The sequence below is a fragment of the Achromobacter insolitus genome, assembly GCF_002209555.1.
Lineage (GTDB): Bacteria > Pseudomonadota > Gammaproteobacteria > Burkholderiales > Burkholderiaceae_B > Achromobacter > Achromobacter insolitus.
The window spans coordinates 793890-849278 of record NZ_NJIF01000001.1 but is presented as its reverse complement, the minus strand read 5'-3'; the positions used below and the strand labels follow the sequence as shown (position 1 = coordinate 849278).

The following is a 55389-nucleotide window of genomic DNA, read 5'->3' as shown; positions in this document are numbered from 1 at the left end:
TCACCCGCCAAAAAGCTGGACTACGACTCGCCGCTGCACATCGAGACGCATACCCAGCCGCTGTTCGTGGACCAGGCTGCCGGCCTGATCAAGGTTCTGAAGACCAAGTCGGCCGAGGATATTTCCGAGCTCATGAGCCTGAGCCCGGCGCTGTCCGAACTGAACGTGCAACGCTATGCCAGCTGGAAGCGCAGCTTCACGCAGGCCAATTCGCGCCAGGCCGTGCTGGCCTTCAATGGCGACGTCTACGAAGGCCTGGAAGCCGCGACCCTGTCGGCCAAGCAGTTGGACTGGGCGCAAGAGCACGTGGCCATCCTGAGCGGCCTGTATGGCGTGCTGCGCCCGCTGGACCTGATGCAGCCGTACCGCCTGGAAATGGGCACGCGCCTGGCTACACCCAAGGGCAAGAACCTGTACGAGTATTGGGGACCGGCCATCGCCGAATACCTGAACGAACGGCAGGCTGGCCAGAAGGCGCCCGTGATCGTCAACCTGGCATCCGAGGAATACTTCAAGTCGGTCGACCTGAAGACCCTCAAGGCGCGCGTGGTGCAGTGTGTCTTCCAGGACTGGAAGAACGGTGCCTGGAAGGTCATCAGCTTCCACGCCAAGCGCGCACGCGGCTTGATGGCGCGCTACGCGATCCTGCATAAGGTGTCCAAGCCGGAAGGCCTGCAAGGCTTCGACCTCGAAGGATATAAGTTCGACGCCTCCGCTTCGTCGGAAGACAAGCTGGTATTCCGGCGCAAGGTCTGACCCGGTCCCGGGCCCTGCGCCCGGGATCCCCCAACTCGTCCGACAGGATTCACGGCGTTACACGGCCGCCGCCACCGGCGGCGCGTGCGTGGGATCGGCCAACGCGTGCAGCTCCTGGCGGATCATGTGCGCGGCCTTCAGCATTTGCTTGATCGGATAGACCAGGGCGGCCTGCTCGCCTTCAGTGTTGAATTGCGTAGGCAGGTCGGTTGGCGGCTGGGCGCGATGCTCGTCCAGCAGGTCCACCATGCCGGTCAGCGCCCGCTGCACGGCGTCGGGCGTGGCGGGCAGGCTGGCCAGGATGGGAATGGCCGCCGTGATCTGGGAAGCCAGGATGTGGTTCTGGATCAGCAGGTTGTTCAGCTCGGGCACGCTTACCTGGTGCGACGTGGGCTCGCTCATCATGCGGTAGAAGGCTTCAGCGAAATTGCTGAATGCGATGTGCACATTCTTGCGCGCCAGGCGCCATGCCAGGTCGGCGTCCGTCACGGCCGGCGTCTCGCCGGCTGCGGCGCCCACCGGCGCGCCATGGGCCTGCATGGCCTCGACGTAGCGCATGCCCGCGATCAGGTATTCGCGATTGGCGCGCGTTGCCGCCGCGGCCAGCGGCTTCAGGTAGCGGGCTTCCCACCAGGGCAGGATGTAGCTGCAGATCAGCGCCAGCGCGCAGCCCAGCAGCGTGTCGATGGCGCGTTCGCCGATCACCGACATCGAGACGGTGCCCGGAGACACGAAGTGGAACACCAGCACCACGAACAGGGTATTGAAAGTGGCGCTCGCCATGTAGTTCAGCTGCACCAGGCTGTTGCCCATGATGCAGGCGCCCAGCAGCACCGCGAACAGGATTTCCGGCCTGTCGGTCAGGTTGAACAGGAGCAGGGCCAGGATGCAGCCGATCAGCGTGCCCGTCAGGCGCCAGCTATTGCGCTGGCGCGTCAGCGCAAAGCCCGGCTTCATAATGATGACGATCGTCAGCATGATCCAGTAGTTGTGCGCGGAAAACGCGGGTGACAGCCACTGGCTGGCCAGCGTCATGGCGATGGCCGCGGCGGCCGTTACCCGCAGCGCATAGCGGAAATGCGGCGAGTCCAGCCGCAGGTTGCTGGTCAGCAGTCCCACGCGGAATTCCTGTCGCGAGATGAAGCGCGTCAGCGACTTGTTGATGCGCAGCACGTCAGTGGGTTTGGCATCCGGCGAGGCGGCGGTGTGGTCGGCAAGGCGGTCGACGATGCGCGCCGAGTTGCGCAGCCGGCGCAATACCTGGACGATCAGGGCGAGCATCTCGGGCTCGCGCTCGCCCAGGCCCTGTTGCTTGAGCTGTTCGATTTCGTATTCGATGGCGCGCAGTTCAGCGCGGGCGCTGCTGCGGTACTGCACCTTGCGTCCGCGCGACACGTCCAGCGCGATGCGGTTGAGCTCCAGCGACATCTTCACCAGCGCGTCACGCATGAACATCAGGCAGTCGCTGCCGGCCAGCGCGCGGCGTAGCGCGGGGTAATCGGTGTGCGTGGCCACCAGCGTGTCCAGCAGCTGCAGCATGTCCACGAACATGTTCCAGATCATCACGCGCTGCCGGTCGCCCAGCCCCTTGCCGCGAGGCAGGGCGCGCAGCACCATGTCGCGCGCTGCCTGGTGCTTTTCGGTCATGATGGACTGGCGCTGGATCAGGTCGCGATAGGCGTCGTCCAGATCGGCCGTTTCGTCATAGAAAGTGGCGCGCGCCGCGACGTAGTCGGCGGTGGCAAAGAGCGCCACGGACATGGCCTGCTGCTCCTCGCGCAGCCAGAACAGCCGTGAAAAGCCCAGGCTGAATGCAACGTAGAACAATGCGCCGCCCAGCGTGGCCGCGGCGTGCGCCAGCACCTCGTGGGGCGCCAACGGCGAATGCATGGTCAGGGTCATCAGCAGCAGCCCGGCAAAGCCGATCAGCCCGCCGCGCTTGCCGAACACGGTGAACATCGAATAGACGAAGCACTGCGCGATGACCGCCAGCCAGATCAGCACGGGATGCGAGGATGCCAGGCCCGTGATGATGACGGTCAGCGTGCCCAGCGCCGCGCCGCCCAGCATCTCGTTGGTGCGATGGCGCTGCGGTCCGCCCGGCTGGTCGATGATGGCCAGGCACTGCGCGCCGAAGGTCGCGACCAGGCCCGTCGTGTAGTTACCGAAGATGCCGCCCAGCACCAGCACCGGCAACAGCATTCCGACCCCTTGCCGCACCCCTCCGAAGAAGTAGTGGCTGTAGAGGAAGCGGCGGATGCTGGCAATGCGCAAATCCATGGGCGGGGGGCTCGGTTCTGGGTGACGAAACAAGTATAGAGAGACTGTTCCAATTTTTGGGGTCAGATAGTTACCGAACCTTCCGCGCAACGCTTGGAGAAAGGTCGATTTGCTACCTTTGACGCAACGCGGTAAATTGCTCCACTTGCGCCGGTCAGCCTATCCGAAACCGGTGCGTTGAGGCGGATTGCCAGGGTCACCTCCCAGTCATCCCGCAGCAGTTACACCTGCCGTTGGCCGCGCCACAAGCGTGTGTTGCCAAGGCTTCCATTTCGACCTCCAGCGTCCCCCAGGGGCGTTTGCACTGCGTTCTGTCGAGCGTGTGCCGGGTCGGCAAGGTGTCCGGGTGGCGTGGCTCCGTGAGCCGCAAAGCGCCGGATCATGTTGTCGGAACCGGTATGGGTTCAGTTGCCGCCGTATCCGGGCGAGCAGCAGTCAGGGTTGCAGGGCCGGTACTGAAAGGAATGACAACATGGAACTGAATGGCGCCGATATCGTCGTGCGCTGCCTGGCCGATGAAGGCGTGGAACACGTTTTCGGCTACCCCGGCGGCGCGGTGCTCTACATCTACGACGCGATTTTCAAGCAAGACAAATTCCAGCATATCCTGGTTCGTCACGAGCAGGCCGCCGTGCACGCCGCCGATGCCTATTCGCGCTCGTCGCAAAAGGTTGGCGTCTGCATCGTGACCAGCGGACCGGGCGTGACCAATGCCGTCACCGGCATCGCCACCGCCTACATGGATTCCATCCCCATGGTCATCATCAGCGGGCAAGTGCCCACTGCGGCCATCGGCGAGGACGCCTTCCAGGAATGCGACACCGTCGGCATCACGCGTCCCTGCGTCAAGCACAATTTCCTCGTGCGCGACGTCAAGGACCTGGCCGAAACCATGCGCCGCGCGTTCTACATCGCGCGCACCGGCCGTCCCGGCCCGGTGCTGGTGGATATCCCCAAGGACATCACCGTCGCGCAGTGCAAGTACACGCCGCCCAAGGGCGAGATCTCGATGCGCTCCTACGCGCCCGTCAACAAGGGCCACCAGGGGCAGATCAAGAAAGCCGTGCAGATGCTGCTGGCCGCCGAGCGGCCCATGATCTACACGGGCGGCGGGGTCATCCTGTCGAATGCCGCGCCCGAGCTGAACAAGCTCGTGACGCAACTGGGCGCGCCCTGCACCAGCACCCTGATGGGCCTGGGCGGCTATCCCGCCAGCAGCGGCCAGTTCGTCGGCATGCCCGGCATGCACGGCACCTACGAAGCCAATATGGCGATGCAGCATTGCGACGTCCTGCTGGCCATTGGCGCCCGTTTCGACGACCGCGTGATCGGCAACCCCAAGCACTTCGCCCAGAACGCCCGCAAGATCATCCATATCGATATCGATCCTTCGTCGATCTCCAAGCGCGTGCGCGTGGACGTCCCGATCGTGGGTAACGTCAAGGACGTCCTGGCAGACCTCAGCGCGCAGTACGACATCGCCGCGGCCGAGCACAAGCCCGCCTCCATCACCAAGTGGTGGGAGCAGGTCGAGACCTGGCGCGGCAAGGAATGCCTGAAGTTCGCCAACTCGGACGAAGTCATCAAGCCGCAATACGTGGTGGAAAAGCTCTGGGAAGTGACCGGCGGCGACGCCTTCGTGACTTCCGACGTGGGCCAGCACCAGATGTGGGCGGCGCAGTACTACAAGTTCGACAAGCCGCGCCGCTGGATCAACTCCGGCGGCCTGGGCACCATGGGTGTGGGCCTGCCGTACGCGATGGGCGTGCAGATGGCCAATCCGGGGCAGGACGTCGCCGTCATCACCGGCGAAGCGTCCATCCAGATGAACATCCAGGAACTGTCGACCTGCCACCAGTACCGCCTGACGCCGAAGATCGTCTGCCTGAACAACCGCTTCCTGGGCATGGTCCGGCAGTGGCAGCAGATCGACTACGGTTCGCGGTATTCCGAGTCCTACATGGATTCGCTGCCCGATTTCGTCAAGGTGGCCGAGGCCTATGGCCACGTGGGTCTGCGCATCGAACGTCCGGCGGATGTCGAGCCGGCGCTGCGCGAAGCGTTCAAGAAGCACAAGGACCGCCTGGTCTTCCTGGACTTCATCACCGACCGCACCGAGAACGTGTGGCCGATGGTCAAGGCCGGCCGCGGGCTGACCGAAATGCTGCTCGGCTCTGAAGACCTGTAAGGAGGCCACCCATGAAACACGTGATTTCCGTCCTCCTCGAGAACGAACCCGGCGCGCTGTCGCGCGTGGTGGGACTGTTTTCCGCGCGGGGCTACAACATCGAGACCCTGACGGTGGCGCCCACCGAGGACTCCACGCTGTCGCGCATGACCATCGTGACCACCGGTTCCGACGAAGTGATCGAGCAGATCACCAAGCACCTGAACCGCCTGGTGGACGTGGTCAAGGTCGTCGACCTGACCGAAGGCGCGCACATCGAGCGCGAGCTGATGCTTGTGAAGGTACGCGCGGTCGGCAAGGAGCGTGAGGAAATGAAGCGCATGGCGGACATCTTCCGCGGCCGCATCATCGACGTGACCGACAAGTCCTACACCATCGAATTGACGGGGGTGCAGGAAAAAGTACAGGCCTTCCTGGAGGCCCTGGACCGCAGTGCCATCCTTGAAACCGTGCGCACCGGCGTGTCCGGCATCGGACGCGGTGAACGGATTTTGAAGATTTGACCGGCCTTCCAGGCCAAGCCGCACCCTACATCTGAATTAAACAAATATCCAAAATACTGGAATCTGGAGCAAACCATGAAAGTTTTCTACGACAAAGACTGCGATCTCTCCCTCGTCAAGGGCAAGACTGTTGCCATCATCGGCTACGGCTCGCAAGGCCACGCGCATGCGCAGAACCTGCATGAGTCGGGCGTGAAGGTCGTGGTTGGCCTGCGCAAGGGCGGCGCCTCGTGGAACAAGGCCGCCAACGCCGGCCTGGAAGTCAAGGAAGTCGCCGACGCCGTCAAGTCCGCCGACATCGTCATGATGCTGCTGCCCGACGAGAACATCGCTTCCGTCTACAACAAGGAAGTGCACGCCAACATCAAGGCTGGCGCCGCCCTGGCGTTCGCCCACGGCTTCAACGTGCACTACGGCCAGGTCGTGCCGCGCGAAGACATCGACGTCATCATGATCGCCCCGAAGGCTCCGGGCCACACCGTGCGCAACACCTACAAGCAGGGCGGCGGCGTGCCCCACCTGGTGGCCGTGTATCAGGACAAGTCGGGCGCCGCGCGTGACGTGGCCCTGTCGTACGCCAGCGCCAACGGCGGCGGCCGTGCCGGCATCATCGAAACGAACTTCCGCGAAGAAACCGAAACCGACCTGTTCGGCGAACAGGCCGTGCTGTGCGGCGGTACCGTCGAACTGATCAAGGCCGGTTTCGACACGCTGGTGGAAGCCGGCTACGCCCCCGAAATGGCGTACTTCGAGTGCCTGCACGAACTGAAGCTGATCGTCGACCTGATCTACGAAGGCGGCATCGCCAACATGAACTACTCGATTTCGAACAACGCCGAGTTCGGCGAATACGAAACGGGTCCGAAGATCGTCACCGACGAAACCCGCAAGGCCATGCGCCAGTGCCTGACGGACATCCAGACCGGCGAATACGCCAAGAAGTTCATCCTGGAAAACACCGCCGGCGCTCCGACGCTGACCTCGCGCCGCCGCATCAACGCGGAATCGCAGATCGAGCAAGTGGGCGGCAAGCTGCGCGCCATGATGCCCTGGATCGCCGCCAACAAGCTGGTGGACAAGTCCAAGAACTGATCCCTGCCACTGCGCGGGGCCAGCCCCGCGTAATCAGGGTCGAAGCGGCATGCCTGCGAGGGCATGCCGTTTTTTTTGCCGGCGTCCCCGTCGATCTTGCCAGGCACGCGGCTTGCTCCGGCCCGCAAGCGGGGCCAGATGGGTTAACCTTTCAATGTTCGTTGTAAGTTATTGAGACCATGCCCAATTTTTCCATGCGCGATTCCGAGAACCGCCACCGCAGCATTTACCTGTTGCCTAACGCGTTCACCACCGCCGCACTGTTCGCGGGGTTCTACGCCGTCGTGCAGGCCATGAACGACCGCTTCGAAGTGGCTGCCATCGCGATTTTCGCGGCCATGGTGTTGGACGGCATGGATGGCCGGGTCGCCCGCCTGACCAACACGCAGTCCGCCTTTGGCGAGCAATACGATTCCCTGTCCGATATGACTTCCTTCGGCGTGGCGCCGGCGTTGGTCATGTACGAATGGATCCTGAACGACCTGGGCCGCTGGGGTTGGCTGGCCGCTTTTGTCTACGTGGCCGGGGCCGCGCTGCGCCTGGCGCGTTTCAACACCAACATTGCCGTGGTGGACAAGCGCTACTTCCAGGGGCTGCCCAGTCCGGCCGCGGGCGCGCTGGTGGCGGGTTTCGTCTGGCTGGCCGTGGACAACAAGCTGCCCATCCATGACAGCCTGATGGCCTGGGCGGCGTTCACGCTGACCATGTACGCCGGCATTTCCATGGTGTCGAATGCGCCGTTCTTCAGTGGCAAGAGTTTCGCGCTGGGTCGCAGCGTGCCGTTCTGGGGCATCCTGCTGGTGGTGGCCGTGTTCGTCTTCGTGTCCAGCGATCCCCCGGTCGTGCTGTTCGGCCTGTTCGTGCTGTATGGCCTGTCGGGCTGGATCATGTGGGCCTGGCGCTGGAACCGCGCGCGCCGCCTGACACAGGAACGCCGCAGCCAGTCCTCCTGATCGCGGCAGGCTGCCCCCTAAAACACAACCCGCCGGATGGCGGGTTGTGTTTTTCAGGGATGGCTCAGCGCCACATGAACCGATCGTCGTCGTACATGGGGTCCGGCCCGGGATGGAAGTGCGTCAGCCTGCTGCCGTCGCGGCCCATGTATACGTACATCAGCGAGTTCCATACGCCGTTTTCCTTGTAGCGGTACGACCAGACCACCTCACGCTTTTCGCCCAGGCCGGCTTCCTCGATGCGGGCGGGCGGGCCGAATTCGCAGCGCACGCGGTCAGGACCCCATTCGCCTTCGCTCAGCACCTTGAAGTGCGCATCCGTCAGGAGCGGGACCACCTGGCCCACGCGGCCGTCCGTGCCTACATTGGTGCCCCAGGCATATTGGCCCATCGGCTGCTGCGTCCAGATGACGCGGCGTCCGCCATTGGCTTGCGGGCATTCGAAGTTGGGTTGTCCGAACTTGGACAGCACGTCGGCGTAGGGCGTGCCGGGCGGGATCTGGGCCATGTTTGCGCAGGCGGTCAGCCCGGCCACGACTGCGGCGGCCAGCGCCAGACGGGCACTTTTGTAATATTTAGACATATTTTCTCCTTACGTCGCACCGCGGCCTGCGGCGGGGCAGGCGCCCTCATTGGGGTAATTCTAGCGAATCGGCTATAATCATCGAGCTTTATCAAGTGTATTGATTTTGCAAGATACTTTGCGCTGGCCGCAGAGCTCTCCAGGTGCCTGGTCCCGGTGTTGAAACGCCGCGCCCACACCCGGGTTCCGGGCTTCTGTTTGAGTCATCAATGGCAGCAGTGAGAAAGCGAATTCAGCCAGGTCCACGCAAAATTTTTTCCCAACCACGTCAGGGCGCCTCGGCCCTGTCGCATGTCCGAAGAGGTCATAAATGTCTGTAGCTGACATCAAGAAATCCGATATCGTCGCGCAATTCCAACGTGCTCAAGGCGATACCGGCTCCCCCGAAGTTCAGGTGGCTCTGCTCACCGCCCGCATCAACGAACTGACCGGTCACTTCAAAGAACACATGAAGGACCATCACTCGCGCCGCGGTCTGCTCCGTATGGTCAGCCGTCGCCGCAAGCTGCTCGACTATCTCAAGGGCCGCAATCCCGATTCGTACCGCGCACTGATCGAAAAACTCGGTCTGCGCAAGTGATCGACGGGGCTGGCTCCCCATGACGCAACCGTGGTCGGTGCGACGCATGTCGCGACGGCCACGGTTTTTCATTTGTAAGGAATAATCGTCATGTTCAATAAAGTGACAAAATCGTTCCAGTATGGCCAGCACACGGTCGTACTGGAAACTGGCGAGATCGCTCGCCAGGCTTCCGGCGCCGTCGTGGTGTCCGTCGAGGACACCGTCGTCCTCGCCACCGTTGTGGCTTCCAAGAAGGCCAAGCCGGGTCAGACGTTTTTCCCGCTGACCGTTGACTACATCGAGAAGACCTACGCCGCCGGCCGTATTCCGGGTGGCTTCTTCAAGCGCGAAGGCAAGCCCTCCGAGAAGGAAACGCTGACCTCGCGCCTGATCGACCGTCCCCTGCGTCCGCTGTTCCCCGAAGACTTCTACAACGAAGTCCAGGTGGTCATCCACACGCTGTCGGTCAATCCCGAAATCGATCCCGACATTCCCGCCATGATCGGCGCCTCGGCCGCGCTGGCCATTTCGGGCATTCCGTTCAACGGCCCGATCGGCGCCGCGCGCGTGGGTTACATCGATGGCCAGTACGCCATCAACCCGACTGCCTCGCAGTTGAAGTCGTCCAAGCTGGACCTGGTTGTCGCCGGCACCGAAAACGCCGTGCTGATGGTTGAATCCGAAGCCGACCAGCTGTCCGAAGAAATCATGCTGGGCGGCGTGGTCTACGGCCACCAGCAAATGCAGGCCGTCATCAACGCCATTCACGAACTGGTCAAGGACGCTGGCAAGCCCGATTGGGAATGGCAAGCGCCCGCCAAGGACGAGGCCCTGATCGCCGCCGTCACCGCGGCTGCCCAGGAAGGCCTGAACGCCGCCTACCAGGTCCGCGAAAAGCAAGCCCGCACCACCCAGTTGCGCGAAGTCTACGCCAACGTCTCGGCCAAGCTGAACGCCGCCGCCGCTGAAAAGGGCGAGCCGGCTCCGGACGCCGTCACCGTCGACAACATCCTGTTCTCGCTGGAATCCGCCATCGTTCGCGGCCAGATCCTGAACGGCGAGCCGCGCATCGACGGCCGCGACACCCGCACCGTGCGCCCGATCAGCGTGCGCCTGGGCGTGCTGCCGCGCGCCCACGGCAGCGCGTTGTTCACTCGTGGTGAAACCCAGGCGCTGGTCGTGGCCACGCTGGGCACCAAGCAGGACGAGCAGATCATCGACGCGCTCATGGGCGAATACCGCGACCGCTTCATGCTGCACTACAACATGCCTCCGTTCGCCACCGGCGAAACGGGCCGCATTGGTGTGCCCAAGCGCCGTGAAATCGGCCACGGCCGCCTGGCCAAGCGCGCACTGATCCCGCTGCTGCCGGCTCCGGAAGACTTCCAGTACACCATCCGCATCGTGTCGGAAATCACCGAGTCCAACGGCTCGTCGTCGATGGCTTCGGTCTGCGGCGGCTCGCTGGCCATGATGGACGCCGGCGTGCCGGTCAAGGATCACGTGGCTGGCGTGGCCATGGGCCTGATCCTGGACGGCGGCAAGTTCGCCGTGCTGACGGACATCCTGGGCGATGAAGATCACCTGGGCGACATGGACTTCAAGGTCGCGGGCACCGAGAACGGCGTCACCGCACTGCAGATGGACATCAAGATCCAGGGCATCACCAAGGAAATCATGCAAGTGGCGCTGGCTCAGGCCCGCGAAGGCCGCCTGCACATCCTGGGCAAGATGAAGGAAGCGCTGGACGGTTCGCGTGGCGAGCTGTCCGCTTTCGCCCCGCGCATGCTGACCATCAAGATCAATCCCGAGAAGATCCGCGACGTGATCGGCAAGGGCGGCGCCACCATCCGCGCGCTGACCGAAGAAACCGGCACGCAGATCGACATCTCCGACGACGGCACGATCGTGATCGCCAGCGTCGACGAAGCGCAGGCCAAGGAAGCCCAGCGCCGCATCGTCGAGCTGACCGCCGACGTCGAAGTGGGCCAGATCTACGAAGGCGCGGTGCTGCGCCTGCTGGATTTCGGCGCCATCGTGCAAGTGCTGCCGGGCCGCGACGGCCTGCTGCACATCTCGGAAATCGCCAACTACCGCATCGCCAACATCAACGATGTGCTGAAGGTCGGCCAGCAAGTCCGCGTCAAGGTCATCGAGGCCGACGACAAGGGCCGCCTGCGCCTGTCCATCAAGGCGATCGGCGGCATCGAGCAGCAGCAAGCCGCTGCCGCTCCTGAAGCTGCCCCCCAATCGGAACCGCAAGCCGAATAAGCGCGCGCAACCGGTAGCATGAAACGGCGCCCCAGGGCGCCGTTTTTCATGGCCGGGCGCCGCCCAGCATCGGCCGGCCCGGACTCATCTTCTTGCTTCTTCATGCGCCGGACATCTCCCAACGGCGCCTACCTTCCTGTAAAGTCTTGCGCGAGAGCGGAGCCACCCGCACAGGGAGGATGGCATTCGCGCCGTGACGGACAGGGGGGAAACGGATGGGCAAGGCATGACGGCGTGGGCCAGACCCGCCAGTGCCGCGGTGCTGCTTGCGGCGCTGCTGACCGGCTGCATGAGCAGCAGCCCCGGACCGGGTCAGGGCACCCCCAAGAGCGAAGATATGTCCGCCGACCAGTTCGGCCAGACGGACTTCAATCGTACCGTCACGCTGGAAGTCCGCGACAACCTGGCCAGCCTCTACGTACTGCTGGACAAGCTCTACCGCCGCAATCCGCGCGAATGGCGCAAGTCGGGAGCGCCCGATCTGCCCAAAGCCGTGTCGCTGGTCAAGCATTCCATCGAAGTCCGTATTCCGCCCAAGGACCTGGCCGGGTTGCGAGACATCCAGATCCTGGCCGTGTCCCTGGACCCCAACTATTCCGGCGACCGGGTCGCCGCCTTCATTTACGGCCTGGCGGACACCATCATCGCGGCCCACAACGGCAAGACGCGCCTGTACGCCACCGACGCGCTGGACGGACAGCGGGTCTACAATGCCGCACGGAACGTCGAGGCAGCGGCCTGGCTGCTGGCGTCGCGCCGCAATGCCCAGGGCGAACCCTTGCTGCTGGCCAACGAAATGTCCCAGAACGCCACCAATCTCAGCTTTGAACGCGAATTCGGCGCCATCATCGGCCGTCTGGACCTGATCGCCAATCTGCTCGGCGAGAACACGCGGCGTATCGGGATCAACTACGCGCAGGGTCTGCTGCTCTTCAATTTCCTGCCAGTGCGCTAACAGGATTTTCCATCGTGATCGATATCGCTTCCATTCAGACCGCCCGCGAGAACCTGCGCGGCCAGGTGCTGAAGACCCCCTTTACCCTGTCCCGCACGCTGTCCGATATTTTCGGCGCCGAGATCTGGCTGAAATTTGAGAACCTGCAGTTCACGGCTTCGTTCAAGGAGCGCGGCGCGCTCAACCGCATGTTGACGCTGTCGGAGGATGAACGCGCCAAGGGCGTGATCGCCGTCTCCGCGGGCAACCACGCGCAGGGCGTGGCCTACCATGCCCAGCGCATGGGGGTGCCTGCCGTGATCGTGATGCCGCGCTTCACCCCCACTGTCAAGGTCGCCAATACGCGCCGCTTTGGCGCCGAAGTGGTGCTGGCCGGCGATACCTTCGATGACGCCAAGGCGCGCGGCTACGAACTGGCCCGGGAGCGCGGCCTGATCATGATCCACCCCTATGATGACGAAGCGGTCATTTCTGGGCAGGGCACGGTGGCACTGGAAATGCTGGAAGACCAGCCGCAGCTGGATACCCTGGTCATCGCCATTGGCGGCGGCGGCCTGATTTCAGGCATAGCCACGGCCGCCAAGGCGCTCAAGCCCGGCATCGAGATCATCGGCGTGCAGACCGAACGTTTCCCGTCGATGTACGCGGCCGTCAAGGGTGTGTCCATGCCGCTGGGCGCCTACACGATCGCCGAGGGCATCGCGGTGAAATCGCCGGGCGCGCTGACCCAGCCCATCGTGAGCCAGCTCGTCGACCGCATCGAGCTGGTCAGCGAAAGCGACATCGAGCACGCCATTGTCGTGCTGCTGGAAATCGAGAAATCGGTGGTAGAAGGCGCGGGGGCCGCCGGCCTGGCTGCGCTGCTGCGCGCGCAGGAAGAAGGCAGCAACCGCTACAAAGGCAAGCGTATCGGCCTGGTGCTGACGGGCGGCAACATCGATCCGCTGATGCTGGGCGAGCTGATCGAACGTGGCATGGTGCGCGCCGGCCGCCTGGCTCGCATCCGGGTGGATCTGCGCGACCTGCCCGGCGCGCTGGCCCATGCCACCAAGCTTATCGCCGATGCGCAAGCCAACATCACCGAAGTGCACCATCAGCGTGCCTTCACCTCATTGCCTGTGCGCAATGTCGAGGTGGACTTCGTGTTGCAGACGCGCGGCCATGAGCACATCCAGGAAGTGATCGACGTGCTGAACGCGGCGGGTTTCGCCGCCAGCAACCACGACCACTGAGCGGTTCAGGCGCCGCCGCTCTGCGCGGCATCTCGCGCCAACAGACTCTTCAGCCCATACAGGCGCTCGCGGTGCAGCGTGGCCGACAGCGGTTCGGGTTCGCGGCCCAGCGCCACGTAATCCGCCGGCACCTGCGCCGCTGCGGCCCGGATGGCGTCAGGCGCCGCCTGCCACCAGTGAGTCAGCATGCGGTCGGGGTTGTAGACGTCCAGCCCCTGGCGGCGCAGTTCGGAACGGTTGAAATCCTTCAGGTTCCAGGTCAGCACTTGCACCACCGGCGGTTGCTGCAAGCCGCAGCGCGCGCGCCGTGCCAGGCCGGCTGCGATCACGTGGAAGTCTTTGGGATCGCTGTAGCGCAAAGAGGCCTCGTAGACCTGCGTGTCCGCTTCGCGAGCGCCAGGAAAGCGCGCGTTCATGTCGTCCCACAGTTCCATCATCACTTCCGGCGGGATCTCCCAGATGCGCGAGGCATTGCGGCGCCATTCCTCGCCGATGCGATCCGTCCATACCGGGGTGTACACGCCGGCCTCCGCCAGGCGGAGCAGCATGCGGCGCAGGATGCCGGACATAAGGACGCAGGCGTCCAGGACGATGAAGGGCGGGGTGGGGGAAGAGGCGGTCAAGTGCGGTCTGGGCCCTGCTGGCGCATGGCGCGCCGGAGGCAGTGGGGGCGGATAAATGGAAAGCGAGGCGCAAGAATAACGTTTTTTGGAAATGGCCGAGGGGCTGGGCGCGTGCGCGCCTGTGCCGGGCCTAACCCAGCTCGGCGCGCACGGCGTTGCAGTGGCTGACCAGATTGCGCCGAGACACCAGGCATTGCTTGAGCGGCGTATCAATGGCGTAGAAATAGATATTGGCGATAAAGCCGTAGATGCCTGCGTCCACGCTACCCGGATTGGGGCCAAACATGAAGCCGTTGTCGCCCAGCAGGCTGGAGATGGCTTCCAGATCGGCGATCCCGCGCGCGTACGCGTCTTCGGGTGCATAGCGTCCGATGCCCTGGTAGTGGTAGCGCTGGAAATTGTATTGGCGGGCAGCGTCCACTTGCTCGGGCGTGACGTCCGGGTGGGCGTCCAGCAGCGCTTTGCGGAAGATGGGCCAATAGCGGTCGTCGCGCCAGCGGGAGTAGGACATGACCCAGTACAGGTCGTCCAACGCGCGGCGGACCAGCAGGTCCTGCCTTTGCTGCGTCGGCGTGAGGGAGTCGTCGATGGTCAGGTCGTACGCGCGCTTCAGGTACGTGATGATGGTGTCGCTGTCGCCGATGCGCTGCTCCCCGTCGGCGATGTACGGCAATTGGCCGCGGGGGGCAGATTGGACATCCAGCGTGTGGCGGTGGTCGAACGGCAACCGGCAGAGCTTCAGGAAGGCGTAGATCTTCAGGCCGTAGGGATTGTTGTCTTCCAGCCCGTAGAGTCCGGGGTACGAGTAGAGGGTGATCATGGCGCGCTCCCTGGTTACCGGACTAGATTAGATCGGCAAGCGGAATTTTGCGCGCGTCAGGTTGACGAGGAAGGCGGTTCGCCGGATTGCGACGAAGGTTGCACGCCTGCCTGCAGGAGGGGGGTGGTGCCCGAGACCGGAATCGAACCGGTACGGCCGCGAGGCCGAGGGATTTTCTTACCACTTCGGCTTTCGCCGCCAGCGCGGATGCGCTGTTCGTGGTCTGGAGCACGCCTTCACCATAGCCTTGCGGCCGTAGGTGCCCGCCGTCTGCTCTCTACACCTTCCCCGGTCATGCGACCTGGGCTTGGCTCGGCGTTGGCTCGGAACGGGTCCAGGGCATTCGCCGAGTTTGACGGGCTACACCTTTGGAGTTTCCCCCAAAGGGCTCAAATTAGTTCAAGTCCCTTGTGTCTACCAATTTCACCACTCGGGCGTTGCGCAGCCCCGCAAGGGCCGGCAGCGGGCGAGACTATACCATCCCTGCGTCCGGAGCCCGGGGCGCAACGGGCGCTCAGGAGACGAAGCGCACGGGCGGACGCGGGCGTTCGTCCACGGTCAATGAAAAGACGTCGGGGCGCGAATAGTGGCCCACTACGTCGAAGTCGTACCGGGCGCGCACCAGTTCGCCCGTGTCGACCTGGGCGGTCAGCAGCCCAGCCTTGCCGCGCAGGGGGCCTGCCAGCACGTCGCCCAGCGGGCCCACGATGACAGAGCCGCCATTGATCAACGGGCGATTGGCGTCCCAGCCCGGCACATCCTGGCCGAGTTCGGCGGGCGTAGGCTGCACCTGGCAGGCGCTGACCACGAAGCAGCGCCCCTCGTGGGCGATATGGCGCATCGAGCACTGCCAGAGGTCGCGTTCGTCCACGGTGGGTGCGCACCAGATTTCGACGCCCTTGGCGTACATGGCGGTGCGCAATAGTGGCATATGGTTTTCCCAGCAGATGGCGCCGCCGATGCGGCCGGCTTCGGCGTCGACGACGGGCAGGGTCGACCCATCGCCCTGGCCCCAGATCAGGCGTTCCGTGCCGGTGGGCATGAGCTTGCGGTGCTTGGCGGCCAGGCCCGTGTTGGGCTCGAAGAACAGGGCGGTGCAATACAGCGTATTGCCGCCGCGTTCGATGACGCCCACGACCAGGCTGGCGCCGGTGCGCTGGGACAGGCCGGCGAGCGCCTCGGTCTCGGGGCCGGGCACGTCGATGGCGTTCTCGTAATAGCGGGCAAAGGCCTCGCGGCCTTCGGGCAGGCGGTAGCCCAGCCGGGTGCCGAAGATCTCGCCCTTGGGATAGCCGCCCAGCAGCGCTTCAGGCATGACCACGAGCGTAGCGCCGGAGGCGGCGATCTCGCTTTCGTAGGCCAGGATGTTTTCCAGGGTGCGGGCTTTGCCTTCGGGGGAGGAGCCGATCTGTAGCGCGGCGATGGTTTTCGTGGTCATGGCGGGGATCTCGGGGCGTGGCAACAGGCTTCAGTGTCCGGCCGAGCCTAAAATCAATCAATCCCGGTCAGAGATAAATGATATGAACCAGATTGATATCGAGTCCGCCGATCTCAACCTGCTCAAGGTGTTCGAGGCCATCTACGACGAAGGCGGGGCAGGACGCGCCGCGCTGCGCCTGGGGGTGACCCAGTCCGCCGTGAGCGCGGCGCTGGGCCGTCTGCGCGCGCTCTATGGCGATCCGTTGTTCACGCGCACGGGCAGAGGGCTAACGCCCAGTCTGCGGGCGCGCGAGCTGCGGCCCGTGATCGGCGAAGCGCTGGACAAGTGCCGGCAAAGCCTGTCGCTGGCGCGCCCGGGAGCGGCGGGCTTTGCCGGCAGGTCGGTCACGCTGGGACTGTCGGATGATTTTGAGATCGCACTGGGGCGGGACGCGATCCGTGCCCTGGCGGAAAGCGCGCCTGGCCTGCGGATCATTTTCCGGCAGACGCACAGCCGGCTGGCGGGCGATATGTTGATGGCGCGCGAGGCCGACCTGGTGATCGCCTCGGGCGGCCTGACGGCGCATGCCTTGCAGCGCGTGACCGTCGGGCAAGGCGGCTATGCCTGCCTGATGGACCCCGCCAGCCTCGCGCCGGGCCAGGTCACGCTATCGGTGGAGGAGTTCATCAGCCGCCAGCATGTGCTGGTGTCGTCAGGCGGTTTCATCGGCGTCGTGGACGAAGTGCTGCACGCCCTGGGGCTGGCGCGCCGGGTGCAGGCATCTACCACGCATTTTTCGGCGCTGGCATTTCTGTTGCCTGGCAGCGATGCGCTGTCGACATTGCCCGCGCATGCGGCGCGCGGCCTGGCCGCCGCTTCCGGCCTGCGCATGCTGCCTTGCCCGGTCGCCATGCCGGGGTACGCCATCGAAATGGGCTGGCGCGCCGACGCCTTGCGCGATGAGGCGGTAGCCGCGGCCAGACGTGGCCTGCTGGGCCTGTTGAATGGCTTTGAATGGAAGCCCGGCGGAGAGTGGCCGGCGACCGTGTAACGCCCAGCAAGGCCCACCAACACCTACCAACACCCAGGACGCCCCGGGCCGGGAAAACCCCGATGCCTGGATCCCGTTGCAAGGCACGACACTTCCCGCCATGAAGCCAGTTCAGTCCCCGCCGCTGCATCCCCGCGATATCGATCCCGTGTCTCTCCGCCTGTTTCTCGCCGCGCTGGAAGAGGGCAGCCTGGCGCGCGCCGCCGCTCGGGAAAACATCGTGCCTTCCGCCGTCAGCAAGCGGATGTCCGAAATGGAGGATGCCTTCGGAGTGCCGTTGCTGGAGCGTGGGGTCAAGGGAGTGCAGCCCACGCCAGCGGGCAATGCCCTGGCCACGCACGTGCGCATGGTGCTGCAGAGCATGGACCGCATGCGCCGCGAAATGGCGGGCTTTGCTACCGGCGTGCGTGGCAGCATCCGCCTGGCGGTCAGTGTGGCGGCGCTGTCCGGCGAGCTGCCGGCGCAGATCCAGTCTTTCCGCCGGGCCTATCCCCAGATCGATATCTCGCTGGAAGAAGGCACGACGCAGGAGGTGTTCCGCGCCGTGCTGGATGGCCAGGCCGACGTGGCGGTCGGCTCCGATTTCGGCCATGACGGCCTGCAGGTGTTTCCTTGCGGTCGCTGCGATCTGGCGGCGGTCGTGCCGGGCCAGCATCTGCTTGCCGACCGCGAGACACTGGACTATGCGCAATTGCTGCCTTTCGAGCAGATAGAGCTGAACCGCGACAACGGCATCAGCGCGGTGTTCCAGCAGGCCGCGCAGGAGGCGGGCGTGATGCGGCGCATCAGCGCCCGCGTCAGTTCGCACGAAACCATCTGCATGCTGGTCGCGCGCGGCATGGGCGTAGCGGTGGTGCCCATGTATCTCAAGGCGCGGCATGCCAACCTGGACATCCGCTTCATTCCGCTTGTCGGCGCATGGTCCAGCACTTCGCTGTGTATCGCCGTGCTGGGGCTGGAGGCATTACCGCCCGCGGCCCGCGTGCTGCTGACGCACCTGGGCGTGGCCGGCGCCGCCTGAACGGGGGCCGCGTGCCGGCGTGCCGCAGAGCTCAGGGCTTTCCCGGACGTTCCCAAACGAGAATGCCCCCGTGCTCAAAGACCGCTACCCGCCAGCGCGCCTTGCCGCCGATGATGGAGGCATAGGGGCGGCGGCATGGCCGGCATGCATCGGCTTTGCCGCCGCCTGTCTTCATTGCGTCAGGCCCCAAGGATATGCAGATGGCAGCAACACCGGCTTCACCCTACCTGGACAACAGCGAATTGCCGCTGCGCGGCATCAAGGTGCTGGAGTTGTCTCACATGATCATGGGGCCGGCGGCAGGCCTGGCGCTGGCCGACCTGGGGGCCGAAGTGATCAAGGTGGAACCGATAGAAGGCGACCGCACGCGGCGCCTCAAGGGCTCGGGCAGCGGCTACTTTCCCGTCTTCAACCGCAACAAGCAAAGCCTGGCCATCGACCTGAAGGCGCAGGAAGGGCAGGCCGTGGTGCGCCAGCTGGCGCTGCAGGCCGACATGGTGGTGGAGAACTTCCGCGACGGTAGCCTGGCCCAGTATGGGCTGGACTACGCGTCCCTGTCGGCCGAGAACCCCGGTCTCATATACGTTTCGCTTAAGGGCTTTCTTTCCGGTCCCTACAAGCAGCGCACCGCGCTCGATGAAGTGGTGCAGATGATGGGCGGACTGGCCTACATCAACGGCGGCGCCGACACTCCGCAGCGCGTGGCGGCTTCGGTCAACGACATCCTGGGCGGCACCTTCGGCGTGGTGGGCGCGCTGGCGGCGCTGCACGACCGCCACGCCACGGGGCGTGGCAGGCACGTGCGCTCCGGCCTGTTCGAGAACAACCTGCTGCTGGTCGCGCAGTTCATTGCACAGTTCCAGCTGACGGGCGCGGCGCCCAAGCCCATGGGCGCGGAACGCCGGCCTCCCTGGGGCGTGTACGACGTGTTCGAGACAGCGGACGGACGCGTGTTCGTCGCCGTCGTCGGCGATGCGCAATGGCGCAATTTTGCCCAGAAATTCCTGCCGCCCGAATGGGCCGCCGATCCGCGCCTGGCTACCGCCGTCGATCGCGAGGCGGCGCGGCCCTGGCTGGTGCCAGGGGTGGGCGAGATCCTGAAGCACTGGAAGACCGACGAGCTGTGCGCGGCCCTGGAAGCCGCCGGGCTGTCCTATGGGCCGATACGCCAACCGCACGATCTGCTGGACGACGCGCATCTGAACGCCGGTGGGGCGCTGCTGAAGACCCGGCTGCCGGAGGGCGGCGAGATCTCCGCGGCTGCGCTGCCCATCGAATTTGACGGGCTGAAAGCCGGCAAGCGTTTCGATCCGCCGCGGCAGGGCGGCGATACGCAGGCCATCCTGCAGGGGCTGGGCTGCGATGCCGCGCGTATCGAAGCCCTGCGCAGCGCGGGCGTGATTGCATGAACGGGCGGTAGCGCCCGATACCTGTCGAGGCGGCGCAGACCGCCAAGACATCCATCAAAGAGGAGACACGTCGAGATGATCCGCAAACTGTTTGCGGTGGCCGCGCTGGCCGCCGCCTGTGCCGCGCACGCCCAGGACTACCCCAGCAAGCCCATTCGCATCATCATCCCGTCCACGCCGGGCGGAGGCACCGATTACATCGGACGCCTGATGAGCACCAAGCTGCATGAACTGAACGGCTGGTCCGTCATCCCCGAGAACAAGCCGGGGGCGGGTACGGCGCTGGGGCTGGCCGAAGCGGCGCGGTCGCCGGCCCAGGGCTACGACCTGGTGATCGGCCAGTCCGATAACGTCACGCTGATTCCCCTCCTGATGAAAGTGTCGTACGACCCGGTCAAGGATCTGGCCCCGGTGGCGCTGGTGGCCACCACGCCCATGGTGCTGCTGGTGTCCGAGAGTTCCCCGTACAAGACCTTGCCGGACGTGATCGACGCGGCCAAGAAGGACCCCAACAAGATTTCCTACGGTACGTCGGGCACGGGCGGGGGCGTGCACATCGCCATCGAAATGCTGCAGCACGCGGCCGGCTTCAAGATGCAGCACGTGCCATACAAAGGTTCCGCGCCGGCGCTTGCGGACCTGATGGGCGGACACCTGCAGTTCGCGGGGTCCTCGATCTCGTCGGCGGCGACGCTGATCAAGTCCGGCAAGGTGCGCGCGCTGGCGGTCACCTCGCCCAGGCGCAATCCGGCACTGCCCGACGTGCCCACGGTCGCGGAGCTGGGCTACAAGGACTTCAGCGTCGTGACCTACTACGGCGTGCTGGCGCCCGCCAAGACGCCGCCGGCCATCGTGTCGCGCCTGAACAGCGACTTCAACAAGTTGCTCGCACGCAAGGACGTGCAGGAAGCCCTGGCATCGCAAGGACTGGAAACCGATCCGGTCTCCACCGAGCAATTTGCCGCGCTGATCCAGTCGGACATCGGCAAGGCGAAGCAGACGATCGAGAGCGCCGGCATCGTGGTGCAGCAGTAGCGCGGGAACGAAAACAGGACAGCAAATGAACCAGGAAATCAGGCTTTGCGAGGTGGGACCGCGCGACGGTTTGCAAATGGCCAAGGGCATGATGTCCGCCGCCGACAAGCTGCGCTGGATTCGGCAGCTTGCCGATGCCGGCCTGCGCGAGATCGAGGCGGGCAGCTTCGTGTCGCCGAGGCTCGTGCCGCAGATGGCCGACACCGGCGCCATTCTTCCCGACGTCCTGAAGATCGATGGCCTGACCGTGGTTGCGCTGGTATGCAACCTCAAGGGCGCCATCGCCGCCTACGAGGCTGGCGCCCATGCGTTGTCGTTTCCCGTCTCGGTCAGCGACACGCATAGCCGCGCCAACGTGGGCAAGGGCACCGACGCCCAGGTGGACGTGTTGGCCTCCATCGTCGATTGGGCGCGGGCGCAGCCGCGGCCCATGCGCATCGATGCCGCGGTCGCCACCGCCTTTGGCTGTTCGCTGGAGGGCACGGTGCCCGTGCGCCGGGTGGCGCAGGTCGCCGCCGCTACCGCGCTGGCCGGGGCCGACGAGATTGCGCTGGCCGATACCGTGGGCTACGCGCACCCGGGCCTGGTGCGCATAGCGGTACGTGCAACGCAAGATGCCGTGGGCGCGCGGCTGGTCAAGCTGCACCTGCATGACACCATGGGGCTGGGGCTGGCCAATGCCCTGGCCGGCCTGGACGAAGGCATCCGCGCCTTCGATTCCTGCCTGGGTGGCTTGGGCGGCTGCCCCTTCGCGCCCGGCGCGTCGGGCAATATCGTCACCGAAGACCTGGTCTTCATGCTGGAGAGCATGGGGTACCGCACGGGTGTGGACCTGTCCCGGCTGTTGGAGGCCCGCCCGCTGCTGGCGCAGGCATTGCCGCAGGAAAACCTGCGCAGCGGCGTGGCGGCTGCCGGCATACCCAGGACCTACGGCGCGCGGGCTCCTGTCCCGGTCCCGAGTGCGAGCGACGCTCGCCTTAGCGGTACACGATGACCGGCAGCGTCGAATGCGCCATCACTTTTTGCGTCTGGCTGCCCAGCAATACGGCCGCCAGCCCGCCGTGACCGCGTGACGCCATGGCGATCAGGTCGCAGCCCTGGGTCATGGCGACGTCGATGATGGTCTGCGCCGGGTCGTTGCTTTCGCGCATTTCGGCGGTGCAGGGCACGCCTGCGGCGCTGGCCTGGGCGCTTGCTTGCGCCAGGTAGGTCTTGGCCGATTCCGTGGCCTCGCGCGCGTATTCCGTGTGCACGCCTTCCAGGTGCACGGTTTCCATGGAGGTGGGGCGGAAGGCGCTGTACACCGTCAACACCGTTACGCTCGCGCCCAGGGCGCGGGCGAGGCCCAATCCTTGCGCCAGGCCGGCATAGGCCCGCGCGGATCCGTCGATGGGGATGAGTATGTGCTTGTACATGACTACCTCCTGAGGGTGGGGAGGGCGGCGCGAGTCCGGGCGGCCCTAGGAGCGTGAACAGCGGCAGCTATCCCCATACTACGCCTAGTCGCGGCGTTGGGCGAACCGTGAAGAAATAGCCCGTTGTCGTCCCTTACACTCTGGGAACCGCGCTCTGACCGATGACGCAACAGGAGGCCGCATGGACTTTTCGCCCACGCCGCTGAAGGCGGACGACGCGCCGCTGCAGCGCGCCCTGCAACTTTTCGACGACTACAACCGGCGGGACCCCAACCTGGCTGACTGGAACGGTGCGGCGCATCCGCGCGAATGGCTGCATGCGCAGTTCCTGCATGGCTGGGTGATGAAGCTGGCGCCGCAGGCCGGTATTGCCTTGCGCCTGGCTGCTCGTTGCCAACATATCGGACGCTGGGAGGTGCCGCGCGATGCCTGTCCGGCCGGCAGGGCAGGCTATCTGCAATGGCGCAACACGCTCAAGGAGCATCACGCCGCCATTGCGCAACGCTTGCTCGCGCAGGCGGGCCATGACGCGGAAACCATACAAGCGGTATTGAAGATTGTGCGCAAGCAGGGCATCAAGCGCGATCCCGACGTCCAATGCATGGAAAACGCGCTGTGCCTCGTATTTCTTGAGCACCAGTACGAGGAGTTCTGCGACCGCTATCCGGACAAGGTGGTGGCGGTGTTGCAGAAGACTTGGAACAAGATGGATGACGCCGGCAGACAGGTTGCCGCAACGCTCCCGCTCAGCGAACGGGGGCGGGGTTATTTGAAAACGGCGCTGGCGGGCGGGTAAGGAAGGGGAGCTTGTGACGCGCTTCGCCTTCCTCGGGGTGCACACTCGGGGTGAACATGTTCCTGCCGCGGCTGCATGCTTACGGCAGCCTTTGGGACACATACACCCTTCGGGGCGGCGATGCGCAGCTGGCATCGGATGTTCTGGCGGAAGCGGTGAGATTCGAACTCACGAACGGTTGCCCGTTGCCGGTTTTCAAGACCGGTGCAATCGACCACTCTGCCACGCTTCCTGGTATTGCGTATATTTCCGGTGATGCGCCCATCAGGCAAACAATCTACCTGGCCGGGAACACGATACGCCGTAAAGGGCGCAATAATAATCCATTTGCTGCAAAGGAGGCACGCGATGCACGCCGTAGAAATCTCTCGCCCCGGTGGCCCCGAGGTCCTGGTCCCCGTGGAACGCCCCACGCCGGAAACCGGCGCGGGTGAAGTCCTGATCAAAGTGAGCGCCGCGGGCGTCAACCGTCCCGACGTGTTCCAGCGCAAAGGCAATTACGCGCCGCCGCGCGGCGCCTCCGACCTGCCGGGCCTGGAAGTGGCGGGCGAAATCGTCGGCGGCGACCTGGCGGGCAGCGGCTTCGCCCTGGGCGACAAGGTCTGCGCCCTGGTGGCGGGCGGCGGCTACGCGGAATACTGCGTCGCGCCCGCCGCGCAATGCCTGCCCATTCCCGAGGGCCTGTCCGACATCGAGGCCGCAGGCCTGCCGGAAACCTACTTCACCGTCTGGAGCAACGTGTTCGACCGCGGCCGCCTGTCCGAAGGCGAGGCGCTGCTGGTGCACGGCGGCGCCAGCGGCATCGGCACCACGGCGATCCAGCTGGCCCGCGCCATGGGTCACAAGGTCTACGCCACGGTTGGCAGCGACGACCGGGCCCGCGCCGTGGAAGCGCTGGGCGCGGATCGCGGCATCAACTACAAGACCCAGGATTTCGTGAAGGAAGTGCTGGACGCCACCGGCGGACGCGGCGTGGACGTGATCCTGGACATGGTGGCCGGCGACTATATCGCCCGTGACATGCAATGCCTGGCCGATGACGGCCGCATCGTGATCATCGCCCAACTGGGCGGCGCGCACGCCAATGTGGACACCGCCCAGGTCATGCGTCGCCGCCTGACCATCACCGGCTCGACCCTGCGTCCCCGTCCGGTGGCCTTCAAGGGCGCGATCGCGCGCGCCCTGCGCGAGCACGCCTGGCCCCTGCTGGAAAAAGGGGCCATCAAGCCCATTGTGCACGCCACCTTCCCGCTGGCCGAGGCCTCGCGCGCCCATGCCATGATGGAAAGCGGTGAAAACATAGGCAAAATCATCCTGACCATGTAAGAAATGGGGGGACGCTCGGCGTAGCGTCCCGCAACAGGATACAATCACGGGTTTCGCCTGGAATTTTTTCCAGGCAGGCCCGTGGGCGGTTGCTACGCAGCCCTTGGCTCGCCCAGTCCAACCGATACAGATACCTCGCCATGACTTCAGTCGAAAACCGCGCCCGCCTCGTGCTGGGCAACTGGAAGATGCACGGCAACCTGGCCGAGAACGCCGCGTTGCTGACGGAGCTGCGCGCCGCGGATGCTGCGAGCCACTGCGAAATCGGCGTCTGCGTGCCGTTTCCCTATCTCGCGCAAGCGGCTTCGGCCCTGACCGGCAGCAGCGTGTCCTGGGGCGCGCAAGACGTCAGCGCCCATGAAAAAGGCGCCTACACCGGGGAAGTCTCCGGTGCCATGCTGAAGGAATTCGGCTGCCGCTGGGCCCTGGCTGGCCACTCCGAGCGCCGCGTGCTCCACGGTGAAACCGACGAAGCCGTGGCTGCCAAGGCCCAGGCCGCGCTGGCTGCCGGCCTGACGCCGGTCGTCTGCGTTGGCGAATCCCTGGCCGACCGCGATGCCGGTAACACCCTGGCCGTGATCGAACGCCAGTTGAAGCCCGTGCTGGCGCTGGGCGCCGAGGCGGTTTCGCGCATGGTCCTGGCTTACGAGCCCGTCTGGGCCATTGGCACCGGCCGCAGCGCCAGCCCCGAGCAGGCGCAGGAAGTCCATGGCGCGATCCGCGCCGCTCTGCGCGCGCTGGGCGCCGCGCAGGTGCAAGTGTTGTACGGCGGCAGCGTCAAAGCTGCCAACGCCGCCAGTTTGTTCGCCATGACTGATATCGACGGGGCCCTGGTCGGCGGCGCGTCGCTCGTGGCCGAAGAATTTTTGCGAATCGCCGCCATCTAAGTTTCCGTTCCGGAGTCTGTAATGCCCTTGATGCTCAAAATCCTGCTGGCCGTCCAAGTGATCTCGGCGCTGGCTATCATCGTCCTGGTCCTGCTGCAGCAGGGCAAAGGCGCCGACATGGGGTCCGCTTTCGGCAGCGGCTCCGCCGGCAGCCTTTTCGGCGCCACCGGCGCGGCGAACTTCCTGTCGCGCGCGACCAAGTGGGCCGCCGTGGTCTTCTTTGCCTCCACCGCCGGCCTGGCTTATGTCAGCCACAAGGGCACCAGCGGCCCCGCCGTGGATTCCGGCGTGATGCAGAGCTACCCGGCTGACCGCTCGGTCCCGCAGGTGCCGGGCGCCGCGCCTGCCCCCGCCGGCGCTTCGTCGGTTCCTGGCGCCTCTTCGGTCCCCGCCGCGCCGGCCAAGCCCGACGCCTCGGTGCCCTCGGTACCGGCTGCCCCGGCTGCTCCGGCCGCAGGCGACAAGCCGACGGAAGCGCCCGCGACGCCTGCGAAGTAAGCCACAGCAAACGGAAAGGCCGGCACATGCCGGCCTTTTTCATGGGCGAGGCGCGCCAGGGCATGCTGTCATCCGCGGTCGTTAGCATGTGCGGTCGCCACGCCGGATGCGGGTAGGGTATCGTTGCCTTCGCATCCGGTTTCCGTTTTTCTATCCCGCCATGGCCACATCCAAACGCTCTTCCCGCACGCCGTCAGCCGCCGATCCGCAGCGGGGCTCGCCGCAGGCCATGCTGTCGCGCATCCAGAGCCTGTTGCCCTCGATGGGAGCGGCCTCGCAGCGCATCGGCGAATTCGTCATACGCCACCCGGCCGAGGTGGTGCATATGTCGGTCAGCGAAGTGGCGGAACGTACCCAGTGCAGCGAAGGCAGCGTGGTGGGTTTCTGCAAGCTGCTGGGCGCCACGGGTTTTCAGCAACTGAAAATCGCGTTGGCCCAGCAGATCGTGCAGCCGGTGCAGTACATCCACGAAGACCTCGCTGCCCAGGATTCGCCCGCGCAGGTGGTCAGCAAGATATTCCACAGCAATATCCAGACACTGCAGGAAACCGAATCGGTGCTGGACGTGGCCGCGTTGTCGGCGGCGGTGGATCTGATCCGCAGCGCCCGCCGCGTGGAAATCTACGGCATCGGCAGCTCGGCCGTGATCGCGCACGACGCGCACTACCGCATGCTGCGCATCGGGCTGCATGCCACCGCCGTTACCGATTCCCACGTGCAGGCCATCAGCGCTTCGTTGACCGGGCCGGACGTTGCGGTGCTGACCATCTCGCATTCGGGCAGCACGCATGAAACCGTGCTGGCAACGCGGCTGGCGAAAGAAGCCGGCGCTCGCACGATCTGCATTACCAATTTCGGCAAGTCGCCAATCCAGGAACATGCGGACGTGGTGCTGCACACCATGTCGCGCGAGACGCGCTTTCGCACCGAGGCGATGACCAGCCGGCTGGCGCAGCTTGCCATCATCGACACCCTGATCGCCTGCCTGGCCCTGTCGGATTACGACAAGGCCGTCTCCACGCTGCGCAGCACCTTCGACGTGCTGTCGAACAAGCGCTACTGATCGCCCTCGATGCCCGCCGGCAGTTCATGCCGGCGCGCGCATGCGCTGTCCAGCAGCGCGGCCACGTCCGGCGCATCCGCGTGGGGCGCATTCCCGACCAGCAGATAGCCGATGCCCAGGCGTACCGCGCCCAGCGCATCGGTGCGCACGTTGTCGCCGATGACCGTGGTGTCGGCCGGCGTCAGGCCCAGCCGGCGCAGGCCTTCCTCCAGCAGCATGGCGCCGGGCTTGCCCAGTATGCGCGGGCGCGCGCCGGGCGCGCACGCCAGCACCGACTGCAGCAGCGCGCCCGTCTCGGGGACGACAGCCCCTTGCGGACCGGGGTGGGTGAGGTCGCCATTGCTGACCATCAACGCCGCGCCTTGCGCAAGCTCTCGCGCCAGGGTCTGCAACGTGCCATAGCAAAAGGCAAGATCGCGCGCCAGCAGCACGATGTCCGCGTTGCGGGACACCAGCTTCAAGCCGAGGCCGGCGGCGCACGCCTGCAGCGCCTCCGAGGCGCAGAGCATCAGCCCGGCGTGCGGATGCTGGCGGGCGATATGGCGCAAGGCCTGTTCACCGGCCAGGACCAGTGCTTCGGCCTGTACCGGCAATCCCATTGTGCGCAGGCGCGGCGCCAGGCCCGCCGCCGTATCGGTGGAGTTGTTGGACACGATGACGTAGCGCCCCGCCCAGCGGGTCAGCAGTTCGCTGGCGCCGGGTATCACCTCATGTCCGCGTATCAAAGTTCCGTCCAGATCCAGGATCAGGCCACTCGAGCACGCGGTCCAGGGCGGTTCCGCGCTTGAGGTTTGCGGCGAGGAAGAGAGGGAAGTGCTGGCAATGCGAGTCATGGATCGGCGAGTGGGCGTCGAAACGCGTGCGGGTTGAGGGATGGGGCGTCGCGACGATTCGGGCATCCCCGGCCGGCTGTGATTCTATCTGAACAAAATTCAAAAAATCATTTTTTTGATTTGAGAAATTTTCATTTGCCTGTCATGTGCGGTGACTAATCTGCGTTCCGGAATCAGGGCCGCGCTTCTTGCGCCCCGATGGCAACTTCCCCAAGACCAGGACCAATCAAATGAAAATCCGTACTTTCGCGCCCGCCCTGGCGCTGCTTTCCCTGCTCGCCTGCGCGCCTCTCGCGCAAGCCCAATCCCTGGCCGACGGCTCGCAACAGCGCCCGCTGCGGGTACTGCTCATTCCCGCGGATGGCGGCACCGAGTCGGGCACCAAGGCCGACTACGCTCCGATCTTCAACGCCATCACACGCAGCACGGGCCTGCATTTCCAGTTGACGGTGGGCCAGTCCTACGGCGCCGTAGTGGAAGGCATGTGCAATCAGCTGGCCGAGGTCGCATTCCTCGGCCCGGTCTCTTATGTGCAGGCGCATGAACGTCAATGCGCGCAATTGCTGGCCGTGGGCGTGCAGAAGGGCGAATCCGCTTACTACGCCGCGATGTTCGCCAAGGCGGATTCGCCGATCAATACGCTTGCCGACCTGAAGGGCAAGCGTGCCGCATTCGGCGACGTGAACTCGGCCTCCAGCTTCACCTTCCAGGTGGCGTCCATGATCAAGGACGGCATGGACCCGGCCAAGGACCTGGCGGCATTGCAACTGACCGGCAGCCATGCCAGTAGCCTCGCCGCGCTGGTGCAAGGCCAGGTCGACGCGGCTGCGCTGTCGTTCGATTCCTTCGACAAGGCCGTGCGCCAGGGCGCGGTGGATCCGAAGTCGGTGAAGGTGATTTTCAAGAGCGAGCCCATTCCGTACCCGCCGCTGGCGATGAACACCAAGCTGCCGGAGTCGCTGAAGGCAACGCTCAAGCAGGCATTCTCCACGGTGCACCAGGCGCCTGGCGTGACTCCCGACATGGTGCGCGGCTATGGCGGCGCCAAGCTCGACCGCTTCGATACCGAGTTTTCCGAGGCGCAGTTCGCTGGTCCCGCGTCGAAGATGGCTCTGCTGACCGACGAGATCAAGGGCGAGATCCTGCAGAAGGCGGCACAGCGGTGAACGCCGGCGCAATGGAAATGGACATGCTGCGCTACCAATCCGTGGGCATGCGCTACGCCGATGGGACTGCCGCCCTGGATTCGGTTTCGCTGCGGGTGCCGCGCGGCCAGTTCTGCGTGGTTCTGGGCGCCTCGGGCGCCGGCAAATCGACGCTGCTGCGCATGGCCAACGGGCTGACTACGCCGACCCAAGGGGAAGTGTGGGTCGATGGCAGGCAGGTCCAGGCATCGACGCTGGCAGCCCTGCGGCCCAGGATCGGCATGGTGCATCAGCACTTCAACCTGGTGTCGCGGGCCACGGTGGCGACCAACGTGCTGTCGGGCGCGCTGCCCGGCCTGCCCGCATGGCGCGCTTATTTGATGCGCTTTCCAGCAGAGCTGCGCGAGCGCGCCTGCCAGTTGGTGCGAGAGGTGGGCCTGCAGCCCGAACATCTGCAACGCCGCGTCAGCGAATTGTCCGGCGGCCAGCAACAGCGTGTGGGCATCGCCCGCGCCTTTATGCTGGCACCCGCCTTGTTGCTGGCCGACGAACCCGTGGCCAGTCTGGACCCGCGCATCAGCCGCGACATTCTGGAACTGCTGCGCAATCAGGCGCGCGAACGCGGCGCGACGGTGCTATGCAGCCTGCATCAGGTCGACCTGGCGCGGGAGTTCGCGGACCGCATCGTTGCCTTGCGCGACGGCGTCATGGTGTTCGACGGACCGGCCAGCCAGTTCGATGAGGCCACCGCCCGCGCGCTGTATCAGGCCGCGCGGGCGGACATCGCCGACGTGTCGCCCGGATTGGCAAGCCCTGGCGCTGCCGGCCCCCGCACCGCGCCAACGATACGGCCGGTGGCTTTGTCCGCGGGAGGCGCCTAATGAACTCTCACGTGGAAAACACTGCATGGCGCCTGGATCCGCCCTACGGCGCCCGGACATTGTTGATTGTGATTGCGGCGCTGATGTTGTTCCTCTACACCGGCCAGCGGGTGGAGATGGGCCGCATGGCGGCGTTGACCCTGGACGGCGCGCTGGCTGCGGTCGGATTGAAGAAGCAGTCCCAGGTCACCTCTGGCCTGGGCGCCCTGGCCGACAACTTGTTCCCGCTACAGGTTTCGTATCGCACGGAGACCTCCCGCATCGAAGGCTTCAATCCCGAGAAGCTGCCCTGGCTGTCGCGTGTGGAAACGGTGCAGATGACCGAAAGCCGGCTGAATCCGCACACGCTGAAAATGGAAAACGAGGTATCCACGCAGACCTACCTGGTGGAACCGTTGGGTTATTTGTGGCGGGTGGCGGTCAAGATGGTCGAGACGTTCGAGATCGCGATCTGGGCCACGCTCCTGGCCGTGTTGGGCAGCCTGCCGCTGGCCTATTGCAGCGCGCGCAACTACGCACCCAACCGGCTGCTTTACGTGGCGGCGCGGGCGCTGGTCAGCATGTTCCGCGCCATGCCGGAACTGATATGCGCGCTGTTCCTGGTGCTGGCCTACGGCTTTGGCCCGATTGCCGGGGTGCTGGCGCTGGCCATTCATTCGATGGGATTCCTGGGCAAGTTCTACGCCGAGGATATCGAGACAGCCGACACCAAGCCGCAAGAGGCGCTGGCCGCAATCGGCGCCAGCAAGCCGCGCGTGCTGGCCTACGCCGTGCTGCCGCAGGTCATGCCCAAGTTCACGGGCTACACGCTCTATATCCTGGACCGAAACGTGCGCATGGCCACGGTTGTCGGCCTGGTGGGGGCGGGCGGCATCGGGCAGGAATTGAAGGGCCGCTATGACATGTACCAGTACGCCCACGTCGGGACCATTCTCGTCGTGATCTTCATCACTGTGTTCTTGCTGGACCAGGTTGCCGCGCGCTTGCGGCGCCGCTTGAGCTGAGCCGGCGCGGCGGCCCGCCGGCCGTCGCGCCTCGATAGGTTTCCTGCCGGACCGACCCGGCAACGTTCCCTGACCAGGAGTTTTCATGACCCCGTACTTTGCACTGGGCCGCGCCCTTGTTGCGGCCATCGCCCTGAGCCTGACCCTTGCCGCCTGCGGCGGCGACGACGACTCGGATGACGACACGGCCTCGCCGCCCGAGACCGAACAGCCCGAACCGCAGCCGCCTCAACCGCAGCTGCGCTGCGCGCCTTGAACAGTCGTTCCGCCCAACCCAACGCATGAGTAGCCCCATGACCAAGACCCATATCTCGCATTCCGCCAGCGCGTCCCCGTCCTTGCCGGGCCGCCGCCAGTTCTTCCGCGCATCGGCCCAGGCGGCTGGCGCCCTCTCGGCGATGGCGTTGCTGCCCGCCTCGATCCAGCGCGCGCTGGCGATTCCCGCAGCGGTCGACAGCGGCACGATCAAGGACATCAAGCACATCGTGATCCTGATGCAGGAGAACCGCTCGTTCGACCACTATTTCGGCACCATGCGCGGCGTGCGTGGCTTCGGCGACCGTTTTCCGATTCCATTGGCCACGGGCAAGTCGGTGTTCTTCCAGCCCGACCCCAAGGGTGGTCAGGATATCCAGCCCTTCCGCCGCGATTCCCGGACCAGCAACGCGCTGATCGGATCGGGCACGCCGCACAATTTTCCCGACCAGCAGGCAGCCTGGAACCAGGGAAAGATGGACCAGTGGATCCAGTTCAAGAACCAGGCAACCATGGGCTTTTTCATGCGCGAGGACATTCCGTTCCAGTTCGCGCTGGCCGACGCTTTCACTGTCTGCGATGGCTATCACTGTTCCATCCTGACCGGCACCGACCCGAACCGCATCGTGTTCTGGTCGGGCGCCAACGCCAATCCCGAACTGCGCAAGCTGGGCGTCAATTGCACGGACACCGACTCCGAGCCCGTCAACTCGCGCTGCTGGCCCAGCCCCTCCAACTGGGTGGCGGGCCGCGCGCAGGAGGTGGACGGCTCTGGCCAGATCGACCCGGTGACCGGCGCCTACAACTACAAGTACAAGAACAGCGCCTTCAAGTGGGACACCTTGCCCGATCTGTTGCAGCGTGCGGGTGTCAGCTGGCACATCTACCAGAACATGAACAACAACTGGACGGGCGCCATGCACGGCTGCCTGGCCTTCCAGAGTTTCCGCACCGCGCAGCCCGGTTCTCCCCTCTATGAGCACGGCCTGACGGGCGGCCCTGAAAAGAACGACGGCGCCGTGAATTTCCTGGCCCAGCTGAAGCAGGACGTGGCCAATGGCACTTTGCCGGAGGTGTCGTGGGTGTTGCCGACGCAGGCGCTGGCCGAGCACCCGGGCAGCAGCGAAGGCGTGGCCGGCGCGGCCGACTTCATTGCCGACGTGCTGGATGCGCTGACCTCCAATCCCGACGTCTGGAGCAAGACTGCGCTGTTCGTGACTTTCGACGAGAACGACGGCTTCTTCGACCATGCGGCGATGCCCGCCGTGCCATCCTTTGACGCCAACGGCGTGCTGATGGGCAAGTCCACCGTGCCGCTGGAAGGCGAGTACTTCGATGCTTCGGTCGGCAATTACCTGAAGGCCGAGGACAGCATCACCGGCAACATCCGCCCGTGGGGCCTGAGTTCGCGCGTGCCGATGTACGTGGTGTCGCCGTGGAGCAAGGGAGGCTGGGTCAATTCGCAAGTGTTCGACCACACCTCGGTAGGCCGGTTCCTGGAGCAGCGCTTCGGCATTCAGGTGGACGCCATCAGTCCGTGGAGCCGCGCAGTCTGCGGCGACCTGACCACCTGCTTCGATTTCACCAACCCGAATGACCCGAGCGTTCCCAAGCTGCCTGACACGAGCAACTATCCCGCGATCAACGCGGCCCAGAAGCTCCTGCCGACCACGGCGGTGACCCAGGCGCCCGCCATCCCGCAGCCGCTGTACCAGGAGACCGGCACGCGGCTGTCCCGCGCGCTGCCCTATGAACTGCACACCAGCGCCCGGCTGGGGCAGGACGGCGCCGTGGAGCTGCTGTTCAGCAACACGGGCGAAGCGGGCGCCGTGTTCCACGTCTACGACAAGCGCAACCTGGACCTGATTCCGCGACGCTACACCGTTGAAGCGGGCAAGACGTTGTCCGATACCTGGACCGGCGGCGACTACGACCTGTGGGTCTACAGCAGCAACGGCTTCGTCCGGACCTTCGCTGGCAACACGCAGCGCGGCACGGCCCTGGAAGTGCAGGTCTGCTACGAACCCGCCGGCAGTGCGTTGTACGTGAAGGTTTCCAACCGTGGCACGGCCCGCCTGCAGGCAACGTTGCAGTCCAACGCCTACCGCACGGACGGCCCCTGGACGCTGGCGGTCGAGCCGGGCGCGGTGGCCGAACACCATTGGTCCATCAAGGAAAGCGGCAATTGGTACGACTTCTCCGTGACCGCCGAAGGCTTCGAGCGCCGTTTCGCCGGACGCATGGAGAACGGGCGTCCCGGCGTCAGCGACCCGGCCATGGCGCTGCATCTGTGACCGTCCAGGCATAAGCGGCCGGGCGCGCATCGGGGGGCGTGCCCGGCCGGCCCAGAACAACAAACGGGTCGGATACCAGTGGTAAGGCGGGGCCTGCGATAATGCCGCTTGCGCGGTGGGCTGCCAAGCGTTGCAGCCCGCCGCCAGCACAGGCATACCCGGATCGGCCCCATGGAAAAGCGTTTGATGCCATCGATGATGGCGCTGCAATGTTTCGAGGCGGTGGCGCGGCACATGAGCTTCACGCGCGCCGCCGAGGAACTGCACATGACCCAGAGCGCGATCAGCAAGCAGATCGCCCAACTGGAGGCGCTGCTGCGCAATCCGCTGTTCTTGCGCGTGCGGCGGCGCCTGCAGCTGACGCCGGCGGGGGCCTTGTATCAGTCCGAGGTCCGGGCCATCCTGAACCAGGTGGACATGTCCTCTCGGTACATCCTGACCTACGGCAGCGAAACCCAGGTGCTCACCATAGGCACCCAGCCCACTTTCGGCGCGCGCTGGCTGATCCCTCGCCTGCAAGGGTTCATGGCCGCGCACCCTGACGTCCAGGTCAAGGTGCGCAGCGAAACCCGGCCTTTCGACCTGATGCAGGCCAAGATCGACATTTCCTTTTTCTTCGGCCACGGCACCCTGCCCGGGGCCCAATGCCGGGAACTGTTCGAGGCCGAGGTGGTGCCCGTATGCGCGCCGGGATTCCTGCCGGGGGACAAGGTGGACAGCCTGGAGGCCCTGAGCGCGCAGGCCCTGATCCAGTGCGCCTCGCGCCCGGAGGCCTGGCACGATTACTTCTCGCACCAGCAATTCCAGTCGGACCGCAGTTATCACGGCCCTCGCTTCGACACGTTCTACATGTGCGTGCGCGCGGCCGAAGGCGGTTGCGGGGTGGCCCTGACGCCGCGCCTGCTGGCCGAAGAGGAATTGCAGGCCGGCAAACTGGTTATTCCCTGGGACTATGTGCAGCCCAGCGACGGCGCGTATTTCGTCGCGTATTCCGAGCACTCGGCCGAAGTGCCCAAGATCAAGCAGTTCGTGGCGTGGGTGGAGGACGAGGCCGCGCGCAAGCGGGAGCGCGACGCCCAGCGGGTGCGGTCCATGAAAAAACGGACTGATTAAGCCGATTTTTTTCATTTGATCGCGGGCGCCGCGCATGATTTCATGCGAGCCATCCTTGTTTACCGATGTGCCGAGCCCGCCATGAGTCAGAATTTCGTCAATCCGGATCAGATCCGCGCCTGGTTCTCCCGCGCCATGTCCGACATGTACAAGTCGGAAGTGCCGCTGTACGACACGCTGCTGGACCTGGTCGCCCAGGTCAATGCCCAGACCCTGGCAGCACAGCCTGAACTGGCCGCGCAATTGGCGCGCACGGGCGAGATCGAGCGCCTGGACATCGAGCGCCACGGCGCGATCCGCGTCGGCACCGCGCAGGAGCTCTCCAACATGCGGCGCGTGTTCGCCGTGATGGGCATGCAACCGGTGGGTTACTACGACCTGTCGCCCGCTGGCGTGCCGGTGCACTCCACCGCTTTTCGCGCCACTCACGAAGCCTCGCTGCAGGCCAGCCCGTTCCGGGTTTTCACTTCGCTGCTGCGGCTGGAACTGATCGATGACGAGGCCTTGCGCGAGAAGGCCGCCCGCATCCTGGCCGCGCGTCGGATCTTTACCGAACGCGCGCTGGAGCTCGCGGCCCGCCACGAGACGCAGGGCGGCCTGATTGAGGCCGATGCCCGCGAATTCGTGGCAGAGGCGCTGCACACGTTCCGCTGGCACAGCGAGGCGACCGTCAGCCTGGACGACTACCAGGAACTGCATGGCCAGCATCGCCTGATCGCCGACGTGGTGGCCTTCAAGGGCCCGCACATCAACCATCTGACGCCGCGCACCCTGGACATCGACGAAGCCCAGGCCGAGATGCCGCGCCGCGGCGTGTCCGCCAAGGCCGTGATCGAAGGCCCGCCGCCGCGCAAGTGCCCGATCCTGTTGCGCCAGACCAGCTTCAAGGCACTGGAGGAAGCGGTCCGCTTCACCGGCGCCGACGGCCAGTCCGCGGTCGGCAGCCACACAGCGCGTTTCGGCGAGATCGAGCAACGCGGCGTGGCTTTGACCCGCAAGGGCAGGGCGCTGTACGACCAGTTGCTGGATCTGGCCCGCAGCCGCATCAGCGGCGCGCCCAACGAAGGCAATGCCGCGGCCTACATGCAGAACCTGCAGGACTGTTTTGCCGCATTCCCGGACGACTATGAACAGCTGCACGCCGAGGGGCTGGCCTATTTCCGCTACTTCCTCACCGGCAAGGAAGGGGCCGACCCCGAAGCCAGCGCGCAGGCGCTGATCGCCGAGGGCTATATCCGCTTTGAACCTCTCGTGTATGAGGATTTCCTGCCCGTCAGCGCCGCCGGAATCTTCCAGTCGAACCTGGGCGACAAGGCCCAGGCCGAGTACGCGCTGAATGCCAGCCAGGCGGCCTTCGAGCAGGCGCTGGGCGCTTCGGTGCAGGACGAGCTGGCGCTCTATCAGGACACGCAGGACCGTTCGCTGGCGGCGTGCATGCAGGGGCTGGCCGCGCAGGCCGGCTCGCCGGTGGCCGCATGAGCCGTCTGGACCGTTGCCTGTCCGTGCGCGACTTCGAGCGCGAGGCGCGGCGCATCATGCCGCGCTGCGTCGAAGGCTACGTCTGCGGCGGCACCGAAGACGGCGCTTCGCTGGCCGAGAGCGTGCGCGCCCTGGGCGACGTCGGTTTCCGGCCGCGCGGCTTGCGCGTGGTCGACCAGCGCAGCAGCCAGGTCGAGCTGTACAGCCAAGCCTACGCCATGCCCGTGGGTTTTGCGCCCACAGGCTTTTCGGCCATCGTCATGCATGAATGCGACCTGGCGCTGGCGCAGGCAGCCCAGCAGGCGGCCATTCCCTTCATCATCAGCGGCGCCTCCAGTGTGCCGTTGGAGCGTTTGCAGCAGGCCACGGGCAAGCGTTGCTGGTATCAAGCCTATCTGCCGGGCAATATCGAGCGCATTTCCCGGCTGATGGCGCGGCTGCGCAAGGCCGAGATTCCAGTGCTGGTGGTGACCATAGACACCTGTGTGGGCGCCAATCGCGAGAACCTGCAGAAGCTGTCGTTCACCGTGCCCTTCAAACTCAGCCCCAGCGTGATGCTGGACGGCATGCGTCACCCCCGCTGGAGCTTCAACGTCTTCCTGCGCACGCTGCTGGGCAGCGGCATCCCCAGGTTCTCGAACCTGTACGAAGAGATCGGCCCGCCCATCACCCAGGACCCGCCCAACGGCTTTCGCGGCGAGCGCGACAAGCTCTCGTGGGAGCACATCCGCTGGATCCGGGAGAACTGGCCGGGCAAGCTGGTGCTCAAGGGCGTGATGCATCCCGACGATGCGCGGCTGGCCTGCGCGGCGGGTGCCGACGGCGTGATCGTGTCGAACCACGGCGGACGGCAGCTCGATGGCTGCATTTCACCCCTGCAGGCGTTGCCCGATGTGGTGGCCGCCGTGCCGCCGGGCTTTCCGGTCATGGTGGACGGGGGCTTTCGCCGGGGATCCGATGTGCTCAAGGCGGTGGCCCTGGGCGCGCGCATGGTCTTCACAGGCCGGCCGCAGCTCTTCGGCGCGGCCGTGGGCGGCAGCGCCGGCATCCGCAAGGTCACGGAGATATTCCGCAGCGAGATCTCGACCAACATGGCGCTGTTGGGCTGCGCCACGCTGGCCGACCTCACGCCGGACTTGATCGCGCCCTTGCGACCTGCAGGCGCGGCCTGAGGCGGGCGGCGTCGCCGCCCTGGGCAAGACTGCCCGCACAACAACAAAAAAAGGTGGGCATCCCCATGCCCACCCATCCGTTTTCGACAGGAGGAAACATGAAGAAGATCTATACCAAACTGGCCGGCGCGGCAGCGGTGCTTGCCTGCATCGCCAGCGGGCCGGCGCAGGCTCAGGCCGGCGCCTATCCGACCAAGCCGGTGCGCCTGGTCGTGGGCTATGCCCCAGGCGGCACCACCGACATCAGCGCACGGATGATCGCCGACGTGCTGGGCAAGGAGTTCGGCCAGACCTTCGTGGTCGAGAACAAGCCCGGCGCCAACAGCAACATCGGGGCAGAGTCCGTCGCTCGTTCGCCTGCCGACGGTTACACCCTTTTCGTGGGGTCGATCTCCACCGCGATCAACCAGTCGCTCTATTCCAAGATGTCGTACGACGCGCTCAAGGACCTGGACGCCGTCGCCTTGCTCAACGTGGTGCCCAACATCCTGGCCGTCAATGCCAGCGTGCCGGTCAAGTCGGTGCAGGAATACATCGCCTACGCCAAGAAGAACCCCGGCAAGCTCACCTGCGCCTCGCCCGGCAACGGTTCGTCCGCGCACTTGGGCTGCGAGCTCTTCAAGATGAAGACCGGCATTGATATCCTGCATGTGCCGTATCGCGGTAGCGGTCCGGCCGTGGCGGACCTGCTGGGCGGCCAGGTGGATTCCATTTTCGACAACCTGCCGCCGCTGCTGCCGCACGTGCGCGCGGGCAAGCTGACCGGCCTGGCCGTCACCACCGGTACGCGCGTGCCGTTCGCTCCGGAAATCCCCACCATCGCGGAATCCGGCGTGGAAGGCTTCGACGTGGCGGCCTGGTTCGGCCTGTTTGCGCCGGCCGGCACCCCGCCGGAAATCGTCCAGAAGGTCAACGCCGCGATCAACAAGGCCCTGACCTCCGACGCCGCCCTGGCCGCCAGCTACCAGACCAACGGCTTCCTGATGCCCCCGCCGCCAAACACGCCGCAAGCTTTCAAGGCCTTTATGGAAAGCGAAACCCGCAAGTGGGGAGAAGTCGTCAAGGCGACCAACCTGCAGATCAACTGAGAGGCTGGGGGAAAGGGCTGCCCGCGGCCCGCTCCCCTGTCTGCATGCCTGCGGGGGACGGATGGGTGGCGTTGGAACGACAAAATGCCCCGGACTCCCCTGATTTTTAAATTGCGTGATAGAATGTTCGACTTTCCAGGAAAGCACGCTTTTCTGGCTTGATTTAGCCGACGTGGTGAAATTGGTAGACACGCTATCTTGAGGGGGTAGTGGCGAAAGCTGTGCGAGTTCGAGTCTCGCCGTCGGCACCAAGAATTTGTCCCAGGTTGTTCCTGGGCGTGTAAAGAACCCGCTTTCTCCATGAGATCGCGGGTTTTTTATTGCCTGCGTTTTGCGCAGCGCACCCTGCCCGGTCTTCGACATTCCGGGCCAGCGCCCCTTCGGAGCGGGCGTTATGAAAAAACCTATTGCGCGCCGTCGAGCCATTTTTCAAATCAAAAATGCAGGGTCTTGAATCCGCGCCGTGAATTCATATACCGGTACTGAGGCGATCGAGTTGCTGGTCGCTCTTGGCGACCGGGCAGGGTCTCGATCCTTCAAAGACTTTCTTGGGAGGAAATTATGGCGAACTACCCTTTCAGCGACAGCGGTGTCGGGTCCCTTTTTGACGCGATCCAGGAGCAGATGGAGCGCGTGCTTGGTAATGCAGCATCGCCAGCCACACTGCGATCATTGCCAAGCGGACGCTTCCCGCCAGTCAATATTGGGGTTTCGGATGATGCTGCCGTGGTCGTCTGCTTCGTCCCCGGCATTGAGCCCGAGACTTTGAAAGTATCCATGGAGAAGGGGCTGCTCACGATCGGCGGCTCGCGCAAAGCGCAGGCTCTGCCCGAGGGGGGGCGCTACTACGCTCGGGAACGTGCCCAGGGCGATTTCACGCGCGTGATCGAGTTGCCCGGCGACATCGATTCGGACAACGTCGAGGCGCGCTACGTCGATGGCTGCTTGATGATATCCATCAAGAAGAAGGAGTCGTCGAAACCGCGGCTTATCGCTGTTCAGTGACACCCGCGTAGGGAAGCATCAAGGAGAGATGATCATGAATGAGCGCAACAAACTCGTTGTCGAACAGGACGGTCGCTCCAAAGAGCAACGTCCCGCCACACTGCCGGCAGTCGATATTTTTGAGGATGCGACGGGAGTCACCGTTATTGCGGACCTTCCCGGCGTCACGAAGGAACGGCTGAACGTCAAAGTGGAATCGGAGATGCTGGTCATAGAGGGAGAGGCGTCGGTGCAGGTCCCTAGCGATGTCCGGCTAATCCATGGCGAACTGCGGGAACCGCTATTTCGCCGTTCCTTCAGGTTGGGGCCGGAGTTCGACAAGGATGCGATCAGCGCCAGCCTGAAACAAGGCATCCTGACGCTGCGGGTGCCACGGGTTCGCGAGGCGCAGCCGCGCAGAATCCCGGTGACGGTGCTGTGATTCAATAAGCCCGCCGCAGCGGCGCTAGCCCGCTGCGGCAGGCCGGAGACGCTCTATGAACGAACTCGTCCTTACGGAGCATAAGGGATTTCGCCTGGCCGTCCGAGCCGTGCCGTTACGCTGCCTGGAACAGTTCGGCAATTTGCCCGAAGGGTTTCTTCCGCTGGTTCAGGTCGCCTATTCGACGTTGGTGCTTCTGGATTGGTGTATTCCCTGCCCGCTCACGCCTCGCGATACGCCGACGCGTGCCATTTCGGAAGGCACGGCGTATTTAAAGCTGTTGATCGATTCGGGCCAGATCAGTCACTGCGTTGCTACAACGTAATCGCCGAAAACTACGCGCGCTGTCCAGGTGGACGGTACGCACGGTCCTCGGCAATGACGGGCAGGACTATGGGTTCGATATGCGGCGCGGTTTGCGGCATCCGGGGAAATAGAATCGGGCAGACGCCAGTAAAAACCCGCATCCTCGATCGAGTTGCGGGTTTTTCCGCGTCTGGCCCCGAAACAGGCCAGACGCCGCCGTCATCATTCCTTCCGGTACGCCAGGTAGTCGAGATGGATGCCGATATGGTCCGCGATGTAGCGGGCGTCGTGCCAAACCCCCCAGATGAATGAGGAACTGCGATTGGTGAGGTTGGGTAGACCGAGGAAGTAAATGCCTTTTTCGGCCGAGATGCCGCGCTTGTGGATGGGGTAGCCATTCTCGTCGAAGGTGTCGACGTCGATCCAGCTGAAGTCGACCTTGAAGCCCGTGGCCCACAGTATGGTCTTGATGCCGGCCTCGGCCAGGTTCAGGCTGAGGATCGGGTAGGTGAGGCATTCCGGATCGGGCAGCAGTTTCCAGGCATCGGGCTCGGGTGGAAGGTCCAGGCCGTTCTGCTCGATGTAGGCGTCGGCTTCGCGCAGGACCTCGAAGTAGTCGGCGTCGCCCTGGGCAACGTCGCGACCGAGGTTGTCGGCAAAATGCAGCACGCCGTTTTCATAGGAGGTGGTGATGCCCACGAGCTGGATGCCGTCTCGCGCCAGGCGCCGGAAGTCCACGGTTTTGCCGTTTTCGTACCCGCTTACGGCGAAGGCGACGTGTTCGCGCTTGGGTTTTTTCTTGACTTCATCCCACATGCCCAGGGCGCCCAGCCACCAGCAGTAGTCGCGCTCGCGGTAGGACCGGGGAGGGCGGTAGTGTTCGCCCACCGACAGGTAGACGGTGCGGCCTGCCTGGCGGAGTTCTTCGGCAATCTGCGAGCCGGATGCGCCCGCGCCGACGACGAGCACCGCGCCATCGGCCAACTGCCCCGGGTTCTTGTAGGCCGAGGAATGAAGTTGCTGGATGCCCGCGTCCTGCGGCACGATCTTCGGATAGGTAGGTATCTGGAAGGGGCCGGTCGCGGCGACCACGTGCTGGGCTTCGATGGTGCCTGCGGAGGTGGTGACGGTGAAGCCTGGACGCTTGTCATTGCGCTGGACGCGCAGGACTTCGACGCCGGTGCGCACCGGCGCCTTGAGCATTTTGGCGTAGTCTTCGAAGTACTGGGCCATGCGCTCCTTGGGCGGAAAGACATCGGGCCCGACGTCATCGAATTTCAGGCCGGGAAAGCGGTCGTGCCAGGCGGGGCCGTTGGCGACCAGCGAGTCCCAGCGTTCGGAGCGCCAGCGTTCGGCGATCCGCTTGCGTTCGAGCACGATGTGCGCAATGCCCATGGCGCCGAGGTGTTCGCTCATTGCGATGCCGGCCTGACCGGCGCCGATCACCAGCGTATTGGTTTTTTCAATTGACATTTGAACATCCTAAAGAATACCGAGACCCTGGTGCGTCTCGAGGCTGACACGAAGATCAAGAAACGGAAGGCCGGCGAACCGCGCGATGGTCAAACGGCGCGCAGAACGATAGGCACGCAGTGTGACCCCGAAGGCCTGAGTTGATAACTTCGTTTTTCGGACGGCTGACTTAGGAAAAAGCAAAGGGGCAGGTTTGCGCGGGCAGGGGGCGACGCGGCATCCGGCATAGCGCGATTTCTTTTTTCCGATGGCCCCCATCAGCATCGGCAATGCACTTGAAAAAAGGCTTTGCCGTATTCTTGAATCCACCCCAACGCTGACGACGCTTCCTTGCGTGCCATGCGGCCATCGCCTGTTTTTCCCGGAATTTCTCGAACCGGGAAGTTGAACTCTGTGAGTGCAGCAGCCATGCCGAATCGCCCCTTTTCCTCCGACACTTCCAGCGCGCTCAGCCTGGAGGGAGTCGTCAAGAGATACCGCGATCACGCGGTGCTCCAGAAAGTTTCCCTGAAGATCGAAAGCGGGGAGTTCCTGACGCTGCTGGGTCCATCCGGCTGCGGCAAGACCACCTTGCTGAACCTGATCGCGGGCTTTGCCGACGCGGACGAAGGCGAGATTTTCATCGACGGCACCCCGGTCACGGCCTTGCCGCCGTATCAGCGCCAGATCGGCATCGTGTTCCAGAACTACGCGCTGTTCCCACACATGACGGTGGCGCGCAATATCGCTTATGGCCTGCGGATGCGGCGCGTGCCGACTGCCGAGATCGAGCGGCGGGTGGCCGAAGCCATGGCCCTGGTGAAGCTGAATGGCTTGGGCGAGCGCAAGCCGCGCGAGCTGTCGGGCGGCCAGCAGCAGCGGGTTGCGCTGGCGCGGGCGCTGGTGATCCGTCCCAAGGTGCTGCTGCTCGACGAGCCGTTTTCCGCGCTGGACAAGGGGCTGCGCGGCGCCATGCAGGTAGAGATCCGTGACATCCAGCGCAAGCTGGGAGTGACGACGATTTTCGTCACGCATGACCAGGGCGAGGCGCTCAGCATGTCGGACCGTATTGCAGTGATGAACCAGGGAGTGATCCGGCAGGTCGCAGCACCCGACGAGCTGTATCGCAATCCGCAGGACCCGTTCGTGGCCTCGTTCCTGGGCGACGTCAATATCTTGCCAGCGCATTATCACGGTTCCAGCGCGGAGACCATCCAACTGCGCTTGGGCGCGGGGCTGACGCACATTCCGCGCCACCGCCTGGTGGGCGGCTCGCACGAGGGACACCGGCTGGATCTTTATGTGCGGCCCGAACACATCAAGCTGGAAACCCTGCATAGCGGGTCGGTGTTGAGCGGCACGGTGGTCAACCACGTATTCCAGGGCGATCACGTGGATCTGTACCTGGAGGTGCATATTCCCGTGGAGGGGCGCCAGCACGTGATGGTGCGCACCGCCGACCTGAATTGCATTCATGAATGGCCGGTGGGCGCCGTGGCGGGACTTGCCCTGCCTGGCCATGGGGTCAGCGTGTTCAACGCGTCGTCCTGACAGACCGGCTCCCCGCGCGCCCTTCCATCCTACGCAGCGGCCGCGCCTGCGCAGCCGCGCTGCATCCATTCTTCCGCGAGACACAAGCCCATGAATCAGATTCCCGTTGAGATGCAAGCCATCATTGCCCGCGAGCCTGGCGATGCCACGGTGTTGACGCTGGCCACCCGGCCGGTTCCGGCGCCGGGTCCCGGCGAGGTGCTGTTGCGTGTTCTGTCTGCCGGCATCAACCGGCCCGACATCATGCAGCGCCAGGGCCTGAGCAAGCCGGCGCCGGGCGTGACCGACGTGCTCGGGCTGGAGGCTTGCGGCGAGGTGGCAGCCTGCGGGCCCGGCGTGCCGGAGTCCCTGGTCGGGCAGCGCTTCATGAGCCTGCTGGCGGGTGGCGGCTACGCGCCGTGGTGCGTGGCGCGCGTGGATCATTCCCTGGCCGTGCCCGCGGGCCTGGACGACGCCGAGGCGAGCGCGTTGCCGGAAGGTCTGTACACGGTATGGCACAACCTGTTCGAGCTGGGCCGCCTGCGTATGGGCGAGACCGTGCTGATCCATGGCGGAGGCGGCGGCATAGGCACGCTGGCGATCCAGATGGCGCATGCGGCGGGGGCGAGGGTGATCGTGACGGATGGCGAACGTGACCGCAGTGACGCCCTGCGCGGACTCGGCGCGGCAGAGGTGGTCTGCTTTCATGACACGGATTTCGTGCAGGCCTGCGAGGCCCATACCGAGGGCCGCGGCGTGGACGTGGTGCTGGATATCGTCGGCGGCGATTATGTGCGGCGCAATCTGCAGGCGCTGGCTTTCGGCGGGCGCCACGTCAGCCTTTCCTTCCTGCAGGGTTCGGCCGTCAATGTCGAGTTGCTGACCCTGATGCAGAAGCAGCTGAGCCTGCATTCGTCGACCATGCGTCCGCAGACCGATGCCGAGAAGGCCCGCATGGCCGCCGCGCTCAGGCGCCACGTGCTGCCCCTGGTCGCCGCTGGTCGCATCCGGCCCAAAATGGCGCAGAGCCTGCCTCTGGCCGACGCCGTCCGCGCGCATCAACTGCTGGAAAGCGGCAAGGTGTTCGGCAAGCTGGTCCTCAAACCCTGAGCTCGGAGACTGGATTGAAACTCCTCTACGCCCCTACGTCCCCCTTCGTGCGCAAGGTCATGATCTGCGCGCACCTGACCGGCCAGGCCGGACGGATCGAATGGCTGCCCAGCGCCGCGCATCCGGTCAACCGCGATGCCCGCATCGCCGCCCACAATCCGCTGGCCAAGGTGCCGACTTTGATCCTGCCGGACGGCAGGGCGCTATATGACAGCCGCGTGATCTGCGAATACCTGGCGGATGCTGCCGGCGATACGCAGCTATTCCCGGCTGGCGCGGCCCGCTGGCTGGCATTGAAGCGCCAGGCCCTGGGCGACGGCCTGCTGGATGCCGCGCTGCTGGCTCGCTACGAACATACTGCGCGGCCGGCCGAGATCCAATGGCCGCAGTGGCGGGAGGCGCAACTGGTCAAGGTGCGGGCGTGCCTGGGCGAAATCGAGGCGCAGGCGGACGAACTGCCGCAAGCGGATCCTGACATCGGCAGCCTGACCATCGGCTGCGCCATGGGATATCTGGATTTCCGCTTTCCCGAGCTGGACTGGCGCGCGGCGCATCCGCGCGCCGCGGCCTGGTTCGCCGTATTCAACCAAATGCCTGCCATGCAGGCCACCCTTCCCCACGAAGCCTGAGACCGCCGCCATGACGACGCCGAGCGCAACCCCTTCATCCTCCAGGGTCTGGTTCCTAAACGGGCCCAACGCCAATCTCTACGGGCTGGACGCTAACAAGACCTATGGTTCCAACAGCTTTCCCGTGTTGCAGCAGCGCTGCGAGAGCAAGGCCGCCTCGCTGGGCATCCAGCTGAACTTCGTCCAATCCAATTACGAGGGCCAGTTGGTCGACTGGATACAGGAGGCGCGCGGCACGGCGCAGGGCGTGATCATCAACGCGGCCGGCCTGACCTATTCGTCGGTGCCCATACTCGATGCCTTGCTATCCTTTCCGGGCAGGATCATCGAGGTCCACATGAGCAATATCTGGCGGCGCGAGGCCTTCCGCCATCATTCGTATATTTCCAAGGCCGCCGATGGCGTCATCGCGGGACTGGGCGGAGATGGCTATGAATTGGCCATCGAGGCCATGTCGCGTCTGATAAACCGCAGTACCTGAGGTCGACCGTCCATGCATGCATCCTCCCGCCCCGCCGTGTCGGGCGCAATGATCTTCTACAGCGAGTTCGACGACTACGCGGCCTGGCGCGACGCCATGCAGGCGCGCCTGCCGGACTTGCGGATGGTGCACGCCAGCGAAGCGCATGACCCGGCCGGTATCCACTACGCGCTGGCCTGGAAGGCGCCGCAGGGCTTCTTTGATCGCATGAAGAACCTGCGCCTCATCGTGAACCTGGGCGCGGGTGTGGATTCGCTGGTGGGGCGCGAGGATCTTCCCGCCGGAGTGCCCATCACCCGCATCACCGATCCGAACATGGCACGCATGATGGCAGGCTATGTGCTGTTCGCCGTGCTGCGCTATGCCCGCGATATTCCGTACTTTGAAGCGGCGCAGCGGCGCGGCGAGTGGGCCTATCGTCATCCGCGTTCTCCCGAAGACGTATGCGTGGCCGTGCTGGGCCTGGGCGAGCTGGGCGCATGCGCGGCGCAGGAGCTGCGCCGCCAGGGGCTGACCGTGCTGGGTTGGTCGCGCAGCCCGCGTAGCATCGATGGCGTCGAGTGCCACAGCGGCATGGAGTCGCTGGACACGGTACTGTCGCGCGCCGACATCCTGGTGGTGATGCTTCCGCTCACGCCGCAGACCCGCGGCCTGCTGGACCGCGAACGCTTGCAGCGCCTGCCGCGCGGCGCGGCCCTGATCAATGTGGCCCGGGGCGCGCTGGTGGATCAGGCCGCCCTGACGGATCTGCTGCGCAACGGCCATCTAGGCGGTGCGACGCTGGACGTATTCGAGCGCGAGCCCCTGCCGATTGGCGACCCGCTCTGGGGGATGGACAACGTGCTGATTACGCCGCACCTGGCTTCGGTGGCCATTCCGGCATCCGCCGCCGGACAGATCGCCGACAACGTACTACGAGTCAGCCAAGGCCTGGAACCCGCCAACCGCGTCGATCCAGCGCGCGGCTATTGAAGTTGCGTCTTGCGGATATCAGCGTTCTTTAACCGCCGAGGCTGCCCTGCGCATTCCGATGCTCGCCCTGGCGGGGCTGCGCTTCGTATGGCTCCGGGGTCCTCGGCTGGCCGTAGCCTAATGCGGTGGTCTTGGACCCCCTTCGTGAGCAGATGCCGTGAGCCGGTGACCGGACGGAGGGATCCGAAGCGCAGCCCCATTGGGCGAGCATCGGAATTCCGCAGTCCGGACGCCGGCGGCTCAGGAACCTGACCTCACAAAACCGAAGCGGCAGGGCTTCGAGCTTGCGGATGTCCGTGTCCTTCAACCGCCGAGGCTGCCCTGCGCCATTCCGATGCTCGCCCCGGTGGGGCTGCGATTCGTATGGCTCCGGGGGCCTCGGCTGGCAGTAGCCTAATGCGTTGGTCTTGGACCCCGTTCATGGGCAGATGCCGTGAGCCGGTGACCGGACGGAGGGATCCGAAGCGCAGCCCCATTGGGCGAGCATCGGAATTCCGCAGTCCGGACGCCGGCGGCTCAAGAACCTGACCTCACAAAACCAATCGGCAATATTCCACCCAGAATTCTCTAGTGGTTGTCCTCGATATTGAGGATCCTGCCCAGCCCGAGAAATCGGTTGGCGAAGATCAACAGCGCGGCCGTCACGACGATGTACACCACCGACAGCGCGGCCAGCGTCGGGTCGGCGAACTCGCGCACGTAGTTGTACATGGTCACCGGAAGGGTCTGCGTGCTCTGGGTGGTCACGAACAACGAGGCAGTGAATTCGCTGAACGACATGATGGCCGCGAACAGCCAGCCGCCGAACAGCCCAGGCGCCAGCAAGGGAACGGTAATCGTGAATAGCACCCGCACGGGCGAAGCGCCCAGGCTGGCGGCGCTCTGTTCGAGGCGCTCGTCCAGGTTCTCCATCGACACATAGACGCTGCGCAGCACGAAAGGCAGCACGAGGATGACGTGGCACAGGATCACGATGCCGTAGCCCCGGTCCACGTTCAACTGCGCCGCGAGGATCAGCAGGCCCAATCCGACGGTGAAATGGGGAATAACCAGCGGCGAGAGCAGGATGGCCTGAAGGATATTCTTGCCCGGAAACGCCATGCGCTTGACCGCGATCGCCAGGCCAGTGCCGATGACCAGCGCCAGCAGCGAAGACCAAAGCGTGACAACCATGCTGGCGCGAAAGCCGTCGCGGAAGTCAGCGTAGGTGAACACGCGCTCGAACCAGCGCCAGGACCAGGCCTGCGGTGGAAAAGTGAGCAGGGCCTTGTCGTTGAAGGAGGCCAGGGTCACCACGACGACCGGCAGCAGAACGAACGCGAGGATCAGCGTGATCAGCACCGGCGCGCCGATGCGCAGCCACAGGGGCAGGGATTTTCGGATGCTCATGTCAGTGTCCTCCGATGACTTTGAGTCGTCGCGTGACCCTGCCGAGCAGCATCAGCGCGATAGCCGTCAGGCCCAGGCCCATGACGCTCAGACTGGCCGCCAGGGGGAAGTTCATCGAAGAGAATCCCAGCTGGTAGACCAGCGTCGAGACCGTAGGCACGCGGCCGCCGCCTATCATCTGCGGCGTGGCGAAGGCGCTGAAGGTCCAGGCGAACGAGGTCGTGATGCTGGCCAGGATGCCTGGCATGGACAGCGGCAGGGTGATAGTCAGAAAGGTGCGTACCGGACCTGCGCCCAGGCTTTCCGCGGCTTTTTCGTAATCGCGGTCTATGTGCGAGATGGCGGTGGCCAGCATCAGCACCACGACCGGGATGGTGACGTGCACCAGCGCCACCAGCACGCCCAGGTGGCTGAACATCAGCTTGAGCGGCGTATCGATCAGGCCCATTTTGAGCAGCATCGAGTTGATGAAGCCCGTGCTGCCCAGCACGATGATCCAGGAATAGGTGCGCACGATCTCGCCCAGGAACAGCGGCGTGATGGATACGATCAGGATGAAGGACTTGATGTAGCGGTTGCGCACCCGGACCAGGGCATACGCCAGCGGGTAGGCCACGAGCAGGGAGCAGACCGTGGTCTCCACGCTCAGGCGCAAAGTATTGGTGAAGGCATCGAGGTAGATCTGCTTGCCCATGCCCGAAAAGTTCGTCAGCGTGAGGCCGCCGACGTCCAGTGAGCCTGGAATGAAGGTGCGCAAGCTGTACTGCAGCACCGCCGCCATGGCGACGCAGATGCACAGGGCGATGAAGCTTGCCGGGGATATCAACCATCCCCTCAGGGTGGAACGCGCATCCATGGTGGACCCATCCTAGGCTTACGTTGAGGACATAGCGGCGCCGCGGCCTCCCGGGCCGCAGCCTCCAGCCATCAGTTCATGATGTTCTCGGTAAACCACTTGCGCCATTCGGCAGTTTTTTCGGCGCGCAGCTTGTCGTCGATAACAATGGCCTGGGTGTCCCATTGCTGTTTGGTCGTGAAGACGCCAGGAAGCGCGGCGTCTTCTGGCGACACCTTGGCGTTGTCGATGACGGGGCTGGCCTTCTTGGCAGCCACGATCTTGGCCTGTACCTCTGGCGACAGCGCGATGTTCATGAACTTATGGGCAAGGTCGTTCTTGGCGCTGCCTTTCATGATGGCCATGGTATCCACGCCCAGCACCGCGCCCTCCTTGGGCATTGCCACCTTGATGGGCACGCCCTGGCCGATCATGTAGTACGCGTTCATGGACAGCACGACCTGCACGGGCGTTTCGCCGGCGGCGATCAACTGCTGGCTGTTGGCATCGTTGGTGTAGAAGGCCTTGAAGTTGGGTTTCAAGGCTTTGAGTTTGTCCTGTCCCTTTTCCCAGGTGGCGGCGTCCCCGCCGGAGAGCAGGGCGGATACGTCGATGATATGGCTGGGGTCGAAATCGGGCGCGGACAGCTTGCCTTTCAATGCCGGGTTCCAGAGATCGTTCCAGCTGTTGAAGGTGATGCCGGCGGGAACCAGGTCGGGACGGTAGCCGATGGTGTACACGTAGGCCCAGCTGCCGATGTGGTACGGGCTGATCTTGGCGCGGTCGACCAGGTGCGAGTAATTGGGGATCTTGCTCAGATCCAGTTTCTCGTACAGGCCGGCGTTGACATAGAGCCAGCCGATGTGCGACGTGGTGAACGTGATGTCGCTTTCAGGCTTGGTGGCGAGCTTGGCCTTGTTCAGGCGGTCTATGGTGCCGCCGGTGATGTACTTCACGGGGACGCCGGTCTGCCGCGTGAACTCGCGACCGATATTCTCGTCGATGAGATCCCGGAAGCTGCCGCCCCAGGTGCTGACCACCAGCGCGTCCTGCGCCTGCGCCGCGCCGGTAAGAGCCGCGCCGGCAAGTATTCCGGCGCAAATGAGTTTCTTGATCATGACAACCCCTTGTCTATATGGTTGACTACAGAACCTGCTCGAGGAAATTCTTCAGGCGCTCGTTTCGGGGCGAACCAAAGAACTGTTCAGTGGGCGCGGTCTCGATGATTTCGCCTCGCTCCATGAAGACGCAGCGGTCGGCCACCCTGCGGGCAAAGCCGATTTCGTGGGTGACGCAGATCATGGTGATGCCGGTTTGCGCCAGGTTTTCCATAATGCGCAGTACCGAGCCCACCGATTCCGGATCGAGCGCCGAGGTCGGCTCGTCAAAGAGCATGATGCGCGGGCGCAGGCAGAGCGCGCGCGCGATGGCCACGCGCTGCTGCTGCCCACCGGAGAGCTGGATCGGATACTTGCCGGCCTGTTCGATCACATTGACTTTGGCAAGATACTCACGCGCTGTTTCTTCCGCTTCGCGAGCCGGGACCTTCAAGGCGATCTTCAGCGCGAAGGTGCAGTTGTCCAGCACCGTCATATGCGGAAAGAGGTTGAAGTTCTGGAACACCATGCCCAGCTGGCGCCGGACTTTCTCCACGTCTTCGGGGCGCCGTGTCAGTTCGGCGCCATTGACGCGTATGTCGCCCGAGTCATGCTGCTCCAGATGGTTGATGCAGCGTATGAGGGACGACTTGCCCGACCCGGAGGGACCGCAAAGAATGACGATCTCTCCGTTCGAGACTTCGAGGTGGATATTCCGCAGCGCGTGGAACGTGCCGTAGAACTTGTTCAAACCCGAGATAGAGACCGCTGGCGCGCAATCGGACAGGGTGGAGGCGGCAGGCGGCGTGATGCGGGACAGGATGGCAGTCATGATGGTTCGCGCTCTATGATCGTTCGGCCCGGCGGCTCAGGTCCTGGCGAGGTAGCGGTTCAACTTGCGATCCGCGATCGAGAAGCCCAGGCGTATGCAATTGGTGATGCACCAGTAGATGGCCGCCGCCGTGATCAAAGGCGTGAACGGGTCATAGGTGTAGTCGAACACGGTGTTGGCCGCCGCGGTGAGGTCGACCAGCGTGATGGCGCTGACGGCCGCCGTGCTTTTCACCATGATCAGCAACTCATTCTGATAGGCGCGCAGCACATAGCGCGCCACCAGCGGGAGTTTTAGGCGGAACAGGATCTGCGCGGGCTTCAGACCCAGCGTCTGCGCGGCCTCAATCGTGCCCCGGGGTATCGCCGCCAGGCCCCCGCGGATGATTTCCGCCATGAAGCCGGAGTGCGTCAAAGCCAGGCCCAGCCACGCGCAGACATAGGCGTTGGAGAAGACGTTCCACAGCACGGTGTCGCGCACGATGGAGAATTGCGGCAGTCCGCTGTAGATCAAATACAGCAGCACGAGGCTGGGCACGCCGCGGAAGAAGCCGATGTAGCTGCTGGCGAAGAGGGCGCGCGGGCCGGGCCGGAAACTTGCCAGGGCCACCGGCAGCGCCAGCAGCAGACCGATGACCAGCACCGGCAACAGCACCGCGAAGGTGGTGCCGGCGCCGGCCAGCAGTTTGGGCAGGCTGTCCCAGGCTACCTGGAAGTCAAAGTGCATGCGACGCTCCCTTGGTCACGACAGGATGGAAGCCGCGCGCAGCCCATGTTTCGACGCGGCGGGCCACGTAGTAGGTGAGCCAGGTCATCGCCAGGAAGAAGGCGGCCGCGAGCAGGTAGTAGACAAAGGGTTCCTTGGTCACGCCGGAGGCGAGCTTGGCGTAGGCCATGATTTCCTTCAGGCCGATCAGGGAGATGAGGGCGGTGTCCTTGAGCACGACGATCCACATATTGGTCATGCCGGGCAAGGCCAGCCGCAGCATCTGCGGCAGGATCACCTTCAGCCAGATGGCGGTGCGCGGCACCAGCAGCACCCGCGCGGCTTCAAACTGGCCGTGGGGTACGTTCTGTATCGCGCTGCGGATCAGGTCGGCCAGGTAGGCGCCATACACCATGCCCAGCGCCGCCACCGCCGCCATGAACGGCGTCACCTCGATGCGCTGGCCTATGCCGAACGGCGCGAGCAGGCTGGCGACGATCTGCGAGCCGCCGTAATAGAACAGGAAGCCGACCAGCAGCGAAGGCACGCCCGTGAAGATCGAGGCATACGGAATCCAGACGATTCTGGCCAGCCAGGTCGGCCGCAGCGTGATCAGGGCGAAGAACGTCCCGATCGCGAGCGCCAGCAGATAGGCGCAGACGGCGACCTGGATCGTCATCATCGCGCCGGTCGCGAGTTGCTGCACGAAACCCATCGAAGGCATGAGGTATTCCTGGCAAGCGTGTGGAGAGTTCCGCCCGACCCGGCGAGCTCGTGCCAGGGACCCGGGCGGCGCGAGCGGATCCTGCTAGCGGCAGGCCTTTTCCTCTGGCAGGAGCTCCACTTCCATGTAGGGCTTGCGCAGCTTGGTGAAGGTGCAGTCCTTGATGATGGTTTCCAGCGTGGCGTTCATGCGGTTGAGCAGGTCGCCACTGTCCTTGCGGGCGATCCAGCTCGAACCGGCTTCGCCGCCGCCGGTCCACAGATCGCCGCCAGCGAATTTCCAGTTCTTGCCCTGGGGCTTGGACAGGAACTCGTTGGTCCAGCTGATCTTGGGACCCAGGCTCATGTCCAGCCGGCCGTTGGCCAGATCGAGCCGGATCTGGTCCGGGTTGTCATAGAACACGATCTGCACCGCGTTGCCGAATGTCTCACCCACGTACTTGGCTTGGGCCGAGCCGCGTTGCAGGCCGATGCGCACGCCCTTCAGGCCCTCGGGCGTGAAGGTGTAGTTCTTGGCCTCGGGCACCACATAGGAGTCCGGATTGAACAGGACCGGGCGGCCGAACAGCACTTTTTCCTTGCGCTCGGGCAACGGCTTGGTCTGGCTGACCACGGCGTCCAGTTTCTTCTGCAGCAGTGCCGGGATCAGCGCCTTGAAGTCCATGACGACGATTTCGCAATCGACCTTCATCCGCTTGCACATCTCGCGCGCCAGATCGGGTTCAAAGCCGGTCAGGCGGCCTGAAGGGTCGACCATGCTGAAGGGCGGATAGCTGCCTTCGTTGCCCAGCACCAGCTTCTCGGCCTGGGCGGACGTTACAGCGAACAGGGAGGCACCTGCGAGTGTCAGCGCCGTGATGGTTTGGTGTAGATGCATTATTTCCCCTTGCTTATTTATTGGTCATGCACTTCGTTGAATGGTCTACATCGCTGCGGCCTTGCTCAGGTTGCCGTCGAACAGCGAGCCGTAGCCGGGCTTGGCGCCCGCTGCGCCGGTGAGATCCAGGCAATGCCAGAACGAGGCCTGGATGGCCGAGATCACCGGCTTGCCGAGTTTCTGTTCCAGCGCCTCGATGGCGCCGACGGTGCGGAAGTTCGTGCACGAGACGAAGATGGCCGTCGCATCGGTGTGGTCGACCGAGAGCACGTGGTCGTAGACCTTCTCCAGCGAGACCTCGGCCAGCGCGTGATCGTCCGAGATGCCGAGGCAGGCGCTCTTGACCACTTCATGGCCGTTTTCCTGCAGGAAGCGGATGGCGCGCTCATGGATCTCCGGAAGATAGGGGGTGGCCAGCGCAACCTTGCCCGCCTGGACTTTCTTCAACGCAGCGAGCGTCGCGGTGGAGGCGGTGGTGATCTGAGGCCCCGGCACCCATTGCCGCAGCTTCTGGATGAGCGCCTGATCGTAGGCGGTTCCATGCAGGAACGAGGCGCTGGTGCCGCCGAACAGCAGCACGTCGATGGGAGCGGCGCCGGCCAGCCGGGCGGCCTGTTCGAGTTCCGGCGCGTTCATCATCTCTTCGATGCCTTGCACGGTGACCTTGGGCAGCTTGATGCGCGCCGTATGGGTGGAAACCCCTGGAGCGGACATGGCCCACATTTCTTCTTCCATGACGACGCTGGAAGCGATGTAGATCAACCCGATGCGGGCCAGATCGCCCGAGCCGTCATAGCGGAATCGGGGATAGGCGGCTTGCGCGGGCGTTGAGGCGGTGTTCATCCGGATCCCTTGTAAGGTGAGGTTGCTGCGGATTGCATCAGATGGCGTCGGCCGTCGATCCGGGGGCGGGCATTGCCGCGCCCGCCGCACCGGCCATGCCAGCGAAAACCAATGATGCGAGAGGCGATCCGAGGCACCAAGTCGCCTTTTCCGTTGGCATGGATAGATTTTCCTGATGGCCCGGCGACGCCGGCGAAGCAGGACCGAGGCACATCGCGCAGGGTGCCGCCCGCGTCAGGATTTCCGAGACGGGACGCCGGAAAAAACAAATAGGCTGCGGTGTCGCTTGGGCCGACCATCAGTGGGCAGCTCACGGCCTTGCGATGCCGCCAGCCAGGCGGGTGCAGGGTCTCCGGATAAACCCTAATGCAGATACGAGCCATGAAGCACAAGCGCATACGCACCTTCAATACCAAGGCGACCTACCCTGAACAGAACCTCGACAACGATCTGTGCCAGGCCGTCATTGCACGCGGCAGCACCGTCTTTTTGCGCGGGCAGATCGGCCAGAACCTGGACACGTCGGAGAGCGTCTGCATAGGCGACGCGGCGGGCCAGGCGGAGCAGGCGATGAAGAACATCGACATGCTGCTCAAAGAGGCCGGCGGCGAGTTGCAGGATATTTGCAAGATCACCATCTACATCATCGATCCGCGCTACCGCGAGCAGGTCTATCGCGTGGTCGGCAAATGGCTCAAGGGCGTATTCCCGGTGTCCACCGGCATCGTGGTGTCCGCGCTGGCCCGTCCCGAATGGCTGGTGGAGATCGACGCGACTGCCGTAATTCCGGATTGACGCCGCAGGAGGCCCTGGTCATGACTTTCTCCATCATTGCCCGCTGCCCGGCCACTGGCCAATTCGGCGCGGCCGTCTCGTCCTCCTCGCCCGCGGTCGCGGCGCGTTGCATCCGCGCGCGTTCGGGCGTGGGCGCGGCGGTCAGCCAGAACATTACCGACCCGGCCCTGGGGACCCTCATCCTGGACGCCATGGGCGAGGGCAGCACGCCGCAGAGCGCGCTGCAGGCCCTGGCGGAACGTCCTTTCATCAGCTACCGGCAGCTGATGGCCATCGACGCCACGCAGGCGCCGGCCATCTACACCGGTTCGAACGCGCTGGGCCGGCTGGCCGACGCGCGGGGTGAAAACGCCGCCTGCGCCGGCAATATGCTGGCGTCGCTGGATGTGCCCGCAGCCATGCTGGCGGCCTTCGAGCAGGCGTCAGGTTCATTGGCCGAACGCCTGATGCAGGCCATGCTGGCGGGCCAGGCGGCTGGCGGGGAGGAAGGGCCCGTGCATTCGGCGGGACTGCTGGTGGTGGCGGACCTGGATTGGCCTATCGTCGATCTGCGCATGGACTGGGTCGAGGAGGGGCCGGTCGAGCGGCTCTATGAGGCCTGGAAGGTTTACGAACCGCAGATCCAGGCCTACATCACTCGCGCCAGGGATCCGCGCGCCGCGCCGACCTTTGGCGTGCCGGGCAATCCGTGAGCGCTTGCGGCGAGTGCGAGAAAACCCGAGGAGCGCCATGCCCCGCTGTCAGGGCATAGTGGATACACTTTTGCTCGGTGCGGTGGACGCTGGCGCCGGGCCGCGCCGGCGGCCCGCACAGCGGACCGCCGCCTCCCTCCAGCCTGCTCCAGTTTTCTCACTTCGGACTATGCTCAATCGCATTTCGCTGCGCCAGATGGAGTACTTCGTCGCCACGGCCAAGCATGGCAGTATCGCCGCGGCATCCAGCCAGATCCACATTTCGGCGCCGTCGATCTCGGCTGCCATCGCGCATGTCGAAACCGAGCTGGACGTGCAGCTATTCGTGCGGCATCCGTCCAAGGGCCTTGCCCTGACGGTGCTGGGCCAGCAGGTCATGAGCGAATGCGAAGATCTGCTCGAGCGCGCGTCGCGCCTCTACAAGATCGCATCCGTCTCCAGCAACACCATCCAGGGCACCTTGCGCGTGGGCTGCTTCCAGTCGCTCACGGCCATGATCGCGCCCGAGGTGATATTCGGGTTTTCGCGCGCATTCGAAAAGGTCGAGCTGCACATGGTCGAAGGTGACCAGCAGTTGCTGATCGACAAGCTGCATACGCTGGAGATCGACGTTGCCCTCAGTTACGACTTGAGGCTGGGCGACGAGATATCGTTCGAGGCGCTGGCGCGCCTGCCGCCTCATGTGGTGGTCA

Annotated in this window: 56 protein-coding genes and 2 tRNA genes (2 of these 58 running past the window's edge); 40 read left to right on the top strand and 18 right to left on the bottom strand. The window is 64.7% G+C overall.

Features of this window, described 5'->3' with window-relative positions; genetic code table 11:
- A protein-coding gene (gene yaaA, locus CEY08_RS03815; protein ID WP_042796641.1) for a peroxide stress protein YaaA crosses the window boundary here: on the top strand, nucleotides 1-756 show its 3' portion. Its footprint begins 15 nt before the window's first position; the window shows 756 of its 771 coding nt (coding positions 16-771); its start codon lies beyond the left edge, outside the window; the stop codon is at nucleotides 754-756.
- A 57-nt stretch (nucleotides 757-813) separates the two neighbouring features.
- On the opposite strand, the gene CEY08_RS03810 is transcribed toward yaaA, so the two are convergent.
- Nucleotides 814-3036 carry an FUSC family protein gene (locus CEY08_RS03810; RefSeq protein ID WP_076816007.1) on the bottom strand — a complete coding sequence of 741 codons (2223 nt, stop codon included), beginning with the start codon at nucleotides 3034-3036 and terminating at the stop codon, nucleotides 814-816.
- A gap of 418 nt (nucleotides 3037-3454) precedes the next feature.
- Between CEY08_RS03810 and CEY08_RS03805 the strand changes: the two genes are divergently transcribed.
- From CEY08_RS03805 to pssA, 4 genes are all read left to right on the top strand, one after another.
- Nucleotides 3455-5224: an acetolactate synthase 3 catalytic subunit gene (locus CEY08_RS03805; protein ID WP_223306567.1), complete on the top strand. Its 1770-nt coding sequence runs from the start codon at nucleotides 3455-3457 to the stop codon at nucleotides 5222-5224.
- Nucleotides 5225-5235: 11 nt separating this feature from the next.
- Nucleotides 5236-5727 (top strand): acetolactate synthase small subunit, encoded by a 492-nt coding sequence (gene ilvN, locus CEY08_RS03800; protein WP_006223608.1) that lies wholly within the window; start codon nucleotides 5236-5238, stop codon nucleotides 5725-5727.
- 75 nt (nucleotides 5728-5802) lie between these two features.
- Nucleotides 5803-6819: a ketol-acid reductoisomerase gene (gene ilvC, locus CEY08_RS03795; protein ID WP_042796642.1), complete on the top strand. Its 1017-nt coding sequence runs from the start codon at nucleotides 5803-5805 to the stop codon at nucleotides 6817-6819.
- Between the two features lie 179 nt (nucleotides 6820-6998).
- Nucleotides 6999-7772 (top strand): CDP-diacylglycerol--serine O-phosphatidyltransferase, encoded by a 774-nt coding sequence (pssA, locus tag CEY08_RS03790; protein WP_013391930.1) that lies wholly within the window; start codon nucleotides 6999-7001, stop codon nucleotides 7770-7772.
- A 64-nt stretch (nucleotides 7773-7836) separates the two neighbouring features.
- Here pssA and CEY08_RS03785 read toward each other — a convergent pair whose 3' ends face one another.
- Complete coding sequence (locus tag CEY08_RS03785; protein WP_076816005.1) at nucleotides 7837-8355, bottom strand: hypothetical protein; 519 nt, start codon at nucleotides 8353-8355, stop codon at nucleotides 7837-7839.
- A 310-nt stretch (nucleotides 8356-8665) separates the two neighbouring features.
- On the opposite strand from CEY08_RS03785, the gene rpsO reads away from it, so the two are divergent.
- The 4 genes from rpsO to CEY08_RS03765 all read left to right on the top strand — a co-directional run bounded on the left by rpsO (nucleotide 8666) and on the right by CEY08_RS03765 (nucleotide 13375).
- On the top strand, nucleotides 8666-8935 hold the full coding sequence (rpsO, locus tag CEY08_RS03780) for a 30S ribosomal protein S15 (RefSeq protein WP_006223612.1): 270 nt from the start codon (nucleotides 8666-8668) through the stop codon (nucleotides 8933-8935).
- A gap of 90 nt (nucleotides 8936-9025) precedes the next feature.
- Complete coding sequence (gene pnp / locus CEY08_RS03775) at nucleotides 9026-11188, top strand: polyribonucleotide nucleotidyltransferase (RefSeq protein ID WP_042796644.1); 2163 nt, start codon at nucleotides 9026-9028, stop codon at nucleotides 11186-11188.
- Nucleotides 11189-11414: 226 nt separating this feature from the next.
- The gene (locus tag CEY08_RS03770) at nucleotides 11415-12143 is read left to right on the top strand and encodes a hypothetical protein (protein ID WP_076816003.1); all 729 of its coding nucleotides are present in this window, start codon (nucleotides 11415-11417) and stop codon (nucleotides 12141-12143) included.
- A 14-nt stretch (nucleotides 12144-12157) separates the two neighbouring features.
- Nucleotides 12158-13375, top strand: a complete 1218-nt coding sequence (locus tag CEY08_RS03765) for a threonine ammonia-lyase (RefSeq protein ID WP_076816001.1) — start codon at nucleotides 12158-12160, stop codon at nucleotides 13373-13375.
- A 5-nt stretch (nucleotides 13376-13380) separates the two neighbouring features.
- On the opposite strand, the gene CEY08_RS03760 is transcribed toward CEY08_RS03765, so the two are convergent.
- The 3 genes from CEY08_RS03760 to CEY08_RS03750 form a co-directional block, all read right to left on the bottom strand.
- Nucleotides 13381-13944 carry a PIN domain-containing protein gene (locus CEY08_RS03760; RefSeq protein ID WP_063960056.1) on the bottom strand — a complete coding sequence of 188 codons (564 nt, stop codon included), beginning with the start codon at nucleotides 13942-13944 and terminating at the stop codon, nucleotides 13381-13383.
- A 184-nt stretch (nucleotides 13945-14128) separates the two neighbouring features.
- Entirely contained in the window at nucleotides 14129-14818 is a 690-nt protein-coding gene (locus CEY08_RS03755) for a glutathione S-transferase family protein (protein WP_088607583.1), read from the bottom strand.
- A gap of 514 nt (nucleotides 14819-15332) precedes the next feature.
- Complete coding sequence (locus tag CEY08_RS03750; protein ID WP_076815997.1) at nucleotides 15333-16256, bottom strand: carbon-nitrogen hydrolase family protein; 924 nt, start codon at nucleotides 16254-16256, stop codon at nucleotides 15333-15335.
- Between the two features lie 82 nt (nucleotides 16257-16338).
- On the opposite strand from CEY08_RS03750, the gene CEY08_RS03745 reads away from it, so the two are divergent.
- The 5 genes from CEY08_RS03745 (at nucleotide 16339) to CEY08_RS03725 (ending at nucleotide 21748) form a co-directional block, all read left to right on the top strand.
- Nucleotides 16339-17289: a LysR substrate-binding domain-containing protein gene (locus CEY08_RS03745; RefSeq protein ID WP_076815995.1), complete on the top strand. Its 951-nt coding sequence runs from the start codon at nucleotides 16339-16341 to the stop codon at nucleotides 17287-17289.
- Between the two features lie 100 nt (nucleotides 17290-17389).
- Complete coding sequence (locus CEY08_RS03740) at nucleotides 17390-18310, top strand: LysR family transcriptional regulator (RefSeq protein ID WP_076815992.1); 921 nt, start codon at nucleotides 17390-17392, stop codon at nucleotides 18308-18310.
- A gap of 200 nt (nucleotides 18311-18510) precedes the next feature.
- Entirely contained in the window at nucleotides 18511-19719 is a 1209-nt protein-coding gene (locus CEY08_RS03735) for a CaiB/BaiF CoA transferase family protein (protein ID WP_063642145.1), read from the top strand.
- A 75-nt stretch (nucleotides 19720-19794) separates the two neighbouring features.
- Nucleotides 19795-20754, top strand: a complete 960-nt coding sequence (locus CEY08_RS03730) for a Bug family tripartite tricarboxylate transporter substrate binding protein (RefSeq protein ID WP_063642144.1) — start codon at nucleotides 19795-19797, stop codon at nucleotides 20752-20754.
- A gap of 25 nt (nucleotides 20755-20779) precedes the next feature.
- Entirely contained in the window at nucleotides 20780-21748 is a 969-nt protein-coding gene (locus tag CEY08_RS03725) for a hydroxymethylglutaryl-CoA lyase (RefSeq protein ID WP_063960061.1), read from the top strand.
- Here CEY08_RS03725 and CEY08_RS03720 read toward each other — a convergent pair.
- Entirely contained in the window at nucleotides 21732-22169 is a 438-nt protein-coding gene (locus CEY08_RS03720) for a universal stress protein (RefSeq protein WP_042796652.1), read from the bottom strand. The genes CEY08_RS03725 and CEY08_RS03720 overlap by 17 nt on opposite strands.
- 181 nt (nucleotides 22170-22350) lie before the next feature.
- Here CEY08_RS03720 and CEY08_RS03715 point away from each other — a divergent pair, with 181 nt between their 5' ends.
- On the top strand, nucleotides 22351-22965 hold the full coding sequence (locus CEY08_RS03715) for a DUF4202 domain-containing protein (protein WP_088607582.1): 615 nt from the start codon (nucleotides 22351-22353) through the stop codon (nucleotides 22963-22965).
- Nucleotides 22966-23109: 144 nt separating this feature from the next.
- Here the strand turns inward: CEY08_RS03715 and CEY08_RS03710 are convergent.
- A tRNA-Ser gene (locus tag CEY08_RS03710) sits at nucleotides 23110-23197 on the bottom strand.
- 116 nt (nucleotides 23198-23313) lie between these two features.
- Here CEY08_RS03710 and CEY08_RS03705 point away from each other — a divergent pair.
- The 4 genes from CEY08_RS03705 to CEY08_RS03690 all read left to right on the top strand — a co-directional run bounded on the left by CEY08_RS03705 (nucleotide 23314) and on the right by CEY08_RS03690 (nucleotide 26739).
- The gene (locus CEY08_RS03705; RefSeq protein ID WP_088607581.1) at nucleotides 23314-24291 is read left to right on the top strand and encodes an NAD(P)H-quinone oxidoreductase; all 978 of its coding nucleotides are present in this window, start codon (nucleotides 23314-23316) and stop codon (nucleotides 24289-24291) included.
- Nucleotides 24292-24431: 140 nt separating this feature from the next.
- Nucleotides 24432-25178 carry a triose-phosphate isomerase gene (gene tpiA, locus CEY08_RS03700; protein WP_042796654.1) on the top strand — a complete coding sequence of 249 codons (747 nt, stop codon included), beginning with the start codon at nucleotides 24432-24434 and terminating at the stop codon, nucleotides 25176-25178.
- 21 nt (nucleotides 25179-25199) lie between these two features.
- A complete protein-coding gene (secG, locus tag CEY08_RS03695) occupies nucleotides 25200-25676 on the top strand; it encodes a preprotein translocase subunit SecG (RefSeq protein ID WP_042796655.1) in 477 nt (158 codons plus the stop codon).
- Between the two features lie 160 nt (nucleotides 25677-25836).
- Nucleotides 25837-26739 (top strand): MurR/RpiR family transcriptional regulator, encoded by a 903-nt coding sequence (locus CEY08_RS03690; protein ID WP_232033759.1) that lies wholly within the window; start codon nucleotides 25837-25839, stop codon nucleotides 26737-26739.
- On the opposite strand, the gene CEY08_RS03685 is transcribed toward CEY08_RS03690, so the two are convergent.
- A complete protein-coding gene (locus CEY08_RS03685; RefSeq protein WP_076815990.1) occupies nucleotides 26733-27572 on the bottom strand; it encodes an HAD-IIA family hydrolase in 840 nt (279 codons plus the stop codon). The genes CEY08_RS03690 and CEY08_RS03685 overlap by 7 nt on opposite strands.
- Nucleotides 27573-27802: 230 nt before the next feature.
- Here CEY08_RS03685 and CEY08_RS03680 point away from each other — a divergent pair, with 230 nt between their 5' ends.
- From CEY08_RS03680 to CEY08_RS03625, 13 genes are all read left to right on the top strand, one after another.
- The gene (locus CEY08_RS03680) at nucleotides 27803-28738 is read left to right on the top strand and encodes a phosphate/phosphite/phosphonate ABC transporter substrate-binding protein (RefSeq protein ID WP_076815988.1); all 936 of its coding nucleotides are present in this window, start codon (nucleotides 27803-27805) and stop codon (nucleotides 28736-28738) included.
- Between the two features lie 23 nt (nucleotides 28739-28761).
- The gene (locus CEY08_RS03675; protein ID WP_197723189.1) at nucleotides 28762-29598 is read left to right on the top strand and encodes a phosphonate ABC transporter ATP-binding protein; all 837 of its coding nucleotides are present in this window, start codon (nucleotides 28762-28764) and stop codon (nucleotides 29596-29598) included.
- Nucleotides 29598-30602, top strand: coding sequence for a phosphonate ABC transporter, permease protein PhnE (phnE, locus tag CEY08_RS03670; RefSeq protein ID WP_063960065.1), 1005 nt, complete (start codon nucleotides 29598-29600; stop codon nucleotides 30600-30602). The genes CEY08_RS03675 and phnE overlap by 1 nt, the downstream gene beginning before the upstream one ends.
- Before the next feature lie 85 nt (nucleotides 30603-30687).
- The gene (locus CEY08_RS29925) at nucleotides 30688-30858 is read left to right on the top strand and encodes a hypothetical protein (protein ID WP_165609263.1); all 171 of its coding nucleotides are present in this window, start codon (nucleotides 30688-30690) and stop codon (nucleotides 30856-30858) included.
- Nucleotides 30859-30895: 37 nt separating this feature from the next.
- Entirely contained in the window at nucleotides 30896-33151 is a 2256-nt protein-coding gene (locus CEY08_RS03665; protein WP_076815986.1) for a phosphocholine-specific phospholipase C, read from the top strand.
- Between the two features lie 171 nt (nucleotides 33152-33322).
- The gene (locus CEY08_RS03660) at nucleotides 33323-34264 is read left to right on the top strand and encodes a LysR substrate-binding domain-containing protein (RefSeq protein ID WP_042796660.1); all 942 of its coding nucleotides are present in this window, start codon (nucleotides 33323-33325) and stop codon (nucleotides 34262-34264) included.
- A gap of 81 nt (nucleotides 34265-34345) precedes the next feature.
- Nucleotides 34346-35743, top strand: coding sequence for a 2-oxoadipate dioxygenase/decarboxylase HglS (gene hglS / locus CEY08_RS03655; RefSeq protein ID WP_076817974.1), 1398 nt, complete (start codon nucleotides 34346-34348; stop codon nucleotides 35741-35743).
- Nucleotides 35740-36915, top strand: coding sequence for an alpha-hydroxy acid oxidase (locus tag CEY08_RS03650; protein ID WP_076815984.1), 1176 nt, complete (start codon nucleotides 35740-35742; stop codon nucleotides 36913-36915). Before hglS ends, CEY08_RS03650 begins: the two co-directional genes overlap by 4 nt.
- A gap of 98 nt (nucleotides 36916-37013) precedes the next feature.
- Nucleotides 37014-38003 carry a Bug family tripartite tricarboxylate transporter substrate binding protein gene (locus CEY08_RS03645; RefSeq protein ID WP_042796662.1) on the top strand — a complete coding sequence of 330 codons (990 nt, stop codon included), beginning with the start codon at nucleotides 37014-37016 and terminating at the stop codon, nucleotides 38001-38003.
- 166 nt (nucleotides 38004-38169) lie between these two features.
- Nucleotides 38170-38254 (top strand) — tRNA-Leu (locus CEY08_RS03640).
- A gap of 310 nt (nucleotides 38255-38564) precedes the next feature.
- Complete coding sequence (locus tag CEY08_RS03635) at nucleotides 38565-39008, top strand: Hsp20/alpha crystallin family protein (RefSeq protein WP_063642137.1); 444 nt, start codon at nucleotides 38565-38567, stop codon at nucleotides 39006-39008.
- A gap of 34 nt (nucleotides 39009-39042) precedes the next feature.
- Nucleotides 39043-39429, top strand: coding sequence for an Hsp20/alpha crystallin family protein (locus CEY08_RS03630; RefSeq protein WP_042797589.1), 387 nt, complete (start codon nucleotides 39043-39045; stop codon nucleotides 39427-39429).
- A gap of 55 nt (nucleotides 39430-39484) precedes the next feature.
- On the top strand, nucleotides 39485-39754 hold the full coding sequence (locus CEY08_RS03625) for a hypothetical protein (protein WP_042796663.1): 270 nt from the start codon (nucleotides 39485-39487) through the stop codon (nucleotides 39752-39754).
- 203 nt (nucleotides 39755-39957) lie between these two features.
- On the opposite strand, the gene CEY08_RS03620 is transcribed toward CEY08_RS03625, so the two are convergent.
- Complete coding sequence (locus tag CEY08_RS03620; RefSeq protein ID WP_042796664.1) at nucleotides 39958-41208, bottom strand: flavin-containing monooxygenase; 1251 nt, start codon at nucleotides 41206-41208, stop codon at nucleotides 39958-39960.
- Nucleotides 41209-41465: 257 nt separating this feature from the next.
- Nucleotides 41466-41618: a hypothetical protein gene (locus CEY08_RS29920; protein ID WP_157123406.1), complete on the bottom strand. Its 153-nt coding sequence runs from the start codon at nucleotides 41616-41618 to the stop codon at nucleotides 41466-41468.
- On the opposite strand from CEY08_RS29920, the gene CEY08_RS03615 reads away from it, so the two are divergent.
- The 5 genes from CEY08_RS03615 to CEY08_RS03595 all read left to right on the top strand — a co-directional run bounded on the left by CEY08_RS03615 (nucleotide 41617) and on the right by CEY08_RS03595 (nucleotide 45909).
- Nucleotides 41617-42738: an ABC transporter ATP-binding protein gene (locus tag CEY08_RS03615; protein ID WP_042796665.1), complete on the top strand. Its 1122-nt coding sequence runs from the start codon at nucleotides 41617-41619 to the stop codon at nucleotides 42736-42738. The genes CEY08_RS29920 and CEY08_RS03615 overlap by 2 nt on opposite strands.
- A 90-nt stretch (nucleotides 42739-42828) precedes the next feature.
- A complete protein-coding gene (locus CEY08_RS03610) occupies nucleotides 42829-43827 on the top strand; it encodes an NAD(P)H-quinone oxidoreductase (protein ID WP_076815981.1) in 999 nt (332 codons plus the stop codon).
- A gap of 14 nt (nucleotides 43828-43841) precedes the next feature.
- Nucleotides 43842-44456, top strand: a complete 615-nt coding sequence (locus tag CEY08_RS03605; protein ID WP_076815979.1) for a glutathione S-transferase — start codon at nucleotides 43842-43844, stop codon at nucleotides 44454-44456.
- Nucleotides 44457-44466: 10 nt separating this feature from the next.
- Nucleotides 44467-44937, top strand: a complete 471-nt coding sequence (locus tag CEY08_RS03600; protein WP_076815977.1) for a type II 3-dehydroquinate dehydratase — start codon at nucleotides 44467-44469, stop codon at nucleotides 44935-44937.
- Nucleotides 44938-44949: 12 nt separating this feature from the next.
- The gene (locus CEY08_RS03595; protein ID WP_076815975.1) at nucleotides 44950-45909 is read left to right on the top strand and encodes a 2-hydroxyacid dehydrogenase; all 960 of its coding nucleotides are present in this window, start codon (nucleotides 44950-44952) and stop codon (nucleotides 45907-45909) included.
- Nucleotides 45910-46476: 567 nt separating this feature from the next.
- Here CEY08_RS03595 and CEY08_RS03590 read toward each other — a convergent pair.
- From CEY08_RS03590 to CEY08_RS03555, 8 genes are all read right to left on the bottom strand, one after another.
- Nucleotides 46477-47298 carry an ABC transporter permease gene (locus CEY08_RS03590; protein WP_076815973.1) on the bottom strand — a complete coding sequence of 274 codons (822 nt, stop codon included), beginning with the start codon at nucleotides 47296-47298 and terminating at the stop codon, nucleotides 46477-46479.
- A 1-nt stretch (nucleotide 47299) separates the two neighbouring features.
- Nucleotides 47300-48154, bottom strand: coding sequence for an ABC transporter permease (locus CEY08_RS03585; protein ID WP_042796671.1), 855 nt, complete (start codon nucleotides 48152-48154; stop codon nucleotides 47300-47302).
- A gap of 71 nt (nucleotides 48155-48225) precedes the next feature.
- On the bottom strand, nucleotides 48226-49251 hold the full coding sequence (locus CEY08_RS03580) for an ABC transporter substrate-binding protein (protein WP_076815971.1): 1026 nt from the start codon (nucleotides 49249-49251) through the stop codon (nucleotides 48226-48228).
- Nucleotides 49252-49276: 25 nt separating this feature from the next.
- Entirely contained in the window at nucleotides 49277-50062 is a 786-nt protein-coding gene (locus tag CEY08_RS03575) for an amino acid ABC transporter ATP-binding protein (RefSeq protein ID WP_063960077.1), read from the bottom strand.
- A gap of 36 nt (nucleotides 50063-50098) precedes the next feature.
- Nucleotides 50099-50788: an ABC transporter permease gene (locus tag CEY08_RS03570; RefSeq protein WP_042796673.1), complete on the bottom strand. Its 690-nt coding sequence runs from the start codon at nucleotides 50786-50788 to the stop codon at nucleotides 50099-50101.
- Nucleotides 50778-51491, bottom strand: coding sequence for an ABC transporter permease (locus CEY08_RS03565; protein ID WP_042796674.1), 714 nt, complete (start codon nucleotides 51489-51491; stop codon nucleotides 50778-50780). The genes CEY08_RS03570 and CEY08_RS03565 overlap by 11 nt, the downstream gene beginning before the upstream one ends.
- Before the next feature lie 84 nt (nucleotides 51492-51575).
- Nucleotides 51576-52367, bottom strand: coding sequence for a transporter substrate-binding domain-containing protein (locus CEY08_RS03560; protein ID WP_042796675.1), 792 nt, complete (start codon nucleotides 52365-52367; stop codon nucleotides 51576-51578).
- 45 nt (nucleotides 52368-52412) lie between these two features.
- A complete protein-coding gene (locus CEY08_RS03555) occupies nucleotides 52413-53210 on the bottom strand; it encodes a maleate cis-trans isomerase family protein (RefSeq protein ID WP_076815969.1) in 798 nt (265 codons plus the stop codon).
- A gap of 381 nt (nucleotides 53211-53591) precedes the next feature.
- Between CEY08_RS03555 and CEY08_RS03550 the strand changes: the two genes are divergently transcribed.
- The 3 genes from CEY08_RS03550 to CEY08_RS03540 all read left to right on the top strand — a co-directional run.
- Nucleotides 53592-54005, top strand: coding sequence for a RidA family protein (locus CEY08_RS03550; RefSeq protein WP_063642128.1), 414 nt, complete (start codon nucleotides 53592-53594; stop codon nucleotides 54003-54005).
- 20 nt (nucleotides 54006-54025) lie between these two features.
- Complete coding sequence (locus CEY08_RS03545) at nucleotides 54026-54697, top strand: DUF1028 domain-containing protein (RefSeq protein WP_076817971.1); 672 nt, start codon at nucleotides 54026-54028, stop codon at nucleotides 54695-54697.
- A gap of 169 nt (nucleotides 54698-54866) precedes the next feature.
- Nucleotides 54867-55389 carry the 5' portion of a LysR substrate-binding domain-containing protein gene (locus CEY08_RS03540; protein WP_076815967.1) on the top strand. It continues 443 nt past the right edge of the window, so 523 of the gene's 966 nt are visible here — the first part of the coding sequence; it begins with the start codon at nucleotides 54867-54869; its stop codon lies off the right edge, out of view.

Bases quoted from the DNA above. Each gene is read 5' to 3' on its own strand.
- CEY08_RS03810 (WP_076816007.1), bottom strand. From the start codon at position 3,036: ATGGATTTGCGCATTGCCAGCATCCGCCGCTTCCTCTACAGCCACTAC.
- ilvN (WP_006223608.1), top strand. From the start codon at position 5,236: ATGAAACACGTGATTTCCGTCCTCCTCGAGAACGAACCCGGCGCGCTG.
- ilvC (WP_042796642.1), top strand. From the start codon at position 5,803: ATGAAAGTTTTCTACGACAAAGACTGCGATCTCTCCCTCGTCAAGGGC.
- pssA (WP_013391930.1), top strand. From the start codon at position 6,999: ATGCCCAATTTTTCCATGCGCGATTCCGAGAACCGCCACCGCAGCATT.
- CEY08_RS03785 (WP_076816005.1), bottom strand. From the start codon at position 8,355: ATGTCTAAATATTACAAAAGTGCCCGTCTGGCGCTGGCCGCCGCAGTC.
- rpsO (WP_006223612.1), top strand. From the start codon at position 8,666: ATGTCTGTAGCTGACATCAAGAAATCCGATATCGTCGCGCAATTCCAA.
- pnp (WP_042796644.1), top strand. From the start codon at position 9,026: ATGTTCAATAAAGTGACAAAATCGTTCCAGTATGGCCAGCACACGGTC.
- CEY08_RS03770 (WP_076816003.1), top strand. From the start codon at position 11,415: ATGACGGCGTGGGCCAGACCCGCCAGTGCCGCGGTGCTGCTTGCGGCG.
- CEY08_RS03760 (WP_063960056.1), bottom strand. From the start codon at position 13,944: ATGTCCGGCATCCTGCGCCGCATGCTGCTCCGCCTGGCGGAGGCCGGC.
- CEY08_RS03755 (WP_088607583.1), bottom strand. From the start codon at position 14,818: ATGATCACCCTCTACTCGTACCCCGGACTCTACGGGCTGGAAGACAAC.
- CEY08_RS03750 (WP_076815997.1), bottom strand. From the start codon at position 16,256: ATGACCACGAAAACCATCGCCGCGCTACAGATCGGCTCCTCCCCCGAA.
- CEY08_RS03745 (WP_076815995.1), top strand. From the start codon at position 16,339: ATGAACCAGATTGATATCGAGTCCGCCGATCTCAACCTGCTCAAGGTG.
- CEY08_RS03740 (WP_076815992.1), top strand. From the start codon at position 17,390: ATGAAGCCAGTTCAGTCCCCGCCGCTGCATCCCCGCGATATCGATCCC.
- CEY08_RS03735 (WP_063642145.1), top strand. From the start codon at position 18,511: ATGGCAGCAACACCGGCTTCACCCTACCTGGACAACAGCGAATTGCCG.
- CEY08_RS03730 (WP_063642144.1), top strand. From the start codon at position 19,795: ATGATCCGCAAACTGTTTGCGGTGGCCGCGCTGGCCGCCGCCTGTGCC.
- CEY08_RS03725 (WP_063960061.1), top strand. From the start codon at position 20,780: ATGAACCAGGAAATCAGGCTTTGCGAGGTGGGACCGCGCGACGGTTTG.
- CEY08_RS03720 (WP_042796652.1), bottom strand. From the start codon at position 22,169: ATGTACAAGCACATACTCATCCCCATCGACGGATCCGCGCGGGCCTAT.
- CEY08_RS03715 (WP_088607582.1), top strand. From the start codon at position 22,351: ATGGACTTTTCGCCCACGCCGCTGAAGGCGGACGACGCGCCGCTGCAG.
- CEY08_RS03705 (WP_088607581.1), top strand. From the start codon at position 23,314: ATGCACGCCGTAGAAATCTCTCGCCCCGGTGGCCCCGAGGTCCTGGTC.
- tpiA (WP_042796654.1), top strand. From the start codon at position 24,432: ATGACTTCAGTCGAAAACCGCGCCCGCCTCGTGCTGGGCAACTGGAAG.
- secG (WP_042796655.1), top strand. From the start codon at position 25,200: ATGCCCTTGATGCTCAAAATCCTGCTGGCCGTCCAAGTGATCTCGGCG.
- CEY08_RS03690 (WP_232033759.1), top strand. From the start codon at position 25,837: ATGGCCACATCCAAACGCTCTTCCCGCACGCCGTCAGCCGCCGATCCG.
- CEY08_RS03685 (WP_076815990.1), bottom strand. From the start codon at position 27,572: ATGACTCGCATTGCCAGCACTTCCCTCTCTTCCTCGCCGCAAACCTCA.
- CEY08_RS03680 (WP_076815988.1), top strand. From the start codon at position 27,803: ATGAAAATCCGTACTTTCGCGCCCGCCCTGGCGCTGCTTTCCCTGCTC.
- CEY08_RS03675 (WP_197723189.1), top strand. From the start codon at position 28,762: ATGCTGCGCTACCAATCCGTGGGCATGCGCTACGCCGATGGGACTGCC.
- phnE (WP_063960065.1), top strand. From the start codon at position 29,598: ATGAACTCTCACGTGGAAAACACTGCATGGCGCCTGGATCCGCCCTAC.
- CEY08_RS29925 (WP_165609263.1), top strand. From the start codon at position 30,688: ATGACCCCGTACTTTGCACTGGGCCGCGCCCTTGTTGCGGCCATCGCC.
- CEY08_RS03665 (WP_076815986.1), top strand. From the start codon at position 30,896: ATGACCAAGACCCATATCTCGCATTCCGCCAGCGCGTCCCCGTCCTTG.
- CEY08_RS03660 (WP_042796660.1), top strand. From the start codon at position 33,323: ATGGAAAAGCGTTTGATGCCATCGATGATGGCGCTGCAATGTTTCGAG.
- hglS (WP_076817974.1), top strand. From the start codon at position 34,346: ATGAGTCAGAATTTCGTCAATCCGGATCAGATCCGCGCCTGGTTCTCC.
- CEY08_RS03650 (WP_076815984.1), top strand. From the start codon at position 35,740: ATGAGCCGTCTGGACCGTTGCCTGTCCGTGCGCGACTTCGAGCGCGAG.
- CEY08_RS03645 (WP_042796662.1), top strand. From the start codon at position 37,014: ATGAAGAAGATCTATACCAAACTGGCCGGCGCGGCAGCGGTGCTTGCC.
- CEY08_RS03635 (WP_063642137.1), top strand. From the start codon at position 38,565: ATGGCGAACTACCCTTTCAGCGACAGCGGTGTCGGGTCCCTTTTTGAC.
- CEY08_RS03630 (WP_042797589.1), top strand. From the start codon at position 39,043: ATGAATGAGCGCAACAAACTCGTTGTCGAACAGGACGGTCGCTCCAAA.
- CEY08_RS03625 (WP_042796663.1), top strand. From the start codon at position 39,485: ATGAACGAACTCGTCCTTACGGAGCATAAGGGATTTCGCCTGGCCGTC.
- CEY08_RS03620 (WP_042796664.1), bottom strand. From the start codon at position 41,208: ATGTCAATTGAAAAAACCAATACGCTGGTGATCGGCGCCGGTCAGGCC.
- CEY08_RS03615 (WP_042796665.1), top strand. From the start codon at position 41,617: ATGCCGAATCGCCCCTTTTCCTCCGACACTTCCAGCGCGCTCAGCCTG.
- CEY08_RS29920 (WP_157123406.1), bottom strand. From the start codon at position 41,618: ATGGCTGCTGCACTCACAGAGTTCAACTTCCCGGTTCGAGAAATTCCG.
- CEY08_RS03610 (WP_076815981.1), top strand. From the start codon at position 42,829: ATGAATCAGATTCCCGTTGAGATGCAAGCCATCATTGCCCGCGAGCCT.
- CEY08_RS03600 (WP_076815977.1), top strand. From the start codon at position 44,467: ATGACGACGCCGAGCGCAACCCCTTCATCCTCCAGGGTCTGGTTCCTA.
- CEY08_RS03595 (WP_076815975.1), top strand. From the start codon at position 44,950: ATGCATGCATCCTCCCGCCCCGCCGTGTCGGGCGCAATGATCTTCTAC.
- CEY08_RS03590 (WP_076815973.1), bottom strand. From the start codon at position 47,298: ATGAGCATCCGAAAATCCCTGCCCCTGTGGCTGCGCATCGGCGCGCCG.
- CEY08_RS03585 (WP_042796671.1), bottom strand. From the start codon at position 48,154: ATGGATGCGCGTTCCACCCTGAGGGGATGGTTGATATCCCCGGCAAGC.
- CEY08_RS03580 (WP_076815971.1), bottom strand. From the start codon at position 49,251: ATGATCAAGAAACTCATTTGCGCCGGAATACTTGCCGGCGCGGCTCTT.
- CEY08_RS03575 (WP_063960077.1), bottom strand. From the start codon at position 50,062: ATGACTGCCATCCTGTCCCGCATCACGCCGCCTGCCGCCTCCACCCTG.
- CEY08_RS03570 (WP_042796673.1), bottom strand. From the start codon at position 50,788: ATGCACTTTGACTTCCAGGTAGCCTGGGACAGCCTGCCCAAACTGCTG.
- CEY08_RS03565 (WP_042796674.1), bottom strand. From the start codon at position 51,491: ATGCCTTCGATGGGTTTCGTGCAGCAACTCGCGACCGGCGCGATGATG.
- CEY08_RS03560 (WP_042796675.1), bottom strand. From the start codon at position 52,367: ATGCATCTACACCAAACCATCACGGCGCTGACACTCGCAGGTGCCTCC.
- CEY08_RS03555 (WP_076815969.1), bottom strand. From the start codon at position 53,210: ATGAACACCGCCTCAACGCCCGCGCAAGCCGCCTATCCCCGATTCCGC.
- CEY08_RS03550 (WP_063642128.1), top strand. From the start codon at position 53,592: ATGAAGCACAAGCGCATACGCACCTTCAATACCAAGGCGACCTACCCT.
- CEY08_RS03545 (WP_076817971.1), top strand. From the start codon at position 54,026: ATGACTTTCTCCATCATTGCCCGCTGCCCGGCCACTGGCCAATTCGGC.